Annotated in this window: 55 protein-coding genes (1 of these 55 running past the window's edge); 30 read left to right on the top strand and 25 right to left on the bottom strand. The window is 69.2% G+C overall.

The features are described 5' to 3' along the window. Positions 1–76 precede the first annotated feature (76 nt). From ACZ5BU_RS24420 to ACZ5BU_RS24445, 6 genes are all read left to right on the top strand, one after another. On the top strand, positions 77–547 hold the full coding sequence (locus ACZ5BU_RS24420) for a response regulator transcription factor (RefSeq protein ID WP_465702409.1): 471 nt from the start codon (positions 77–79) through the stop codon (positions 545–547). Continuing rightward, positions 544–1,779, top strand: a complete 1,236-nt coding sequence (locus tag ACZ5BU_RS24425) for a sensor histidine kinase (protein WP_465702411.1) — start codon at positions 544–546, stop codon at positions 1,777–1,779. Before ACZ5BU_RS24420 ends, ACZ5BU_RS24425 begins: the two co-directional genes overlap by 4 nt. 167 nt (positions 1,780–1,946) lie before the next feature. Then, the gene (locus ACZ5BU_RS24430) at positions 1,947–3,272 is read left to right on the top strand and encodes a ferredoxin reductase family protein (RefSeq protein ID WP_465702412.1); all 1,326 of its coding nucleotides are present in this window, start codon (positions 1,947–1,949) and stop codon (positions 3,270–3,272) included. 13 nt (positions 3,273–3,285) lie between these two features. Next, entirely contained in the window at positions 3,286–3,861 is a 576-nt protein-coding gene (locus ACZ5BU_RS24435; RefSeq protein ID WP_465702414.1) for an FMN-binding protein, read from the top strand. A 154-nt stretch (positions 3,862–4,015) separates the two neighbouring features. Then, positions 4,016–4,444, top strand: a complete 429-nt coding sequence (locus ACZ5BU_RS24440) for an FMN-binding protein (RefSeq protein ID WP_465702416.1) — start codon at positions 4,016–4,018, stop codon at positions 4,442–4,444. A 158-nt stretch (positions 4,445–4,602) separates the two neighbouring features. After that, a complete protein-coding gene (locus ACZ5BU_RS24445) occupies positions 4,603–5,019 on the top strand; it encodes a hypothetical protein (RefSeq protein WP_465702418.1) in 417 nt (138 codons plus the stop codon). 87 nt (positions 5,020–5,106) lie between these two features. Here ACZ5BU_RS24445 and ACZ5BU_RS24450 read toward each other — a convergent pair whose 3' ends face one another. The 3 genes from ACZ5BU_RS24450 to ACZ5BU_RS24460 form a co-directional block, all read right to left on the bottom strand. Then, positions 5,107–5,424, bottom strand: a complete 318-nt coding sequence (locus ACZ5BU_RS24450) for a hypothetical protein (protein WP_465702420.1) — start codon at positions 5,422–5,424, stop codon at positions 5,107–5,109. Positions 5,425–5,557: 133 nt separating this feature from the next. Beyond that, positions 5,558–5,944, bottom strand: coding sequence for an ArsR/SmtB family transcription factor (locus tag ACZ5BU_RS24455; RefSeq protein WP_465702422.1), 387 nt, complete (start codon positions 5,942–5,944; stop codon positions 5,558–5,560). Positions 5,945–5,964: 20 nt separating this feature from the next. Then, complete coding sequence (locus ACZ5BU_RS24460; protein ID WP_465702424.1) at positions 5,965–6,546, bottom strand: sigma-70 family RNA polymerase sigma factor; 582 nt, start codon at positions 6,544–6,546, stop codon at positions 5,965–5,967. Positions 6,547–6,729: 183 nt separating this feature from the next. Here ACZ5BU_RS24460 and ACZ5BU_RS24465 point away from each other — a divergent pair, with 183 nt between their 5' ends. Then, positions 6,730–7,239, top strand: a complete 510-nt coding sequence (locus ACZ5BU_RS24465; RefSeq protein ID WP_465702426.1) for a DUF2505 domain-containing protein — start codon at positions 6,730–6,732, stop codon at positions 7,237–7,239. Here ACZ5BU_RS24465 and ACZ5BU_RS24470 read toward each other — a convergent pair. Continuing rightward, on the bottom strand, positions 7,231–7,407 hold the full coding sequence (locus ACZ5BU_RS24470) for a hypothetical protein (RefSeq protein WP_465702427.1): 177 nt from the start codon (positions 7,405–7,407) through the stop codon (positions 7,231–7,233). The two genes, ACZ5BU_RS24465 and ACZ5BU_RS24470, sit on opposite strands and share 9 nt — an antisense overlap. A gap of 81 nt (positions 7,408–7,488) precedes the next feature. Here ACZ5BU_RS24470 and ACZ5BU_RS24475 point away from each other — a divergent pair, with 81 nt between their 5' ends. The 7 genes from ACZ5BU_RS24475 to ACZ5BU_RS24505 are packed head-to-tail and all read left to right on the top strand — an operon-like array spanning position 7,489 to position 14,763. After that, the gene (locus ACZ5BU_RS24475; RefSeq protein ID WP_465702429.1) at positions 7,489–7,962 is read left to right on the top strand and encodes an NADH-quinone oxidoreductase subunit B family protein; all 474 of its coding nucleotides are present in this window, start codon (positions 7,489–7,491) and stop codon (positions 7,960–7,962) included. Continuing rightward, the gene (locus ACZ5BU_RS24480) at positions 7,959–9,956 is read left to right on the top strand and encodes a proton-conducting transporter transmembrane domain-containing protein (protein WP_465702430.1); all 1,998 of its coding nucleotides are present in this window, start codon (positions 7,959–7,961) and stop codon (positions 9,954–9,956) included. Before ACZ5BU_RS24475 ends, ACZ5BU_RS24480 begins: the two co-directional genes overlap by 4 nt. Further along, on the top strand, positions 9,953–10,882 hold the full coding sequence (locus ACZ5BU_RS24485; RefSeq protein ID WP_465702431.1) for a respiratory chain complex I subunit 1 family protein: 930 nt from the start codon (positions 9,953–9,955) through the stop codon (positions 10,880–10,882). Before ACZ5BU_RS24480 ends, ACZ5BU_RS24485 begins: the two co-directional genes overlap by 4 nt. 5 nt (positions 10,883–10,887) lie before the next feature. Further along, positions 10,888–11,532, top strand: coding sequence for a hypothetical protein (locus tag ACZ5BU_RS24490; protein WP_465702432.1), 645 nt, complete (start codon positions 10,888–10,890; stop codon positions 11,530–11,532). Next, positions 11,532–12,995 (top strand): proton-conducting transporter transmembrane domain-containing protein, encoded by a 1,464-nt coding sequence (locus ACZ5BU_RS24495; RefSeq protein WP_465702434.1) that lies wholly within the window; start codon positions 11,532–11,534, stop codon positions 12,993–12,995. Before ACZ5BU_RS24490 ends, ACZ5BU_RS24495 begins: the two co-directional genes overlap by 1 nt. Continuing rightward, entirely contained in the window at positions 12,992–14,479 is a 1,488-nt protein-coding gene (locus tag ACZ5BU_RS24500; RefSeq protein WP_465702435.1) for a hydrogenase large subunit, read from the top strand. Before ACZ5BU_RS24495 ends, ACZ5BU_RS24500 begins: the two co-directional genes overlap by 4 nt. After that, entirely contained in the window at positions 14,476–14,763 is a 288-nt protein-coding gene (locus ACZ5BU_RS24505; RefSeq protein WP_465702436.1) for a hypothetical protein, read from the top strand. Before ACZ5BU_RS24500 ends, ACZ5BU_RS24505 begins: the two co-directional genes overlap by 4 nt. Here ACZ5BU_RS24505 and ACZ5BU_RS24510 read toward each other — a convergent pair. From ACZ5BU_RS24510 to ACZ5BU_RS24525, 4 genes are read right to left on the bottom strand one after another with little or no spacing between them, the layout of a single operon-like run. Further along, a complete protein-coding gene (locus ACZ5BU_RS24510) occupies positions 14,760–15,932 on the bottom strand; it encodes an acyl-CoA dehydrogenase family protein (protein ID WP_465702437.1) in 1,173 nt (390 codons plus the stop codon). The genes ACZ5BU_RS24505 and ACZ5BU_RS24510 overlap by 4 nt on opposite strands. After that, positions 15,929–16,711 carry an alpha/beta fold hydrolase gene (locus ACZ5BU_RS24515; RefSeq protein ID WP_465702680.1) on the bottom strand — a complete coding sequence of 261 codons (783 nt, stop codon included), beginning with the start codon at positions 16,709–16,711 and terminating at the stop codon, positions 15,929–15,931. Before ACZ5BU_RS24515 ends, ACZ5BU_RS24510 begins: the two co-directional genes overlap by 4 nt. A gap of 10 nt (positions 16,712–16,721) precedes the next feature. Continuing rightward, positions 16,722–18,413 (bottom strand): PHA/PHB synthase family protein, encoded by a 1,692-nt coding sequence (locus ACZ5BU_RS24520; RefSeq protein ID WP_465702439.1) that lies wholly within the window; start codon positions 18,411–18,413, stop codon positions 16,722–16,724. Then, positions 18,410–19,903: a long-chain-fatty-acid--CoA ligase gene (locus ACZ5BU_RS24525; protein WP_465702441.1), complete on the bottom strand. Its 1,494-nt coding sequence runs from the start codon at positions 19,901–19,903 to the stop codon at positions 18,410–18,412. Before ACZ5BU_RS24525 ends, ACZ5BU_RS24520 begins: the two co-directional genes overlap by 4 nt. Positions 19,904–20,035: 132 nt before the next feature. On the opposite strand from ACZ5BU_RS24525, the gene ACZ5BU_RS24530 reads away from it, so the two are divergent. Beyond that, the gene (locus ACZ5BU_RS24530; RefSeq protein WP_465702443.1) at positions 20,036–21,184 is read left to right on the top strand and encodes a PucR family transcriptional regulator; all 1,149 of its coding nucleotides are present in this window, start codon (positions 20,036–20,038) and stop codon (positions 21,182–21,184) included. Here the strand turns inward: ACZ5BU_RS24530 and ACZ5BU_RS24535 are convergent, their stop codons facing one another. From ACZ5BU_RS24535 to ACZ5BU_RS24545, 3 genes are all read right to left on the bottom strand, one after another. Further along, positions 21,185–22,750, bottom strand: a complete 1,566-nt coding sequence (locus ACZ5BU_RS24535; protein ID WP_465702445.1) for a DUF4139 domain-containing protein — start codon at positions 22,748–22,750, stop codon at positions 21,185–21,187. Between the two features lie 10 nt (positions 22,751–22,760). Next, positions 22,761–25,022: a N,N-dimethylformamidase beta subunit family domain-containing protein gene (locus ACZ5BU_RS24540; RefSeq protein ID WP_465702447.1), complete on the bottom strand. Its 2,262-nt coding sequence runs from the start codon at positions 25,020–25,022 to the stop codon at positions 22,761–22,763. A 159-nt stretch (positions 25,023–25,181) separates the two neighbouring features. Beyond that, positions 25,182–26,090, bottom strand: a complete 909-nt coding sequence (locus ACZ5BU_RS24545; protein ID WP_465702448.1) for an LLM class flavin-dependent oxidoreductase — start codon at positions 26,088–26,090, stop codon at positions 25,182–25,184. Between the two features lie 81 nt (positions 26,091–26,171). Between ACZ5BU_RS24545 and ACZ5BU_RS24550 the strand changes: the two genes are divergently transcribed. Together ACZ5BU_RS24550 and ACZ5BU_RS24555 are read left to right on the top strand one after the other, a co-directional pair. Continuing rightward, positions 26,172–26,531, top strand: a complete 360-nt coding sequence (locus ACZ5BU_RS24550; protein ID WP_465702450.1) for a hypothetical protein — start codon at positions 26,172–26,174, stop codon at positions 26,529–26,531. Then, positions 26,528–27,082: a GNAT family N-acetyltransferase gene (locus ACZ5BU_RS24555; protein ID WP_465702452.1), complete on the top strand. Its 555-nt coding sequence runs from the start codon at positions 26,528–26,530 to the stop codon at positions 27,080–27,082. The genes ACZ5BU_RS24550 and ACZ5BU_RS24555 overlap by 4 nt, the downstream gene beginning before the upstream one ends. Here ACZ5BU_RS24555 and ACZ5BU_RS24560 read toward each other — a convergent pair. The 3 genes from ACZ5BU_RS24560 to ACZ5BU_RS24570 are packed head-to-tail and all read right to left on the bottom strand — an operon-like array spanning position 27,079 to position 31,121. Further along, positions 27,079–28,683, bottom strand: coding sequence for a DHA2 family efflux MFS transporter permease subunit (locus tag ACZ5BU_RS24560; protein ID WP_465702454.1), 1,605 nt, complete (start codon positions 28,681–28,683; stop codon positions 27,079–27,081). The two genes, ACZ5BU_RS24555 and ACZ5BU_RS24560, sit on opposite strands and share 4 nt — an antisense overlap. A 55-nt stretch (positions 28,684–28,738) precedes the next feature. Beyond that, positions 28,739–30,736, bottom strand: a complete 1,998-nt coding sequence (ligA, locus tag ACZ5BU_RS24565; protein WP_465702456.1) for an NAD-dependent DNA ligase LigA — start codon at positions 30,734–30,736, stop codon at positions 28,739–28,741. Positions 30,737–30,782: 46 nt separating this feature from the next. Continuing rightward, positions 30,783–31,121: a DUF190 domain-containing protein gene (locus ACZ5BU_RS24570; protein WP_465702458.1), complete on the bottom strand. Its 339-nt coding sequence runs from the start codon at positions 31,119–31,121 to the stop codon at positions 30,783–30,785. An 86-nt stretch (positions 31,122–31,207) separates the two neighbouring features. Here ACZ5BU_RS24570 and ACZ5BU_RS24575 point away from each other — a divergent pair, with 86 nt between their 5' ends. The 6 genes from ACZ5BU_RS24575 to ACZ5BU_RS24600 all read left to right on the top strand — a co-directional run bounded on the left by ACZ5BU_RS24575 (position 31,208) and on the right by ACZ5BU_RS24600 (position 37,467). After that, the gene (locus ACZ5BU_RS24575) at positions 31,208–32,194 is read left to right on the top strand and encodes a hypothetical protein (protein WP_465702460.1); all 987 of its coding nucleotides are present in this window, start codon (positions 31,208–31,210) and stop codon (positions 32,192–32,194) included. A gap of 80 nt (positions 32,195–32,274) precedes the next feature. Continuing rightward, positions 32,275–33,111: a glycosyltransferase family 2 protein gene (locus ACZ5BU_RS24580; RefSeq protein WP_465702462.1), complete on the top strand. Its 837-nt coding sequence runs from the start codon at positions 32,275–32,277 to the stop codon at positions 33,109–33,111. Next, positions 33,111–33,839 (top strand): polysaccharide deacetylase family protein, encoded by a 729-nt coding sequence (locus ACZ5BU_RS24585; protein ID WP_465702464.1) that lies wholly within the window; start codon positions 33,111–33,113, stop codon positions 33,837–33,839. Before ACZ5BU_RS24580 ends, ACZ5BU_RS24585 begins: the two co-directional genes overlap by 1 nt. A gap of 18 nt (positions 33,840–33,857) precedes the next feature. Beyond that, positions 33,858–34,046 carry a hypothetical protein gene (locus tag ACZ5BU_RS24590; protein WP_465702466.1) on the top strand — a complete coding sequence of 63 codons (189 nt, stop codon included), beginning with the start codon at positions 33,858–33,860 and terminating at the stop codon, positions 34,044–34,046. Between the two features lie 114 nt (positions 34,047–34,160). Then, on the top strand, positions 34,161–35,813 hold the full coding sequence (locus tag ACZ5BU_RS24595) for a DUF4091 domain-containing protein (protein ID WP_465702468.1): 1,653 nt from the start codon (positions 34,161–34,163) through the stop codon (positions 35,811–35,813). Between the two features lie 118 nt (positions 35,814–35,931). Further along, positions 35,932–37,467 carry a CehA/McbA family metallohydrolase gene (locus ACZ5BU_RS24600; protein ID WP_465702470.1) on the top strand — a complete coding sequence of 512 codons (1,536 nt, stop codon included), beginning with the start codon at positions 35,932–35,934 and terminating at the stop codon, positions 37,465–37,467. 1 nt (position 37,468) lies between these two features. Here the strand turns inward: ACZ5BU_RS24600 and ACZ5BU_RS24605 are convergent, their stop codons facing one another. The 3 genes from ACZ5BU_RS24605 to ACZ5BU_RS24615 all read right to left on the bottom strand — a co-directional run bounded on the left by ACZ5BU_RS24605 (position 37,469) and on the right by ACZ5BU_RS24615 (position 40,271). Beyond that, positions 37,469–38,332: an alpha/beta fold hydrolase gene (locus ACZ5BU_RS24605; RefSeq protein WP_465702472.1), complete on the bottom strand. Its 864-nt coding sequence runs from the start codon at positions 38,330–38,332 to the stop codon at positions 37,469–37,471. A 10-nt stretch (positions 38,333–38,342) separates the two neighbouring features. Next, on the bottom strand, positions 38,343–39,260 hold the full coding sequence (locus ACZ5BU_RS24610) for an NADP-dependent oxidoreductase (protein ID WP_465702474.1): 918 nt from the start codon (positions 39,258–39,260) through the stop codon (positions 38,343–38,345). 93 nt (positions 39,261–39,353) lie between these two features. Beyond that, a complete protein-coding gene (locus ACZ5BU_RS24615) occupies positions 39,354–40,271 on the bottom strand; it encodes an SAM-dependent methyltransferase (protein WP_465702476.1) in 918 nt (305 codons plus the stop codon). 131 nt (positions 40,272–40,402) lie between these two features. Here ACZ5BU_RS24615 and ACZ5BU_RS24620 point away from each other — a divergent pair, with 131 nt between their 5' ends. After that, positions 40,403–41,194, top strand: a complete 792-nt coding sequence (locus ACZ5BU_RS24620; protein ID WP_465702478.1) for a hypothetical protein — start codon at positions 40,403–40,405, stop codon at positions 41,192–41,194. Continuing rightward, positions 41,191–41,388 (top strand): hypothetical protein, encoded by a 198-nt coding sequence (locus tag ACZ5BU_RS24625; RefSeq protein ID WP_465702480.1) that lies wholly within the window; start codon positions 41,191–41,193, stop codon positions 41,386–41,388. Before ACZ5BU_RS24620 ends, ACZ5BU_RS24625 begins: the two co-directional genes overlap by 4 nt. A 1-nt stretch (position 41,389) precedes the next feature. Here ACZ5BU_RS24625 and ACZ5BU_RS24630 read toward each other — a convergent pair whose 3' ends face one another. Beyond that, a complete protein-coding gene (locus tag ACZ5BU_RS24630) occupies positions 41,390–42,898 on the bottom strand; it encodes an FAD-dependent oxidoreductase (RefSeq protein ID WP_465702482.1) in 1,509 nt (502 codons plus the stop codon). A gap of 71 nt (positions 42,899–42,969) precedes the next feature. Between ACZ5BU_RS24630 and ACZ5BU_RS24635 the strand changes: the two genes are divergently transcribed. Beyond that, a complete protein-coding gene (locus ACZ5BU_RS24635; protein WP_465702484.1) occupies positions 42,970–43,689 on the top strand; it encodes an AraC family transcriptional regulator in 720 nt (239 codons plus the stop codon). A gap of 16 nt (positions 43,690–43,705) precedes the next feature. Here ACZ5BU_RS24635 and ACZ5BU_RS24640 read toward each other — a convergent pair whose 3' ends face one another. From ACZ5BU_RS24640 to ACZ5BU_RS24655, 4 genes are all read right to left on the bottom strand, one after another. Next, positions 43,706–44,908: a hypothetical protein gene (locus tag ACZ5BU_RS24640; RefSeq protein WP_465702486.1), complete on the bottom strand. Its 1,203-nt coding sequence runs from the start codon at positions 44,906–44,908 to the stop codon at positions 43,706–43,708. Next, a complete protein-coding gene (locus ACZ5BU_RS24645; protein WP_465702488.1) occupies positions 44,905–47,439 on the bottom strand; it encodes a hypothetical protein in 2,535 nt (844 codons plus the stop codon). The genes ACZ5BU_RS24640 and ACZ5BU_RS24645 overlap by 4 nt, the downstream gene beginning before the upstream one ends. A gap of 92 nt (positions 47,440–47,531) precedes the next feature. Next, positions 47,532–48,191: a response regulator gene (locus tag ACZ5BU_RS24650; protein WP_465702490.1), complete on the bottom strand. Its 660-nt coding sequence runs from the start codon at positions 48,189–48,191 to the stop codon at positions 47,532–47,534. Beyond that, complete coding sequence (locus tag ACZ5BU_RS24655; protein WP_465702492.1) at positions 48,191–49,786, bottom strand: ATP-binding protein; 1,596 nt, start codon at positions 49,784–49,786, stop codon at positions 48,191–48,193. Before ACZ5BU_RS24655 ends, ACZ5BU_RS24650 begins: the two co-directional genes overlap by 1 nt. A 183-nt stretch (positions 49,787–49,969) precedes the next feature. Here ACZ5BU_RS24655 and ACZ5BU_RS24660 point away from each other — a divergent pair, with 183 nt between their 5' ends. The 4 genes from ACZ5BU_RS24660 (at position 49,970) to ACZ5BU_RS24675 (ending at position 54,033) form a co-directional block, all read left to right on the top strand. After that, positions 49,970–50,773: an ABC transporter ATP-binding protein gene (locus ACZ5BU_RS24660; RefSeq protein ID WP_465702494.1), complete on the top strand. Its 804-nt coding sequence runs from the start codon at positions 49,970–49,972 to the stop codon at positions 50,771–50,773. Continuing rightward, positions 50,763–51,650 (top strand): ABC transporter permease, encoded by an 888-nt coding sequence (locus tag ACZ5BU_RS24665; protein ID WP_465702496.1) that lies wholly within the window; start codon positions 50,763–50,765, stop codon positions 51,648–51,650. Before ACZ5BU_RS24660 ends, ACZ5BU_RS24665 begins: the two co-directional genes overlap by 11 nt. 21 nt (positions 51,651–51,671) lie before the next feature. Beyond that, on the top strand, positions 51,672–52,718 hold the full coding sequence (locus ACZ5BU_RS24670) for an ABC transporter substrate-binding protein (RefSeq protein WP_465702498.1): 1,047 nt from the start codon (positions 51,672–51,674) through the stop codon (positions 52,716–52,718). A gap of 100 nt (positions 52,719–52,818) precedes the next feature. Then, positions 52,819–54,033, top strand: a complete 1,215-nt coding sequence (locus tag ACZ5BU_RS24675) for an FAD-dependent monooxygenase (RefSeq protein ID WP_465702500.1) — start codon at positions 52,819–52,821, stop codon at positions 54,031–54,033. Positions 54,034–54,056: 23 nt separating this feature from the next. Here ACZ5BU_RS24675 and ku read toward each other — a convergent pair whose 3' ends face one another. The 3 genes from ku to ACZ5BU_RS24690 all read right to left on the bottom strand — a co-directional run. Continuing rightward, a complete protein-coding gene (gene ku, locus ACZ5BU_RS24680) occupies positions 54,057–54,941 on the bottom strand; it encodes a non-homologous end joining protein Ku (RefSeq protein ID WP_465702502.1) in 885 nt (294 codons plus the stop codon). Between the two features lie 24 nt (positions 54,942–54,965). Beyond that, a complete protein-coding gene (locus ACZ5BU_RS24685; RefSeq protein ID WP_465702504.1) occupies positions 54,966–55,148 on the bottom strand; it encodes a hypothetical protein in 183 nt (60 codons plus the stop codon). 66 nt (positions 55,149–55,214) lie between these two features. Beyond that, positions 55,215–55,468, bottom strand: partial view of a hypothetical protein gene (locus ACZ5BU_RS24690; RefSeq protein ID WP_465702506.1) — the 3' end only. The gene runs 433 nt beyond the window's last position; the window shows 254 of its 687 coding nt (coding positions 434–687); the start codon falls outside the window, past its right edge; the stop codon is at positions 55,215–55,217.

Consider the following 55,468-nt stretch of genomic DNA (forward strand, 5'->3'; position numbering starts at 1 on the left):
GTTTTTTCTCTCGCTGGCCTGTCGGGTCGACGGGGTGGGTGTGTGTGGTTGCTCTCCCGTTGGGGGGGGGCCGGGTTTGTTTACTCGGCTCCACACCCCCGGGGTCGGTACGCCGGTGCTGGTGCTGTCGGCGCGGAACAGTACCGAGGACCGCGTCGAAGGGCTGGACGCGGGCGCGGAGGACTATCTGACGAAGCCGTTCGAGCTGACCGAACTGCTGGCGCGCGTGCGGGCGCTACTGCGACGGCATCTCGATCACGCCGTGCAACTCGCCGTACCCGGAGGTCTGCTGGATCTCGCGAGCCGGACGGTGCAGCTGGCCACGGGTGGGCGGGTGGAACTCTCGGAGCGAGAGGCGGATCTGCTCGGACTGCTGGCGGCGCGGCCAGCGGTCGTGTTCAGCCGGGCCGATCTGCTGGACCGCGTCTTCGACGACGCCGAGTCGGAGACGGTCGTCGACACCTACGTGCACTACTGCCGGCGGAAGCTCGGGCAGGGCGTGATCAGTACGGTCCGCGGGCTCGGGTACCGGTTGGGCGGCACATGAGCGGGCGTCCGATCGGCGACGAGGTGCTGGTCCGGCGGGCGGCGCGTGGCGTCGCCGTCCAGGCCGCGGCGCTGGTGGCGGCCGCGATGCTGCTGCTGATCGCTCTCGTCACGGTCGTGATGGTGCGCGGGCAGGCGGGTGCGGCCGACGACCTGCTGCGGTCCGCGATCGCCACCGCCGACGACGTCGGCGATCCGCCCGCCGGGACCTGGCTGGTGATGGGCGGGTCGGCGTCCCCTGGGCTCCCGGCTGACCTGAAGCCCGATCTGGCGGCGCTCCGGTCCGACGCCGCGGTGAAGGTGGCGATGACGACGATCGAGGACGACGACGGGGAGTTCCGGATCGCGACCGGACTGGTGAAGGGACGGCCCGTACAGGCCGTCCTGAATCTGGCGTCCGCGCACAGGGAGCGGGTGCGGATGCTGCAGGCGATGGGCTTGGCGGCGGTGCTGGCGCTGGTACTCGCCGGATTGCTGGGCGTGCTGATCGGGCGTCGCGCCGTACGGCCTTTGGCGCAGGCGTTGACGCTGCAGCGCGCGTTCGTGGCCAACGCGGGGCACGAGCTGCGGACGCCGCTGACGTTGCTGAGTACGCGGGCGCAGTTGCTCGGGCGGGCGCTGCACCGCGACGGGGTAAGCGAGCAGGTCCTCGAGGACGCGGACGGCGTGATCCGCGACACGCGGCGGCTGACGGGCATCGTCGACGATCTCCTGGCCGCCGCTGATCCGCGACGGTCGGAGGCGCACGAGCCAGTGGACCTGGTGAGTGTCGCGCGGGAGGTGGTTGACGCGGCGAGCGCGCACGCGGAACAGGTCGGGGTACGGCTGCGGTCCGCGTCCGATCGCGACACCGCGCCTGCGCTCGGGTCCGCGAACGCGATCCGGCGGGCCGCGATCGCGCTGGTGGACAATGCGATCGATCACACCCCGCGTGGTGGCGAGGTGCGGCTCGCCGTACGCCGTCAGCGCCGGGACGTGATCCTCTCGGTCAGCGACACCGGCCCCGGCCTGGCGCCCGAAGCGGCCCAACGGGTCCTGCGCCGCTTCGACTCCAGCGGCCAACGCCGGGGTCGCGCACACTACGGGCTGGGCCTTGCCCTGGCCCACGACGTCGCCAATCGCCTGGGCGGGCAACTCCGGCTGGTCCCGAGCGAGGTTGGTGCCACCTTCGAGTTGGTCCTGCCCGCCCTCCAAGAACCGGCTAAGAATCCCCAGGCATCGTCGGAGGCATGACGACCCACAAACCACCCCCGGCACCGCCCGCCCGAGGTGCGTTTGCGGCGGGTGCGGGGGAGGCGCCTGGAGGTCGGAGCGGTGCGGGTGCGGCGGGTGAGCGGGGTCGGTCGCGGGTGCGGTTGCGGCGCCGGATCCGGCGCACCCCCGGGTGGTGGCGGGATCTGGTGGGCGTTCTGTGCTGGGGAAGTGTGCTGGTGGTCGTGGCGCTCTGGGTCTCTGGGCGTGGGCTGCAGAACCTGACGAGTGGACCGGCGGACTTGATCACGTCCCTCGGTCGGTTGTCGGGCCTGGTGGCGGCGGACCTGCTGCTTGTGCAGGTCTTCCTGATGGCGCGGGTCCCGATGATCGAACGCAGCTACGGTCAGGACGAGTTGGCGCGGCGGCATCGGCTGGTCGGGTTCTGGTCGTTCAACCTGCTGCTCGTCCACATCGCCCTGATCTTGGTCGGCTACACGTTGCGCGACCACAACGACCTGGTGCACGAGACCTGGACGGTGGTGACGACGTACGGCGGGATGCTGCTCGCGACCGCCGCGGCGATCGCGCTGACCGTCGTCGTGGTGACCTCGGTACGGGCCGCACGAAAGGTGCTGCGGTACGAGTCGTGGCATCTGCTACATCTGTACGCGTACGTGGGTGTCGGACTGTCGGTGCCGCACGAGATCTGGACCGGCGCCGACTTCACCACCTCGCACCTAGCGCGCCTGTACTGGTGGACGGCGTACGGGGTCGCCGCCGGAGCGATCGTCCTGTACCGCCTGCTGTTGCCGGCCTGGCGGACCTTGCGGCACGGGCTCACGGTGCGTGAGGTGATCCACGAGGCGCCCGGCGTCGTCACCGTCGTACTGGGTGGCCGCGGGCTGCACCGGATGCCGGTGCGGGCCGGGCAGTACTTCGTCTTCCGCTTCCTCGACGGGCCGGGCTGGTCGCGCGGCAACCCGTACTCGTTGTCGGCGTCGCCGGCGCCCGACCGGCTTCGGGTCACCGCGAAGGCCGCCGGGGACGGGAGCAGCCGGCTGGCGTGGTTGCGCCCGGGTACCCGCGTCGTGGTCGAGGGACCGTACGGCCGGCTGACCGCCGAGCGGCGGGTCACCGACCGGGTCGCGATGTTTGCCTGCGGCATCGGAATCACGCCGCTGCGCGCGCTGCTGGAGGAACTCGAGTACGAACCGGGGAACGCGGTCCTCGTCTACCGAGCGCACAGTGCCGAGGATCTGGTGTTCCGCGAGGAGCTGGAGCAGCTCGCCGGACGACGGGGGATCGCGGTGCACTACCTGCTCGGTCCGCGGCTGCGTCGCCGGGTGTCGTGGCTGCCGGACGGCGCGTCGGCGTGGTCGGACGAGTACGCCGTACGACGGCTGGTGCCGGGGATCGAGTCGTACGACGTGTACGTCTGCGGGCCGGACCGCTGGATGGACGCCGTCGCGAAGGCGGTCGTCGCGGTCGGGCTGCCGGCGAACCAGCTGCACCAGGAACGGTTCTCATGGTGAGAGGAGAAACCGCGTGAGGCGCGGAACCAGACTGCTGATGACGGTGGCGACGACGGCGGTGGTCGCGGTGGCGTTCAAGGCCAGCATGCAGCCCGGCACCACGACGACCGGACAGGCCGCGATCGTGAGCACCGGGACACCGGTGCACAGGTCGGCTCGCTCCGCACGCCCGGCCAGCCGCGACGCCAGGCGCTCCGCACCACCGACGCAGACCTCCACACCGGCGCCGGCAACAACTCCTGCGGGAACTCCGGAGAAGACCCCGACGAGAACTCCGGCGGCGACGACGCCTGCGAGCACCTCGATCGTCGTGGCGGGGGCTGTTGTGCAGACGCAGTACGGGCCCGTTCAGGTGGAGATCACCGTGCGGGGATCGCGGATCGTGAAGGCTCACACGTTGCAGCATCCGAGTGGCGACGGGCAGACCGACCGGATCAACGGATACGCCGTACCGCAGCTCGACCAGGAGACGATGGCGGCGCAGAACGCCCACATCGACACGGTTTCCGGGGCGACCTTCACCTCCGGCGGCTACCGGCAGTCGCTGCAGTCCGCGCTCGACGCCGCGCACTTAGGCCCTGTCAGGTGATCCATCGCCTACTGCGGGGCACTCGGCACGGCACCTCGCCGCACGGGTGCAAAGGCCACGATGCTCCGCATCGAGACCTTCGCCCCCGCGCGGCGATGCACCGCACCGAGCACCTCCTCGCTACGGCGCTGGACCACCAGACAGGACCTGGCCGATGACCCGGCTGCGGCGCAACCTCGTCGTCGGCGGGAGTACCGGTGTCCTGCTGGTGTTGCTGTTCCTCTACCCGACGAGCACGAACCGGGTCGATCATCCGGCGGCCGTCGCGGCCGCGCCCGGGGTCGTGCATTCCGGTACCGGCGACGTGACGGTGAACGGTACGTCGGAGGGTACGCGGTACGGACCCGTCCAGGTCCGGATCACCGTCCGCGCGCACCGGCTGGTCGCGGTCGAAGCGCTTGTCTACCCGTCGTCCGGCGGCCGGGACCGGGAGATCAGTTCGTTCGCGCTGCCGCAGCTCCGGCAGGAAGCGCTGGCCGCGCAGGGCGCGCACATCGACACGGTGTCGGGGGCAACGTTCACCTCCGACGGATACCGTCGCTCCCTGCAGTCGGCCTTGGACGCCGCACACTTCCGGACGTGATGTTCGCCGCAGTTCGCTGACGGTTCAGCGGGCCGTGTGAAAGGTGCCGACCGGGGGTGGTACCTGATAGACACGGGACCGGTACGTGTTTGCGAACAGGGAAGCGGCTTCCGATGGTGATGGCATGGCGGTTCGGCGCCGTTGGCGTGGACGCTGTCATGGCAGTCATCCAGGACCCGGCGACCTTCGCCGAATGGATGGTCGCCGTACCACCACAGGTGCGCGCCGGACCGAACTGGCCGCAGAAGGGCAGTGTCGTCCAGCGGTACGACGGCCGTGAACCGCGGATGCGGCACGCCGAGAACCGGCACCTGACCGTCGCCCTGGTCGAACGCTGGCGCCCCGAGGACGAACTGATCCTCCGGCTCCGCAGCGGCCTCGGCGGCTGGGTCCGGATCTGGATCAAGGTGCAGGCACGCCCGGGCGGCGCGATCATCGAGGTCCGCGCCGAACCCCTCACCGCCACGGCCCGGCTCCGCTTCACCAGCGGCTCCCGCGGCGCCGAGGAACGCTGCGCCTTGGTGGCCGAACGGCTGATCGAGCTCGCCACGTCCGAACCGGCCGAAGCGGACTAGATCCCTTGCTGTGCGGGCGTTCCGGGCCCTGAGTACGCCAGAGGCGGCCGTGGACGTCTCCACGACCGCCTCGGTCACGACATGCGATCAGCCCTGGTAGCCGCCCTCGGACGAACGCTCGTTCTCGTCACTCGAGCCATAGCCGCTACCCGAGTCCTCGCGCTGACCGTAGTCGCCACCGGTCGAGTCGTCGCCGGAGCGGTCGGAATCCCCGCCCTGGTTGTACTCGCTGTCGCCACCGCGGTCGTTGCCGTACGAGTCCGCGCCGGATTCCCCTCCGCTGGAATCCTGGCCGAAGTCGTTGCCCTGGTCCCCGGAACCGTAGTTGTCGCCGGAATCCTCCCGACCACCTTGCTCGCCGTACTGGCTCTCGTTGGGCTGATCTTCTTCGTACGAGTTGCTCATGCGATATCTCCCCGTGAGATATGAATTGATTGGGCCCGCATTTTCCTACCGGAAGGTAGGAGGTGGCGCAAGGACTGCCGTCCCGTGTTTCGGGTGCCTTCACGAACCGGCCACTCGAAGACTCAGCGGTCTCTCAGGCCGTGCGCCGCGGACGCCTTCCGTTGCTCGACGGACGGCGATCCTTCGATGCCGCGAGCGGTTCCTGGAGATCCTGCAGGAGTTCGGCCTGCCCGGACAGCATGCCGGTCAGGATCGACCGCGCGACCCGCAACAGCTCCGCGACCTCCGGACTCGTGAGCGAGTAGATGACGGTCGACCCGTTCTTGCTGCTCGTCACCAGCCCGGACCTGCGCAGTACGGCGAGTTGCTGTGACAGGCTGGTCGGCTCGATCCCGACGTCGGTGAGGATCTCGGCGACCGAGTGGTCCCGTTCGCTGAGCAGTTCGAGCACGCGGATCCGCGCCGGATGACCGAGTGTCTTGAAGAACTCGGCCTTGACCCGGTACAGCGGCGTTTCCACGGCTCCACAATAGTGGTCGTCTAGAGCTCCTCGAGGATTCGCCGCAGCCTGTTGGTGGCGCGGAACTGGAGTTGTTTGATCGCGCCGTCGGTGCGGTCCATCGCGGCGGCCGTCTCGCTGATCGACAGACCGGCGAAGAACCGCAGCAACAGACACTCGCGCTGGTCGTCCGGCAGCCGGGTCATGGCGCCGCGCAGCGACGCCTCACCGACCGAGGCCAGCGCGGCCTGTTCGGGCCCGATCGCGTCGTCGACCCGCGGGTCGACCTCGTCGGTGACGATCGCCAGCCGGCTCCAGCCGGAGCGGTGATGGTCGATCACCACGTTCCTCGCGATCGTGACCAGCCAGGCCGCGAAGTTCAGCTGGGCCCGCGGCCGGCGGGCGATCGCGCGGAACGCCCGCAGGAACGTCTCGCTGGTCAGGTCCTCGGCCGCACTGCGGGACGAGGTCTTGCTGTAGGTGTACCGGTAGATCGACGGCAGGTACCGATCGTAGAGCTGCCCGAAGGCGGCCGTGTCGCCCGCCTGGGCGAGCCGGATCAGATCGTGTTCGTCGTCATCGGTCTGGACGGTGGCGGTGCTCGCGGCCGTCTGTGCGGCCATCTGTATGGACATGTGTCGGTTACGCACCGCCCGGTGCGAAGGTGTTGATGTGCATGCGCTTCCCAAGCCCCGTTCTCAGTCAGCTACGCGTTGAACATCACGAAAAGATTACCGAAAGTCGCGCACGGTGTCACCACCCTTCCGCTGAGTGTTTGGTCCGGGCAGCGGGGCAAGATGGGCCGCATGGATCTGTCTCTCGCCACGACCTACGACGCCTCTCCGGAGGAAGTCTTCGCGATGATCACCGACGTCACCTTCCAGGAGCAGGTGTTTCAGCAGTTGCGGGTTCAGTCGTACGACGTGTCGGTGGGGGACAAGGGTGACGACGTCGCGGTGCAGGTCCACTGGCAGGTCCCGGAGGTGCCGGTGGTGGCGCGCCGGTTCGTCGGGCCGAAGCTCGTCCTGGCGCAGTCCAAGCTGTGGCACCGGGCCGGCGTCGACGGAGCGCGGGAGGCGGACGTCGACGGTGGCCTGACCGGAGCCCCCGGCGTCACCGGCGCGTCGGTGAAGGTGACGGGTTCGACCCGCATCCTCCCGGCGGGACGCGGCACCACCCAGGCGTTCGACCTGCACATCACCGCCTCGGTCCCGGTCGTCCGCGGCACCCTCGAGCAACTGGTCGCCGACGCCGTCCGGGCCCGCCTGGAAAACAAGTTCAAGGTCGCCGCCCGCTGGCTCTCCGGCTCACTCTGACGGATCCGCGGGGACGCTGACGCCGTTCTCCCGGGCGAGCCGCACGAGGCTGTCGAGCTCACCGGCGTACACGCGCTCGGCATCCAGGTCGCCGGCCTCCCGGGCGGACCGAAGTGCGGCCCGGGCCGCGGTGATCCGTTGCCCCAGTTCGGCGCTGAACGTGTCCATCGCGGGCTCACTCCGATCACGAGTTGCAGAATTCTTCAATTCATGATCGCATGCATTGCGCAGCGTGTGGAGGGTGGTTCGTTGAGAGGCCTGTTACGGAAGATCCGGGCGACCGGCCGGGTCGCGGAGTCCGCGCCGGACGCGGAGCCGAGGCGCGATGCCGTGTTCCGTGGGTCCGTTCAGGTGCGGCACGTCGACGCCGGCTCGTGCAACGGGTGTGAGATCGAGATCGGTTCCGCCTTCGGTCCGGTGTACGACGCGGAGCGGTACGGCGCCCGCCTGGTCGCCTCGCCCCGGCACGCCGACGTACTGCTGGTGACCGGTCCGGTGACGCGGAACATGGCCGATCCGCTGCGCAAGGCGTACGACGCGACGCCGGCGCCGAAGCAGGTCGTCGCGGTCGGCGACTGCGCGCACAACTGCGGCGTGTTCGCCGGCGGGTACGGCGTCGAAGGTGCGGTGAGCGACGTGATCCCGGTGGACGTCGTGGTCCGCGGTTGCCCACCGGAGCCGCCGCAGATCGTCGAAGCGCTCCGCGACCTGACCGGGCGATGACGATCGGGTGGGTGTTGCTCGGCGTACCGACCGTCGCCGGGCTCGGAGCGTCGGCAGCTGCACTGCTCGGGCCGCGTCCGCGCGCGGTGGTCGCGGGGGTCTCGACGGCGCTCGTCGGCGCGCTGGGCGTTGTGGCCGGAGTCGCGGCGCTGAGCGGCGAGACGTACGACGTACGGGTACGCCAGCTGTTGCCGTTGAGCGAGGCATCGATCCACGTCGACGCGTTGTCCGGGATGTTCTGCGCGCTGATCGGTGGCGTGGCGGTCGTCGCCGGGCTGTACGCCATCGGGTACGCCGACCACGCCTCGCGGACCGAACACGCCTTGCTGCCGCTGTTCGCCGCCGCGATGATCCTGGTCCCGGCCGCCGCGAACGTCACGACCTTCCTGGTCCTCTGGGAGCTGATGGCGCTCACCTCGCTGGCGCTGGTCCTGGCCGAACACCGCCTCCGCCCGGCGGTCCGTGATGCGGGTGTCTGGTACGGGGCAATGACCCACGCCGGCCTGGTCGCGATCCTGCTCGCTCTCGTCCTGTTCGCCGCCAAGGCCGGCGACGAGTCCTTCGACGCCCTGCGGACGGCGCACCTGACGCCGGTAACGCGCTCGGTCGTCTTCGTGCTGATCCTGATCGGCTTCGGCTCCAAGGCCGGTCTGGTGCCGCTGCACGTCTGGTTGCCCAAGGCCCATCCCGAGGCGCCGAGCCACGTGTCCGCGTTGATGTCGGCGGCGATGGTGAACCTCGGTGTGTACGGCGTACTCCGCGTCGGCCTCGACCTGCTCGGCGGCGGTCCGCGCTGGTGGTGGCTGCTCGTCCTGATCATCGGCGCGTTGTCGGCGGTGTACGGCGTACTGCAGGCGAGCGTTGCGACCGACCTGAAACGTCTCCTCGCGTACTCGACCACCGAGAACCTCGGGCTGATCATGCTCGCCGTCGGCGCGGGCGGGATGTTCGCGTCCGGCGGCAACCGCACTCTCGCGAGCCTGCTGATCGCGGCGGGCGTACTGCACGCGGTGAACCACGCCGGCTTCAAGACACTGCTGTTCCTCGGCGCAGGGTCCGTACTGCGATCGACCGGGACCCGCGACCTCGACGCACTCGGCGGGCTCGTGTCGCGGATGCCCGTGACCACGGCGCTGTTCGGCGTCGGTGCGCTCGCGGCCGCGGCGCTTCCACCTGGCAACGGGTTCGTGTCCGAATGGCTGCTCGTCCAGGGTTTGATCCACGGGCTGCCCGGCGCGGACACGGTGGTCGCGGTCGCGATGCCGCTCGCGGTCGGGGTGGTCGCGTTGACGGCCGGCCTCGGCGTCGCGACCTTTGTGAAGGCGTTCGGTGTCGGGTTCCTCGCGCGACCGCGTTCCGTGCAGGCCGCCGACGCGCGCGAATCGCCCGTGACCATGAGGTTTGCGATGGGCCTGGCCGCGGTCGCGTGTGCCGTGCTTGCGATCGTCCCGGCGGCGCTCGGCCCGGCCCTGACCGCCCTGCTCGGCACGTTGCCAACCGTCCGCGGCGAGGATCCGTTGCGCGGCGTGGTGACGCTCCGCCTCAACGGTGTCGAAGGGCGGATGTCGCCGCTGCTCATCCTCGTCGGCCTGGTCGTGGCGGCGGCGCTGGTGGCCGTGGTCATCCGGCGCGGCCTGCCGCGGCGGCGGTCGCTGGTGTGGGGCTGCGGTGGCACGCGGCTCGATCCGCGGATGGAGTACACCGCGACCTCGTTCGCGGAGCCGCTGACGCGGGTGTTCGACGACGTACTGCGGCCCGAGTCCGACGTCGACGTGACGCATCACGCGGAATCGGAGTACCTGATCCAGAGCGTGAGGTACCGGCAGCGGGTCGACGACCGCCTCGAGGACCTGCTGTACCCGCCGGTGCTGGCGGGCGGTCTGCGCGTCGGGCGCTGGCTCAGCCGGTTGCAGAACGGGAGCGTGCACCGCTACCTCGCGCTGGGGCTGCTCGGGCTGATCGCCGTACTGGTCGTCGTGGGGCTGGTGACATGAGCGCGGTGATTCAGCTGGTGGTGCTGATCGTGCTGGCGCCGTACCTCGTCGGGTTGCTGCGGCAGGTGCGCGCGTCGATGGAAGGACGGGCGGGCGCCGGGATCGGACAGCCGTGGCGGGATCTGCGGAAGCTGTTCCGAAAGGAGCCCATCTCGCCGGAGGGGTCGAGCTGGGTGTTCGTCGCGGCGCCCGCCGTACTGACCGCGACGACGTTGGTGATCGCGGCGGTCGGCCCGTTCGTGGCGACGGTTTCGCCGTTGGACGGGGTTGCGGATCTGTTCGCGGTGGTCGCGCTGCTGCTGCTCGGGACGGTCGCGCTCGCGCTCGCGGGCCTGGACACCGGTACGGCGTTCGGCGGGATGGGCGCGAGCCGGGCGATCACGGTCGCTGCGTTGGCCGAGCCGACGATTCTGCTCGCCGGGTTCGCCTTGTCGGCGCGGGTCGGGTCGACGAACCTCGCGGCCATCGTCGAGCGCGGCAACCGGTCGCCGGCGGACGTGTTGTCGCCGGCAACGTTGCTCGCGGCGGTCGCGCTGGCCGTGGTGGTGATCGCCGAGGCGGGACGGTTGCCGGTCGACAACCCGTCGACCCACCTCGAGCTGACGATGATCCACGAGGCGATGGTGCTGGAGTACTCCGGGCGCGACCTCGCGCTGGTCGAGTTCGCATCGGCGCTGCGGCTGACGCTGCTGCTCGGGTTGTGGGTGAACCTGTTCGTTCCGTGGGGGATCGCCACCTCTGCCTCGCCGGTCGCGTTGGTCATCGGTGTTGTCGCGTTCGTCGTGAAGGTCGCGGTGTTGGGAGCGTTGCTGGCGGCGGGCGAGGTGTTCATGGCGAAGCTGCGGTTGTTCCGGGTGCCGGAGTTGCTCGCGGGGTCGTTCGTGTTCGGTGTTCTGGCCGTTTCGTCGTCCTTCTTCCTGGCGTGATCGCGATGACCCAATGGCTCTATCTCATCTGCGGCGGGCTGTTGCTGACGTCGGTGCTGGTGTTGTGGCGCCGCGAGTTCTCCCCGATCGTGCGGTTGCTCGCGGTCCAGGGAAAGCTGCTCGGTGGGTTGGCCGGGACGCTCGCCCTACGGCTGGAAAGCGCCGAGCTCGGTGTGGTCGCAGTCGGCGTCGTCGGGTTGAAGGCCGTTCTGGTGCCGGGGATTCTGCGGCGGGTGCTGCGGGACAGCGGGGAGGCGCGGGAGACGGAGCCGTTGGTGAACGTGACCGCGTCGATCGTCGCGGCAGCCCTGCTGACGCTGCTTGCGTACGCCGCCAGCCGGCCGATCGTCCGGTTGTCGCCGACGGCGCAGACGCAGGCGGTGCCGGTCGGGTTCGCGATGGTGCTGATCGGGTTCTTCGTACTGGTGACGCGGCGGCGGGCGTTGTCGCAGATCGTGGGGTTCCTGCTGCTGGACAACGGGATCGCGGCGACGGCGTTCCTGATCACGAGTGGGGTCCCGGGGATGGTCGAGCTTGCGGTCTCGCTCGACGTACTGCTGGTGGTCCTGGTGCTGCAGGTGCTGACGGCCAGGCTGCGGGCGACGTACGGCGGGACGGATCTCGACGAGCTGCGGGAGTTGCACGACTGATGAGCGCGTTGTTGCTCGCTGTGCCGGTCGCGGCTCCTGTGCTCGCGGCCGTCGCGGCCTGGTGGTGGGGGTGGCGGCGGTCGGTCGCGGTCGCGGATGTCGTCGCGGCGGGGGTTGTGCTCGCGGTCGGCGTCTGGACCGCCGGTGGCGGTGTGGTTGCTGCTGGCAACTGGTTTCGGATCGACGCGTTGTCGAGCGTGATGCTGATCGTGATCGGTGCGGTCGGGGTGGTCGCGACGTGGTACGGGATCGGGTACGTCGAGGACGAGGTGGCCGGTGGGCACACCGATGCGGCCGGGGCGCGGCGGTACGGCGTACTCGTGCCGCTGTTCCTGGCGGCGATGGTGGTCGCGGTGCTGGCGAACAACCTCGGACTGCTGTGGGCCGCGATCGAGGCGACGACGATCGTGACCGCGTTCCTGGTCGGGCACCGGCGGTCGCGGCGGTCGTTGGAGGCGACCTGGAAGTACGTGGTGATCTGCTCGGTGGGGATCGCGCTCGCGTATCTCGGGACCGTGCTGGTGAACTACGCGGCGAAGCAGGCCGAGGTCGCTTCTGGCGGCACGCTGGACTGGACGGTGCTCGCCGGGCACGCGGGACAGTTGGATCCCGGGGTGATGCGGCTCGCCTTCGGGCTGCTGGTGCTCGGTTTCGGGACCAAGGCCGGTTTGGTCCCTCTGCACAGCTGGCTCCCCGACGCCCACAGCCAGGCGCCGGCGCCGGTCTCCGCGCTGATGTCCGGCGTCCTGCTGCCGGTCGCCGTCTACGCCCTCGCCCGCTACCGCGTGATCGCTGTCGAGAGCGCCGGCCCCGGCTTCGTCCGCGCCCTTCTTCTCACGGTCGCCCTTCTGTCGCTCGCCCTGGCCGCCGGACTGCTGCTGGCCCAACGCGACTACAAACGTCTGCTCGCGTACTCGAGCATCGAACACATGGCCCTGGCAACCATCGGCCTGGCGATCGGCACACCGCTGGCGATAGCCGCTGTCCTCCTCCACATCGTCGGTCACGGCCTGACCAAAGCAGTCCTCTTCTGCACCGCCGGCCAGATCCTGACCCAAGAAGGCACCACCGTCATCGATGCAGTACGCGGCCTGTTCAGCCGTACACCGGTCGTCGCGGGCGTGTTCGCAACCGGCCTGGTCGCACTCCTGGGCCTCCCACCCTTCTCTCTGTTCCCGAGCGAACTGGCCCTCATCCGATCGGGCATCACCGCACACCTGACCTGGGCGATGGCTGTGGTGCTGGTGCTGCTGCTCGTGGCGTTCGTCGCGATCACCACCAAAGCAGCAGGCATCCTCCTCGGAACCGCGCCACTGGAACGCCCCGCGGCGGCGAAGGTGCCGGTCGGGAAGCCGCCCGTGCCCGCAGTGGTGGGGCTTGCGGTGGTTGGGATGTTGGGGGTTCTGGACTGGCCGTTCGCGGGGTTGCTCGGGGCTGCTGCGCGGATTGTGGGGAAGGGATGAACGCGGACGTGCGGACCTATCCGGGCCGGCGGCAGGTGGCCGTCGCGCCGGGAGAGCTGGTGAAGCGGGCGAGTGGGCTGCTGGGGGACGGGTATCGGCTGGCGTTGGTCGCCGGGCACGACGACGGCGGCGGCGTGGTTCGGGTCGTCTACCTGTTCGTGCGGCCTGGCGCGCGGGTCGAGTTGGTGTTGAACACCGACGGGGTGGTGCCCAGTTCGGCGGGGGTCTCGTTCTCGGCGGGGCGGTTCGAGCGGGAGTTGCGGGACTTGTTCGGCGTCGAAGTGGTGGGACATCCGCGGCCGCGGAGGCTGGTACTGCATCAGCACTGGCCGGAGGGTTGGCATCCGCTGCGGCGGGACGCGGGGGAGCCGCCGGCGTTCGGGGACGTGGACGAGCCGTACCCGTTCCTGACCGTCGACGGCGCCGGCGTGTACGAGATCCCGGTCGGACCGATTCATGCCGGGCTGATCGAGCCGGGGCACTTCCGGTTCTCCGTCGTCGGCGAGACGATCCTCAAGCTCAAGGCGCGCCTCTGGTTCGTCCACAAAGGCATCGAGAAGCTTGCCGAGGGCAAGCTGATTGCCGACGTCCTGCCGTTGGCCGAACGCGTTTCCGGTGACACCGCCGTGGGGCACGCACTGGCCTTCTGTCTGGCCGTCGAGGAGGCCAGGGACTGGGCAGTTCAGCCGCAGACGCAGACAGTACGCGCGGTTCTCGTCGAGCTGGAGCGTATCTACAACCACGTCACCGACATCGGTGCGCTGTGCAACGACGTCGGGTACGGGATCGCGAACGCGCACGCGCAGCGGATCCGCGAGCAGCTCCTCAGGATCAACAAGGACACCACCGGCCACCGCCTGCTCCGCGGCGCCGTCGCACCCGGCGCCGCGCGCGTCCTGAGCCTCCCGGACCTCGACGTACTCACAGCAGTCGCCGCCGACATCCAGGAAGTCGTCGACCTCGCGCTCGCGAACAGCGTCGTCCGCGACCGGATGACCGGCACCGCGGTACTCTCACCGGCCCAGGCGCGCGACCTCGGCACCCTCGGGTACGTCGCCCGCGCCAGCGGCGTCGACCACGACGGCCGGCGTGACAGCCCGCTGACTGCGAGTGTCCGAGCCCCGCAGCACACCACGGGCGACGTTCTGGCGCGCCTGCTCACCCGCCTCGACGAGATCCACTACTCGGTTGAGCTGATCGGCCGGCTCCTGCAGTCCGGTCCGCCGCTCATCTCGGAGACACCGAAGCCGACCTGGCTGCCGGCCGGCCGGAGCTCGGGGGTCGGGCTGGTCGAGGGCTGGCGAGGTACGATCGCCCACCGGGTCGAGTTCGCGCCGGACGGCACCGTGTCCCGCTGGAAGATCGTCGACCCGTCGTTCTTCAACTGGCCTGCGCTCCCGGTGGCGCTGGCGGACACGATCGTGCCGGACTTCCCACTCACCAACAAGAGCTTCAACCTCTCCTACGCAGGGAACGACCTATGAAACGCCGCCAGCCGAAGCCGATGCACATCGAGACGGTCCAGAAGTGGGTCGCCTCGGTCATCCTGTTCCACGTCGGCAGTGTCCCGGCGGTGTCGCTCGCGGTCTACAGCATCGGCTTCGCCAAGCACGACCGGGGCCGGGGGATCGGCCTGTGGCTGATGTCCGGTGTCATCGGCCTGCTCACGATCGCCGGCATGCGGCTGATCCACCGCCGCAGCCCGTTCACGTTCTGGCTGCTCTTCGGCATCCTGCCGACAGTCGTCACCGGTTTCTGGATCTTCTAGGCGAACGCCGACAGCCCGGTGATCGAGCGGCCGACGATCAGCGTGTTCATCTCCCGGGTGCCTTCGTAGGAGTAGATCGCCTCGGCGTCGGCGACGTACCGGCCGACGTTGTGTTCGAGCAGGATCCCGTTGCCGCCGAGCAGTTCGCGCGCGTACCCGACCGTCTCCCGCATCCGGGTCGTACAGAACGCCTTCGCCAGCGAGGCATGTTCGTCGTACGCGACCCCGCCGTCCTGCAGCTGCGACAACCGTGCGCACAGCGTCGCCGAGGCGGTCGTGTTCGCGAGCATCTTCACCAGCAGGTCCTGGACGAGCTGGAACCCGGCGATCGGCCGTCCGAACTGCTGCCGGTCCCGCGCGTACGCCAGCGCGTTGCGGTACGCACCGCGCGCACATCCGACCGACATCCACGCGACTCCGGCCCGTGTCATCAGCAGCACCTTCGCGGTGTCGCGGAACGAGTTCGCCCGCGCGAGCCGGTTCGCCTCCGGTACCCGTACGTCGTCCAGCGTGATCAGCGCGTTCTGTACGACGCGGAGCGCCATCTTGTCCTCGAGCTTCGCCGTACTGAACCCGGGCGTGTCCTTCTCGACCACGAACCCCTTCACCTGGTCGTCCTCGACGTCACGGGCCCAGATCACGGTCAGGTCCGCGAACGTGGCGTTCCCGATCCACTTCTTCTGCCCGTTCAGCACCCAGGTGTCGCCGGCGCGCCGCGCCGTCGTCCGCAGACCGCGGGACGCCCCGGACCCGACGTCGGGTTCGGTCAGCCCGAACGCGCCGATCAGCTCCAGCCGCGCCATCGCCGGCAGCCAGCGCTGCTTCTGCTCCTCGGAGCCGCACAGGTAGATCGACCCCATCGACAGCCCGCTGTGGACGCCGAAGAACGTCGCGATCGACGGGTCCGCCGTACTGAGCTCCATCGCGATCAGCCCGTCCAGGAGGAAGCTCCGGCCGGGGCAGCCGTAGCCTTCGTATGGCGTACCGACGATGCCGAGGTCGCGCATCGCCGGGAGCAGCTCGAACGGGAACGCGGCCCGGGCCCAGTAGTCGTTGATGATCGGCGTGACCTGCTTGTCGCCGAACTCGCGGACCGCGTGCAGGCGTTCGCGGTCGTGCTGGCCGAGCAGCATCTCGAGGCCGTAGAAGTCGATCGGGTCGGTGGTCATGACGGACTCCTCAAGAACGTGGTGATGACAGGCACCAGCGCGGGCGCCTCGGTGACGAGCTCGACGTGCCCGCCGCGGTAGACGTGCAGTTCGGCGTGCGGGATCAGGGCGGCCAGGATGCGGCCGTTGACGACCGGGACGATCGGGTCGTCGTCGCCGGTGAGGACGAGTGTCGGCTGCCGGATCAGCGGCAGGAACGGAAGGCTCGTCCAGCACGCCCCCGCGGCCAGCTGGTAGAGGTACCCGCGCCGCGAACCCGCGTGCACCTGCCGGCCGCACACGGTCCGGATCACGTCCGCGTGCCGCCGCGCGCTGCCGCCGTACAGGTAGCCGGCCATCCCCGCCGCGTACGACGGATCGCCGAAGCGGCGGGGCGTGACCATCTTGAACAGGGTGCTCGGCCGCCCCGGCACCATCAGTACGCCCGTACCGGTGCTGACGAGCACGAGCCGCCGGACGAGCCGCCGGTGCTGGAACGCCAACTGCTGCGCCAGCGCCCCACCCCACGACAACCCGAGTACGTCCACCTCCCGGTAGCCGAGCTCCGCCAGCATCCGGTCGACGATCCACGCCAGCCGCGGGATCCCGTCCGGGAACAACGCCGTCGGCGAACCACCGACCCCTGGTACGTCGAACCGGATCACCGTGCCGTCGAGCTCGTCCACCACGGGCTGCAGTACTTCGAGCCCGGCACCGATCCCGCAGCACAGGACGAGCGGGGTACGACGTGGATCGCCGGCGCGGACGTCGTACCGGATCTGCCGTCCCGCGACGGTCATCAGCTCCACGTCACGTCTCCCGTACATAACTACCCGGCGCATCCTCCAGCGGCTCCAAACCCCCACCACCCAGGCTCTTCGGCGCCGGCTTCATCCGCCCGCTCCGCGAACCCAACCATCCGACGTAATCCACCCACCATGACCCCTGCTCCGTAGTTGCCGTTCGCAACCACTCGTCGGGGTCGGACGGATTGCCGTCGTTGACCTGGTAGGTCGCCTTCGGATTCCCCGGAGGGTTGACCATGGAGGCGATATGTCCGGCGGTCGACAACACGAACCTGCTGTCACTGCCGAGCAGCTGGGTCGTGCGGTAGCAAGATTGCCAAGGGCAAATATGATCGGTGATTCCGGCAACCACATAGGAAGGCGTGGTCACCTTCGCCAGGTCGACGGGCGAGCCGAGCATCGTCGCCGTACCCGGCTGGGTCAGCGCGTTGGACATCGCCTGCTCGACGAACCCGCGGTGCAGCGCGGCAGTCATCCGGGTCGTGTCGGCGTTCCAGAACAGTACGTCGAACGCGGCCGGCGGCCGCCCCTGCAGGTAGTTGTTGACCCAGTAGCTCCAGATCAGATCGGTCGGCCGCAACCACGCGAACACCTCGGCCAGCGCGCGACCGTCCAGGAACCCCTTCGACGCCGACGACGCGATCGCGGCCGCGGCCATCCGCTCGTCCAGCGCCGCGGACGCCAGCCCGGCCCGGCTCTGGTCGAGCACCGACACGGCGAGCGTGCACGTGGCCACCCGGTCGAGCTCGCCGCGGTCCGCGAGGTGCCCGAGCAGCATCGACGCGAGGATCCCGCCGGAGCAGGTCGCGAACAGGTGCGTCGAGTCGGTCCGGGTGATCCGCCGTACCGCGTCCATCGCCTCCAGGATCGCGGCGCCGTACGTGTCGAAGTCCCAGTCGCGGTGCCGGGCGTCCGGGTTGCGCCAGGAGATCGTGAACACCTGCTGACCCTGCTGGACGAAGTACTCGACCATGCTGCGGCCGGGTGCGAGGTCGACGACGTAGTACTTGTTGATCACCGGCGGGACGATCAGCAGCGGTACCGTACGGACCTTCTCGGTCTGCGGGGTGTACTGGATCAGCTCCAGCACCTCGTTGCGGAACACCACCGCGCCGGGCGTGACCGCGACCGTCTTGCCGACCTCGAACGCGTTCGGGTCGACCATGCTCGGTACCCGCGGCGCGGTGGACAGGTCGCGGATCAGGTTCCGGGCACAGGCCACCGTACTCAGGCCGGCGGTGTCGATCAGCGCCTTCCAGGTCACCGGGTTCAGTACCGGATTGTTGCTCGGGGCGAGCGCTTCGACGAGGTTGTCGACCACGAACGTCATCCGTTGCTTGTCGCGCCAGTCCAGCTCGGCGTCCGCGGGCAGCGCCTCGGCGGTCTCGGCCGCGGCCAGGTATGCCTGGACGATCCGGCGCAGGACCGGGTTCTGCGTCCAGGCGGGGTCGGTGAAGCGACGGTCCCGGCGGGACGGGGTCCGGTCGGAGTGCCCGATCGCGATCCGGCCGAGCTCGCCGGCCAGGTTCGCGGCGCGGTGGCCGACGGTGCGGGGCCGGGCGGCGAGGCCGCCGGCCATCCGCGCCCAGGCCGTGTTCGGTGCGAACCGTCGCAGCGGTCCGATCGCCGCGCTCGTGAGCAGGAGGTCCAGCGGGGCAGCCAGGTCGTCGGCCGCAGTTGGCGCCGCCGTGCTCATTGCAGTGTTCCTTCGGGTACGGCGATGTCGCGGCGCTGGATCTTGCCGGTCGGACCCTTCGGCAGCTCGTCGACGATCCACACCGCGCGCGGGTACTTGTACGCCGCGATCCGGCTCTTGACGAAGTCGCGCAGCTCCTCGGGCGTGGCCGTCGCACCGTCCTTCAATGCCACGGCCGCACCGATCTCGTCGCCGAGGGACGCGTGCGGGATCCCGACGACCGCGGCCTCGGCGACCGCCGGGTGCTCGTACAGCACCTCCTCGACCTCGCGCGGGTAGACGTTGTAACCGCCGCGGATCAGCAGGTCCTTCTTCCGGTCGACGATGAAGTAGTACCCGTCCTCGTCCTGGCGGGCCAGGTCGCCAGTGCTCAGCCAGCCGTCGGCGTCGATCGTCGCCGCGGTCTCCTCGGGCTTGTTCCAGTAGGACTTCATCACGTTGTGGCCGCCGATCTGGATCTCGCCGATGTCACCAGGCTGCACCGGCCGGCGGCTCTCGTCGACGACTCGCATCCGGACGCCCTCGATCGGCGTACCGATCGACCCGGGCTTGCGGACCGCGTCCGGGTGGTTGAACGAAGCAACCGGCGAACTCTCGGACAGGCCGTAGCCCTCCAGGATGATGCAGCCGAACGCCTCCTCGAACCCGCGCAGCACCTCGACCGGCAGCGCGGCTCCACCCGAGACACACGTGCGCAGCGTGCTCACGTCGTACTGCTGCCGGTCGGGGACGCCGAGCATCGCGGCGTACATCGTCGGGACGCCTTCGAAGACCGTCACCTTGTCGCGCTGAATGACGTCCAGGGCCTTGGTGGGGGAGAAGCGCGGGATCAGCGTGAGGGTCGCGCCGTTGGCGATCGCGGCGTTCAGGCCGCAGGTCAGGCCGAAGACGTGGAACAGCGGCAGGCAGCCCATCACCACGTCGTCCGGGCCGACCAGGATCAGCGTTCGGGCGGTGACGGCCTGGTTCGTGTTCAGGCCCGCGTGGGTCAGCTCGGCGCCCTTGGGGCGGCCGGTGGTGCCGGAGGTGTAGAGGATGACAGCGGTGTCGAGGCCGTCACGACTGACCGGGTTCGCCAGCGGGCGGCGTTCGGCGACCAGCGCGCGGAAGTCGTTCGGCGCGACCTTGATCAGCTGGGCGCCCGCGTCCTCGGCCTCGCCGGCGACCTCGTGCCAGGCGAACACCAGCTTCGCACCGGAGTCTCCGAGGTAGTACTCGACCTCGCGCCGCTTCAGCATCGGGTTCATCGGTACGGCGACCCCGCCCGCCCGGAGGACCCCGTAGAAGACCATCGCGAACTCGGGGATGTTCGGCAGCATCAGCCCGACCCGGTCGCCGGGCCGGACGCCGTACTCCTGGAGCAGGGTCGCGACCCGGGAGGCCGCCTCGTCGAGGGCCGTATAGCTCAGGACGTCGTCGTCCAGGCGGATCGCGGGGTGGTCCGGGTACATCGCCGCGGACTCGGACAGGTTCAGGCTGAGGTTGGTCATCGCGTGCTCCGGGGTGGTCGGCTTGCTGTCCTTCCCAAGATCCGGCCGGCGGCGCCTCGAAGCGATGGGGGGGCGGCCAACGTCACGGCGCCGCGGGTGTGCACACGAACAAGACCCTCTTATGCTCCGAGGATGAGTGCACTCGGCGGGCTGGTGGACCGGATGAATGCGCGTGCGGACGAGCTGAGCGAGGCGATGGCGTCCCGGATCGAGGCCGAGATCGAGTTCTACCGGACCGGCGGCCTGGTGCCGCACGAGGCGCTGCGGGCGTCGTGCGCGGCGAACTTCCGTTACATGCTCGAGTCGTTGGGCGGCGCCAGTTCGGATCCGGTGTCGGCGCGGGAGACGGGCCGGTTGCGCGCCGAGCAGGGTGTGCCGCTGGCAGACGTGATGGCGGCGTACCGGGTCGGCACGCGGTACCTGTGGGACGCGGTGCTCGAGGAGGCGGCGTCGGCCGGGCTCAATGATCAGGCCGTGGTGGAGGCGTCGAGCCGGCTCTGGCAGGTGCAGTCGTCGTACACCGACGCGATGACGGATGCGTACCGCGATGTGCAGTCGCGGCGGCTGCTCGCGCAGGATCAGGAGCGGTCCGCGCTCGTCGAGGCGCTGCTCGAAGGCCGGATGCCCGGCGGCGGGACGGTCTGGGAAGCGGCCGAGCTGCTGCGGCTGCCGTACAAGGGCCCGTTCGTGGTCGTGGTGGCCGTCGTACCCGAGGTCGGGCGGCAAGCGCTCCCTGCCGCGGAGGAGCGGTTGCGGTCGGTCGGGCTCGCGTCGGCGTGGCGGTTGCTGCCCGAGCTGCAGATCGGCGTCGTCGCCGTACCGTCCGGGCGGCTCGGCGTCCTCGTGGAGTTCTTGGACAAGACCGCGACCGGCAAGGTCGGGGTCAGCCCGCCCTACGACGAACTCGACGGGACCGGTCAGGCCGTACGGTTCGCCCGCGTGGCGCTGGCCGGGTCGAAGGCCGTCACGTTGTTCGACGAGGCACCGCTGACGATGGTGGCCGCGGCCGCGCCGGACGTGATGCAGTACTTCGTCCGCACGGTGCTCGGCGGCCTCGACGACCTCGCGCCCGACGACCGCGAAGTACTGCTCGACACCCTGGCCGCGTGGTCCACGCACAACGGCTCGGCGACCGAGACCGGCGAATTCCTGTACTGCCACCCGAACACCGTCCGGCACCGCCTGCACCGGATCGAGGAACGCACCGGCCGCTCGCTCACCGATCGGCGCGCGATCGCCGAACTCCTGCTCGCTCTGGAGGCGTCGAGGACCAGGTCGTGATCACTCGCGCCAGCCGGTCAGGTCGACGGTCTTGCCGGTGTCGACACGGAAGCCGAGCTTGATCGTCGACTCGGCGCCGGGGGCGAGGTCGAGCTTCCAGGTGAGGACGCCGAGATCCGTCGTCTCGGCCGGCTCCGGGTCCGCGGTCACGGGCTTGACCGTGATCTCGTGGTCGCGGGCGACCGGAAGCTGGTCGAGGACCGTGATGCGGGCCTGGCGTGGCGTGTGGTTCTCGATCTTGGTCTCGTACTCGACCTGGCGGCGGCGGGTCGATCCGAGCGTGGCCTTGGTCGCTTCGCGGCGTACCAGCTTGCGTTCGACGCGGATGCGGTCGTCGAGACCGAGCGCCAGTTCGACGTCCTCACCCGGCGCCCACAGCGGGAGCGCGGCCGAGCCGACGAAGTCCGCGTCGTGGAAGACCGCGGCCTTTCCGGCCGGGAGCGTGTGCTCGGAGGAGTTGACGACGGTTGCCCGCAGGTGGACGTCGGTGGAGCGGACGGGTGCGGTGACGTAGTCGAGCTCGGCGTCGAGGTCGACGGCAGCGATCGTCGCGCGGTGGGTCGCGCCGTCGGCCGGTACGGCAACCGGCCGCGGCGGGGTGTACGTCGCCGCCGTCACCCCCTGCTCGACCGTCGCGGCGAGGTCTGCGAATGCGGCCTGCTGTGCCTGTTCGACGAACGCCATCGAGTCCATCCGTGCAGACTCACGACCTCGGGCCAGCGGCACCGCACCCGGTGCGTGCGGCATCGGCGGGCGGGCGCGGTCGAGGAACCACGGGTCCAGCTCCGGGACCTCCGCGGTCACCGTCGGACGGGCGGTCGACAACGTCAGCTCACACTCCGGCCAGTCCTCGCCGGTGTGCTGGGTGATCAGCCCGTACCAGTTCAGCACCAGCCGATCTCCGGTGAGCCGGACGTCGTACGAGCTGGTCCAGCCCGCGAGCGGAACGACGTACGAAAGCTCGATCTCCACCTCCGCCTCGGACTGCAGCTCCAACGCAACGGCCGCCGAACGCCGATCCGGCGCCTTCTGGTCCCGGCGCTTCGCGAGCTGACGCTCGACAGCCGCGAGCCGCTGATCCGCGTCCCGGCGCTGCGCCACGAGCTCCCGGCGGGTCGCGCGTACGGCGGACAACCGCCCGGCGAGCGACTCGGTGAACCCGCCCAGCTCCGCATCGGGCTCACCCGACGCGAGCGCCTTCGCGAAACTCCCACCGGCCCGCTTCGCCAACTGCCCGAGGAACGTCTCCAGCTGCGCCTGTACGTCGTCCGCGTCGGCGACCGCGGCGACCGCGTCCTGCGCCTCGCCCCGCCGGCGCTCCAGCTCGGCCACCGAAACGTCCGGCGCCTGCGGGTGATGCCGCGTCAGGACGTCCACCCCGAGCACCGTCGCCGGACCACGCCCGGACACCCGCACGCTGTCGTCCTCGAGCAGCATCGACAGCGGCTCGACGTACACGGTCCGGTCCCCGGCGGGTACGGTGATCCGCCCACGCCGGGTGACCCGCGCCCGATCCGGGTACACGGACACCGCGACAATGGGCGCATCCACCACGAGTTCGCTCATGCCGTCGAGGTTAGCCCTGCGTAGCGGTCTCGAGCTTGTACTTCGGTACCGCGACCCGCACCTTCGCGGCGGTCGTGTCGGACGGTACGTCGATGGCGCCGCGCGACACCCACTCGGTGATGTTGCCGACGATCGTCGCGACGGCCTGCTGTTCGGCAGGGTCCACGGTCACGTTCCAGTTGGACGGGCACTGGGCGACCAGGAAGCAGCCGTACGCGAACGTGGATCCGTTCAGTACGCGCGCACCGGACGGAGCCGTGTAGACGGTCGTCTCCATCGGCGCGACCCGGCCGTTCGTATGGCAGATCGCGCTCCCGGTGGCCACCGTGGTCTGCCCGGGCTGCTTGTAGAGCAGCGGCCAGACGTCGTCGACCTCACCGGCGATGAAGCCCGTCAGCTTGGTGCCGGTCGGAACACCGTTGAAGAACCAGCCGCTCGTCGTGGTCAGGTCGCCGGCGTTGACCGCACAGATGTAGTCCGCACCGAGCAGCGGCTGCGACGCGTACGCATCGCCCTGGTACCGCCAGGTCGTGGAGTTGTAGCCGTCGGTGTACCGGTCGATGTCCCACGAACGCCGTGACTCGTCGGTGAAGGTGATCAGGCGGTACGCGGTGTTCGCGCCGAGGTTGGCGACGTTCACGCCGCGCGCGATCGCCTGGCTGATCGCGGCCCGCATCCGCAGCGAGTAGTACTCGTCGTGGCCGGGCAGGAACAACGTACCGGCGCGGTCCTTCACCTGGCCGCCGTACTGGTCGAGGTCGTTGTCGGTCCAGTACGTGACGTCCAGGCCCTTCGACTCGGCCCAGAAGACCAGGCCCTGCTCGAGCGTGAGGTACTGCCCCGAGCCCTGGCCCTCGTTGTACGGACGGTCGAACGTCAGCCGGCCCGAGCCCGCGGACAGGCTGGTGTAGAAGCTGACGCCGCCGTAGCTGTTGTACGCCTGCCAGGTCGCGGTCGCCTGCTGGATGAGCAGGGCGTGCTTGGTGCCGGTGTCGTCGCGAACGGTCAACGGCGCGTATGTCGCCGACGTACCGTCGACCACCTTGATCAGGTACGTCCCGGGGACCCAGTCCTTGTCGATCGGGATCGTCAGCGTCTTGGACCAGTTCTCCGCCGTCGTCATGTTCAGCGGCTTGCCGTCCGCCGTCGTACCGCCCGTGGTCGGCTTCGGCTGCACCACGGTCGGTACGCCATCGGCACGCCAGACCTCCCGGGCGCCGAGGCCGCCGTAGTACCCCATCCGGTAGGCGACGACGCTGACGTTGTTGCCGGAGGTGACCTTGAGATCGACGGTGTCGCCGCAGGCGGCCGAGACCTCGGTCAGGTAGGCGGCCAGGTCCGGGTTCGCGGCCGTCGCGATCACCCAGTCGCCGGTGCCGGTCTTGGCGTTCTCGACGGTCGTGGTCGGCCAGGTCTTCGGGCAGTTGGCTGCCGCTCCGGCGATCGCGTCCTCCTCCAGGACGGGCATGTCGGCGGGCGGCGCGATGTAGGTGACGGTGGTGGAGCCGGAGGTCAGTACGGTCCCGGTGGACGTGGTCGCCGACACGTTCAGGCTCATGGTGCCGCCGAACCGGGACAGCTGCACGCCGTTCACCGGGATCCCGAGCCGGGCGCCGGCCGCGACGTTGAGCGGCGCCTTCGGCTTCCAGGTCGCGAACCCGTCACTGACCGCGAGCGTGCCGTTGACGGTCGTGTACGTACCGGTCGCGTCGGTTGGGAGCTGCATGCGTACGGCGGCCAGCGTGCCGGCGCGGGTGATCGTGGCCTGGTAGACGAGATTCGTCGTCTGCCCGGGGATCGGGTTGGACGTGACCACCGCGACCTGCGGCGTGTACGTACGGATCGGCTGCAGGACGCCCGCGCCGGAGGTGATCACCTGGTTCGCCGTACCGATCGCCTTGAAGCCCAGAGTCCACGGGCCGCCGGCGGGCAGCTTGAGGCCGTACAACGGGATCGCCAGCCGGGCGCCGACCGCGACGTTGGTGACCCGCGCCGGGCGCCAGCGCAGCACGGTCCGGGTCACCGAGCTGACGGTGCCGTTGATCGACGTGACGCGGCCGGTCGTACCGGCCGGGATCGCCATCGTGACCTCGCGGATCGTGCCGGCCTTCACGACGGTCGCGCGGTAGGTCAGCGTGGTGGTCCCGGTGGTGGCTTGGGTCGCGGTGATCGAGACGCTCGCTGCGGCCGCGTCGGCGGCCCGATCGACGAACACGAACGCGACCGCGGCCACGACCAGAGCAAGGGCTGCCACAAGCAGCTTGCGGAACATTTGTTCCCCCCCAGGAACTACAGATGGTGACGACTTCCCCCTGGCCGGAAGGGTAAGGAACAAAAAGCGCCTGTGGTGGTTTCGTTGCCGATCCGAGACCAAAACGGTCCAGACCGAAACTGAGTGTGTCGGCACGGCTGCGGAAAGCGCAGGAATTCCCTACGCTGCAACAAGTTTCAACTGTTCCCGGTAGTCGTCGAGTCCGCTGATCGCCAGCCTGCAGACGAGGTGGCGGGCGCCCGCGTCGACGTACCTCTGCAGGTACTCGGTCACGTACGAGCGCGGTCCGGCGACGACGGCCTGGACGCGCCGGAGGTCGTCCAGGTCCATGCCGTAGTTCGCACGGGCGTACCGGCCGAGCCGCTCCTCGCCTTCCTCGACGGTGTCGGTGATCGCGACGGACACGAACAACGCCGGTGTCACCGGCTTTCGGATGGCCTCCAGGCCGGTTGCGTAGTCGTCGGCGCTCGGCGGGTACGGGAGCCAGCCGTCGTACAGCCGGCTGACCCGCTCCAGCGCCGTGGGTGTCGCTCCACCGAGCCAGATCGGCGGGCCGCCTTTCGTGTACGGACGGATCGTCGGCGGTACGTCGTCCAGCCGCAGGACGCTGCCGTGGAACGTAACGGGTCCGTCCGCCGTCCACAGTTGCCGCCAGAGTGCGACCGTCTCGTCGAGGCGCGTAAACCGCCGCTCCCAGGGCACGTCCGACCATTGGTGCAGCGGTACGCCGAAGCGCCCGGGGAAGCCCGCGCCGACACCGACCACGAGCCGCCCCTCGGACAGGAGGTCGAGGGACGCGAGACTGTGCGCCGCGTTGACCGGGCGGCGTGTCACCGGTATCAACGTCGCCGTACCGATGGTCACTCGCTCGGTCAGCGCCGCGGCCGCGGTGAGGATCGTCAGTGCTTCGACTCGTGGCGTGAGGATCGAGTCGTTGGCCCAGACGGAGTCGTAGCCGAGCTGCTCCGCCTCCACCGCGATCCGCGCGATCTGCTTGGGGTCGTCGGTGGGGCTCAGCTGTGCTTGTACGGTCGGCAGCAGGACGCCGACCTTCGCGTTCAGATTCATACCGGAGATCGTCGCCGCGGGCCATACGGCCAACAATTCCCGCGGGGGAATACTGTCGGTGGGCATCCTCATACTGGAGACATGAAGACCCTCGAGCGGTTGATCGTCGCCCTGCTGACGACGTTCGTCCTGCTCGTCACCGCCGTCGCTGTCGGTGGCACCGCCCGCGCCTGGGCCATGCACGCCCGCGTCCCACCGTCCACCCAGACCGACGTCGCCACCTCCCAGCCGTCCGGCGGCACGACCCTCGCCACCGTCCTGATCATCGCGATCTGGCTTGCCTGGTGCGCGCTCCTGCTCGCCAGCATCAAAGGCGGCCGCTTCCTGATCGCGACCTTCACCCGCTCGGGCAGAACAACCCCGACCCGTCGGGCCCCGCGGAGGCCTTCGCCGGATTCCAAGGCCCATCGTGACCGAGAGCATGGGGCGGACAACTCATGAGGGTGCGAATGCTGACCGAGGAGACCTGGGCCGCGTTCGCCGAGCTGGTCGAGGCGAACAACGGGGTGTGGGGCGGCTGCTGGTGCATGGGCTTCCACGTGAAGCTCGGCAAGGACCGGCCGGCGGCACAGAACCGCGCCGACAAGGAGGAACGCGTCCGTGCCGGCACGACACACAACGCGCTGGTCTTCGACGGCGACCGCTGCCTCGGGTGGTGCCAGTTCGGTACGCCCGACGAGGTCCCGCTGATCAAGAGCCGGCGGCTGTACGACAAGGAGCTCGTCGCGCTGCCCGACTGGCGGATCACATGCTTCTTCACCGGCAAGGGCCTGCGCGGGCGCGGGGTCGCCGACGCCGCGCTGGGCGGGGCGCTCGCGGAGATCGCGCGGAACGGCGGCGGGGTCGTCGAGGGCTACCCGGAGGAGACCGACGACCGCAAGGTGTCCGGCTCGTTCCTGCACACCGGACCGATGGCCGCGTTCGAGCGCCACGGGTTCACTCGAACGCGGCAGATCTCACCCCACCGCTGGGTCGTGACGTTGACTGTCTAGTCGACGACCGCCTCGTCGGCCTGGTTAGCGACCGGCGCCACCGCCCGTTTGCGCGGGAGCAGCAGGGCCGGGATCAGCGTCAGCAGCACGAGCGACCACGCGACCCAGTAGGTGTGCGCGAACGACGACGCCGCGTCGACCAGACCGCGTCCGACCGCGGCCGGGTCGAGGTGCAGTTGGGCGACGTTCTGCGGGCGGGTGTTGGTCAGGATCGCGGCATAGGTCTCGCGGAGCCCGCCGCTCAGGCCGGGGATGTTCTGCGTGCCGGGGATGACCGGCGAGTTGTTCAGGTGGTTGGTCAGGATCACCGACATCGTCGCGACCCCGCACGACGACGCGATCTGCTGACTGATGTTCAGCAGCGTCGAACCGCGGGCGACCTGAACGCCGGACAGCGTCCGCAGCGCCGTCGTGAACAGCGGCATCATCGTCCCGCCCATCCCGAACCCCATCACCACCAGCATCGCGATGATCACGCCGTACGGGGTCGTCGAGGTGATCTGGGTGAGGCCGAACATGCCGATCACGATCCCGGCGATCCCGAACGGCACGATCCGGCCGACCGGGATCTTGTCGACCAGCCGGCCGGCGATCGGCATCGTCACCATCGCGCCGAGGCCCTGCGGCGCGACCAGCAGGCCGGCGTGCAGCGTGGACTCGCCGCGGATCTGCTGGAAGTACGTCGGGACCAGCAGCAGGCCGCCGAAGAACGCCGCCGCGAACAGGAACATCGTGACGATCGAGACGGTCAGGTTGCGGTCCCGGAACAGCCGCAGGTCGAGCAGCGGATGCTCCGGCCGGAACGAGTGCAGTACGAACGCACCCATCAGGATCACGCCGATCAGCATCGACACCCACACCCGCGGTGCGCCGAAGTCACCGCCCTTGGCCGGCAGCGAGGAGACGCCGAACAGGAACAGCGCGAGACCGGGCGACATCAGCAGCACGCCGAGGAAGTCGAACGACTCCGACCGGTGCGGATGGTCCCGCTCGAGCGCGAACCAGGCGTAGACCAGCGCGATCGCGCCGAGCGGCACGTTGATCAGGAAGATCCAGTGCCAGCTCGCCACCTGGATCAGCCAGCCGCCGAGGATCGGGCCCAGGATCGGGCCGAGCAGCATCGGTACGCCGAGGATCGCCATCAGCCGGCCCATCCGGTGCGGACCGGCGGCGCGGGTCATGATCGTCATCCCGAGCGGCATCAGCATGCCGCCGCCGAGGCCCTGCAGCACCCGGAAGCTGATCAGCATGTTGATGCTGGTGGCGGTCGCGCAGAGCGCCGATCCGGCGGTGAACAGGAAGATCGCCGTCATGTACAAACGCTTGGTGCCGAACCGGTCCGCCGCCCATCCGGTCAGCGGGATCACGGTCGCCAGCGCCAGCGTGTACGCCGTGACGGTCCAGGCGACGGTCGAGTACGGCACCGGGCTCTGCGGCGTACCGAACTCGTCCTGGAACGTCGGCAATGCGACGTTGACGACGGTGATGTCGAGGATCGACATGATTGCCCCGAGCACCACCACGCCGGCGATCTTCAGTACGGCCGCGTCGATGTTGTCGGGATACTGCGGACTGTCGGGCTGGGTCGCGGACTGGCTCACGATCGGTCCCCCCTCGGGCACGCTTCTCCGTTGGAGCCGAGCCTACGCCCCTGTTTCAGCGGGGGAGGAGATCCGCCTGCTGAAGTTCTTGCCAAATCTCCGACTGGTCGACGACCGTGACGCCGAGCTTCTCCGCCTTCGCGAGCTTGGACGCACCGACGTCGGCACCCGTGATCAGCAGGTCCGTACTCGCCGACACCGACGACGCGATCGTCGCACCGGCGCGCTCGCACAGGCGCTGGAAGGCGGGCCGGGCGACCTTCTCGCCGGAGCGTGGATCGCTGATCGCGCCGGTGACCACGACTGTCTTGCCCGCCAGCGGAGCGCCCGCGGCGACGACCGGAGGCAGGTCCTCCTCACGAACGTCGAGCGAAACGCCCGCGGCGCGTAGCCGTTCGAGTTCGGGGCGCAGCCGGGTGAGGTGCTCGGTCAGCGACGCGGCGACCTTCGGCCCGATGTCCTCGACCGCGACGAGGCCGTCCTCGCCGGCGTCGGCGACCTCCTCCAGCGAGCCGAATCCGGCCCGGCACAGGCGGGCCGCCGTACCTTCAGAGGCCATCGGGATCGCGAGACCGATCAGCGCGCGGCGCAGACCGACCTGGCGGCTGGTGTCGATCGACTCGATCATCCGGGCCGCCGAGATCTCGCCGATCCGGTCGAACTCGAGCAGCCGTTCGGCCGTCAGCTGGTAGAAGTCCGACGGGTTCTCCAGGATGCCCGCCTCGGCGAGCCGCTCGATCCAGACGCCGCCGATCGCGTCGATGTCCGCGGCCGCGCGGGAGGCCCAGTGGATCAGGCGCCGGACCGTCTGGGCCGGGCAGGACACGTTCGTGCAGTACAGCTCGCGGCTGTTGCCCTGCTCGATCAGCGGCTGCTCGCACGACGGGCAGACCGTCGGCGGCACGATGTCGCGTTCCGCGCCGGTGCGCTTCGACGCGTCGAGTACGCCGGCCACGAACGGGATCACGTCACCGGCCCGGCGGACCAGGACGGTGTCGCCGATCTTGATGTCCCGGGCGCGGATCACCTCCTGGTTCGCGAGGGTGGCCCGGGTGACCGTCGTACCGCCGACGAACACCGGCTCGAGCCAGGCGACCGGCGCGACCTTGCCGATCTTGCCGACGTCCCAGACCACGTCGGCGAGCACGGTGGTCTTCTCCTCGGCGGCGAACTTGTACGCCAGCGCGCCGCGGGGCGAGCTGGACCGCGTCCCCGCCGCGGCGAACGCGTCCCGGTCGGCGAGCCGCAGTACGGCGCCGTCGAGGTCGTAGTCGAGCTCGTTGCGCTGCTGCTCGATCGCGGAGATCGCTTCCTGCGCTTCGGCGGCGCCGGCGCAGTGCCGCATGTCGGCCGCGGTGAAACCCATCGTCTGCAGGGCACGTTCGAGGTCGGTCTCGGTGCTCTCGCGCTCGGTCAGCAGGTCGAACGCGAGGAACTGCAGCCGCCGCTCGGCGACCGTCGCCGGATCCTTCGCCCGGAGCGTGCCGGCCGCCGCGTTCCGCGGGTTGATCAGCGGCTTGTCCGGGTGGGCGGCGTTGTAGGCCGCGAACGTCGACCGCAACATGACGGCCTCGCCGCGGACCTCGATCCGGTCCGGTACGCCGAGCCGGTCCGGGACGCCGTCGGCGAGCGCGCGGACGAGCGGCGTGACGTCGTCACCGGTCGTCCCGTCGCCGCGGGTGATCGCGCGGGCGAGCTGACCGTTCTCGTACACGAGGGCGAGCGAGAGCCCGTCGAGCTTCGGCATCACCACCACCGACTGCCCCGGGAACCGCGCGAAGAACGCCTCGACCTGCTCCGGTTTGGTCGCCTTCTCCAGCGACAGCATCGGCCGCGAGTGCCGTACCGGCGCGTGCAGCACCGTCGGCGCGCCGACCTGATCCAGCGGGTTCGGCTCCGGTGTCAGCTCCGGGTGGCTCGCGATCAGCCCCCGCAGCTCGTCCTCCACCACGTCGTACTCCGCGTCCGCCACGACCGGCTCACCCCGGTAGTACGCGTCCCGCAGTACGACGATCCGCTCCGCCAGCTGCTGAATCCGCTCCCCAACGTCCACGGCGAGACCCTACCCGGAAGGCGCGGTTGCGGGTGGCAACCACCGGCTAACGTTCGCGGCCGACGTACCGGATGACTTCGCAGTCGTCGAGGATGACCAGGCCTTCGTGGACGAGCTCGTCCAGTTGGGGGAGGAAGGCGTCGACGCGCTCGTGGGTGTCGACGATCAGGATCACCATCGGCAGGTCGTCGGACAGGCTGAGCAGGCGGCTGGTGTGGATCAGGTTCGAGGCGCCGTACCCCTCGACGCCCCGCAGTACCGTCGCGCCGGCCAGCCCCGCCTGGTGCGCACGATGGACGATCTCGGTGTACAGCGGCTTGTGATGCCAGCGGTCCGTCTCGCCGACCATGATCGTGAGCCGGACCGCGGTCCCGGTGAGCCTCATCGTCTCGACCTCCAGGTCGCTATCGTGATCGCACAAGTCCACCACGAGGGAAGCCGCCCATGCTCAAAGTTCTTCGTGTTGTTTTGGTGACGACTGCCGTACTGGCGGGGGTGACGGCGCCGGCCGCGGCGACGACGTCCGCCGCGTCCGATCCGGCCCGCGCACAACTGCGGGGGATCGTCGAGAACGTGGTTGGTGCCACCGGCAAGCGGTACGCCGTGAAGGACGACGCCGGTCACGTGATGGACACGGTCAAGATCATCCAGGACACGACCGGTGGATACCTCGCGGTCTCGCACCACCTGGCCTCCGACGGGCACTTCCGGGTGAACCTGGCGACGTCGAGCGACCTGCTCAACTGGCACTGGGTGCGGGAGCTCGCGGGCAGCAACACCGGGCCGGCTTCGCAACCGACGATCATCCAGGCCTCGAACGGCGGCTTCGTGCTCGCCTGGGAGCAGGAACAACCCGGCGGCGGCAACAATCACCTCGCCTTCCGGTACTTCGCCGGCCGCACGGACCTCCTGGCTGGCAAGGTCAGTCGCTCGTACGACGCACCGCGCACGCTCTCGTCCTGCGCCGAGGGGACGCCGAACATCTACAGCGTCACCCTGTCGCCCGACATCGACCATTCGACGATCGACATCGGCGGCCACTACTGGTGGAACTGCGACCGCGACCGCCAGCAGCGCGGCACGCTCACGAACTTCAACTCGTGGTCCACCTCCGCCCAGCCGAACTTCGACAACGCGCTGCTCTACTGGGGTGTCAACGGCAACATCGGCGACCGCGACGACACCACCTTCCAGGGCTACAAGTTCGGCCTGATCGAGGGGCAGTACACCAAGGGCGACTTCGGTTCCTGGCGGACCTTCCTGTACGACTACCAGACCGGCAACGCGGACCGGACCGCGATCACCACCGACGGCGGGAGTACGGCGTTCGCGAACCCGACCATCACCAGCTTGAAGGCGCCCAATGGACAACAGGCCTTCGTTGTCACGCTGTTCATCCCGAGCGAAGGCGCGGCGGTCGGTGAATCCGGCGAACTGATCTACTACAAGACATACTGATGGCTCTCAGCGTTCTCTCAGTGCTTGCTCGCGAGGATGACCATCGTCCTGCTCAGCGCGCACGGGAAGAGGCAGACAGCATGGGTGGGCCCAGGTTCAGTGTGGTGATCCCCGCGTACAACGAGGAACGGTTGATCGGGGAGTGCCTGGAGTCGCTGTCCCGGCAGGATTTCACCGGCGGCTACGAGGTGATCGTGGTCGACAACAACTGCACCGACCGGACCGCTGAGATCGCCCGCCTGCACGGCGCGACCGTCGTACCGGAGGCGATGCCCGGCGTGTGCGCGGCCCGGAACCGTGGCACGCTCGCGGCGCGTGGCGAGATCGTGGTGTCGACCGACGCCGACACCGTGTTCGGCACCGGGTGGCTCGCGGGGATCGACCGGACGTTCCGCCAGACGCCGGGGCGGGTCGCGGTCGCGGGTCCGTGCCGGTACCCGGAAGGCCCGTGGTGGGGCAAGGTCTACGTCCGGGTGCTGTTCGAGTTCGTGTACCTGACGTACCAGTTGACCGGCCGGGTCGGGTACGTGACCGCGACGAACATCGCCTTCCGCAAGGACGCCTGGACCGGGTACGACGTGACCGGTACGCAGGGCGCCGACGAACTCGGACTGCTCCGTCAGTTGCGGTCCCGCGGCAAGGTCGTCTTCGACCGCGACAACCCGACGTCGACGTCGGCGCGCCGGCTCGCGCAGGGGCTGACGTACAACGTGGTCGTGTCGTTCTTGTACTACTACGCACTCGCCGTCATGCTGAACCGGATGGCCGGGCGCACTGTCATCGGCACGGCCCCGTGCTTCCGGGCCGACAAGGCCTGGCCGCCGGCGCGGCGGTACCGGGCCCGGCTCCTCGCGATCGCCTGGCTGATCGTTGCCGCGGGCGCCACCGTTCTGACCGACCGGCTGATGGACAGTTGATGCGCAGGGCAACGAAACTTCTGGCCGGTACGGCGGCCGGCGCCGGAGCGGCGTACTGGCTGATGATGTCGCCGTACTCGCAGGCCTTCGGGCGGTTCCCGTACCGCGGGCGGACCGGCGAGCGGGTGGTAGCGCTGACCTTCGACGACGGGCCGAACGAGCCGTACACGTCGGAGCTCGCCGACTACCTCGACGCCGAGGGCATCCGGGCGACGTTCTTCCAGGTGGGCCGAGCGGTAGAGCACTATCCGGAGGTGACGAAGCGGCTGGCGGACACGGGCCATGTGATCGGGCTGCACGGGTACACGCACGACTTCACCCAGTCCCTCCGCCGCGACCGGGTCGCCGACGAGCTGAAACGAGGGCTGGCCGCGTTCGAGGGCGTCGGTATCAGGCCTGCCCTCTACCGCCCGCCCTGGCTGCTGCGAATTCCCGCACTGCACAGCCTCGTCCGCGAACACGACCTCCAACTGGTCTCCGGCGAGTTCTGTCACCCGCTCGAGGTGGCTCAACCGAGCCCCGAGCGCATCGCCAAACTCGCCGTCCGCATCACCCGCCCGGGCTCCATCCTCATCTTCCACGACGGCCGTGACGGCAAAGGCGGCCCTCGAGCCGCCACCGTCGAATCGGTCAAGCTCGTCGTCGAGGGCCTCCGCGCGAAGAACTACACCTTCACCACCGCCGACCAACTCCTCGGCGTACCGGCCTACAGTCACACGACGGCATGACCTCGAGGAGGGGCTGACATGGCTGTGCACACGAAGGCGGAGATACTCGCGATCATTCGGCGCGCGTACGGACCGGACGTCGCCGAGTCGGTGGCCGGCAGCTTGCCCGACCGGATCGATCCCGAGAGCGACGCCGACGCAGGACTCCTGATGCGGCTCGGCATCACCCGGGAAGGCCTCGCCAACGCCCTCGGCGGCGAACTCTGATGGCAGCGCTGCTCGAGGATCTCGGCTGGTAAGTCGCGTCGTTGTGCATTGCTGCGCGTATCTGCATGATTGAGGCCAGGATTACGCACCCCTAGGCCTGGAGGAGTGGTCTGCTTGACCGCGACGTGGGAGTTCGTGCTGTGCGATGCGCTCGTGAAGGTTCATCCGGTGCGGGAACCGCGGCCGGTCGCCGGTGAGACCAGGTTCCAGGCGTTCCTGGGGGAGCCGGCGTCGTTCCAGTTGGCGTATCGGCCGCCGCTCGATCCGGGGTTCCGGGATCCTTCGCCGTTGAGCGTTCGGGTCGAGGGCGAGGCGGCCGACCTGGTCGCGGTGTCGAGTGTCGACCTCGTACCCTGTACGTTCGTCGCTCTGCCGGGGCACGACGACGGGTACGAGTTCGACGAACCGGGGCTGTATCCGGACGTCCTGCGCCCGGTGCCGGACGGCGAGGCGCGGGTGCGGTTCGGGAGCTGGAGTGCGTTGTGGTTCGACGTGATCACGACGGATCCGGCGCGGGCAGGCGTACACGAGCTCACGATCGTGATGGATGCGCCGGACGGCTCCGAGCTGCACCGGGTGTCGGTGAGCGTCGAGCTCACCGGGATCGAGTTGCCGCCCCTGGACATCGTGTCGAGTCACTGGATGCATCTCGACGCGCTCGCGGACCACTACGGCGTCGAGGTGTTCAGCGAGGAGCACTGGACGCTCGTCGAGCGGTTCATGGCGTCCGCGGTCGAGATGGGTGCGACGTCGCTGCTCGCCCCGGTCTGGACGCCGCCGCTGGACACCGCGGTCGGGACGTACCGGACCGTCGTGCAGCTGATCGACATCACAAAGTCGGGGCACGGGTACGAGTTCGGCTTCGATCGGCTGCGTCGTTGGCTCGACGTATGCCGCCGTACGGGGATCCGCGGGGTCGAGGTCGCGCATCTGTTCACCCAGTGGGGCGCGCGGGCGACGCCGGGCATTGTCGTCGACGGCGGGCGTGCCTTCGGGTGGGACGTCGAGGCGACCGACCCGCGGTACCGGACGTTGATGGAAGCGCTGCTGCCGGCGCTGCAGGCCGTACTCGACGAGGAGTGGGACCGCGAGTACGTCGTCTTCCACATCTCCGACGAGCCGTCCGGGGAGGACGGTCTGGCGAGCTACCTGGCCGCGAAGGCGGTCGTCTCGGACCTGCTGAAGGGCTGGACGGTTGTCGACGCGCTGAGCGAGCACTCGTTCTACACGTCGGGCGCCGTACCGGTGCCGATCGTCGCGACCGATCACGTCGAGCCGTTCCTCGCGCAGCGTCCGGAGCGCCTGTTCGTGTACTACTGCGTCAGCCAGGACCGCGACGTCGCCAACCGCTTCGTCGGGATGCCGTCGGCGCGGAACCGGGCGATCGGGCATCAGTTGTTCGCGTCCGGCGTCGACGGCTTCCTGCACTGGGGCTTCAACTTCTGGTACACCTGGCACGCCCTGCGCCGGATCGACCCGTTCGCGGACACGTCGGCCGGCGGCGCGTTCCCGTCCGGGGACTCGTTCGCCGTCTACCCGGGTCCGGACGGTACGCCGTGGCCGTCCATCCGGCACCGGGTCTTCGCCCAGGCGATGTGGGACCACCGTGCGCTGCAGGCCGTACGTGTTGCCCTGGGCAACGAGGCCGCGCTGGACCTCGTCGACCCGGACCGGACCCTGCGGTTCGACCGTCCGGTGCTCGACCCGGCGCACTACTACACGTCCCGGGCGCGGATGGTCGCGGCGTTGTCGACCGACAATCCGTAGTGCCGCGGACGCGCTCCGTACCGGCTGAGAGGGTACGGAGCGCGTTCTCGGTGCGGGTTCGGTCTGCGGTCATGTCGGTGTTGCCTTCCGTACGCCGACGGGTGTTTGTTTTTTACCTATGACTGACGTTGCCATGAATGCCATCACCCGGCGGGGCCTGCTGACCGCGGCCGGCGCCGGGACGATCGTCGCGCTGTCGCCGATCAGCTTCGCCGCGGCCGCGAGCGGTTCCTCCACGCAGGTGGTGGAGGGGCACATCGCGCCAGGGCCGACGGACTTCGTGTACCTGCCGGTCAACATTCCCCGGGGTGTGCAGCAGATCTCGGTCTCCTACAGCTACTCCAAACCCGCGGTCCCGTCCGGTACGCCGGGCAACTCCTGCGACATCGGGGTCTTCGACGCGCGCGGCTTCGACTTCGACGGCTCCGGGTTCCGCGGCTGGTCGGGTGGCTTCCGTACGTCGTTCAGCATCAGCCGTACCGAGGCGACGCCCGGGTACCTGCCCGGCGACGTGATGCCCGGTACGTGGCACGTCGTCCTCGGTCCGTACCAGGTCGCGCCGCAGGGGCTGGACTACCACGTCGAGGTCACGCTGACGTACGGCGATCCCGGTCCGCGCTACGTACCGTCGTACCCGCCGGCCAAGGCGAAGGGCCGCGGACGGGACTGGTACCGCGGCGACTGCCACCTGCACACCGTGTACTCCGACGGGCGCAACCAGCCCGCCGACGTCGCCGCCGGTGCCCGCGCGGCCGGCCTGGACTTCATGGTGTCGACCGACCACAACACGAGCGCGTCGCACGGAGCGTGGGGTCCGCTGGCCGGCGACGACCTGCTGATCGTCACCGGTGAGGAGGTGACGACGCGCAACGGCCACTGGCTCGCGCTCGGCACCAAGCCCGGCGAGTGGATCGACTGGCGGTTCCGGGCCCGCGACGGGGTGTTCGACCGGATCCAGAAGCAGGTCCACCGGGCCGGCGAGCTGTGCGTGTCGGCGCACCTGTACTGCCCGTGGATCGGCAGCGAGTGGAAGTTCGGGTTCGAGGGACTCGACGCCACCGAGGTGTGGACCGGCCCGTGGGGCTGGGACGACGACGCCGCGGTGTCGACCTGGGCGAACCTGTTGACTGCCGCCGTACGGGAGAAGAAGCCGTGGCTGCCCGCGATGGGTAACAGCGACGCGCACAACCCGGGCAACGTGATCGGGCTGCCGCACAACGTGGTCCTCGCCGACGACCTCAGCCGGGACGCGGTGCTGGCCGGCATCCGGGCCGGCAGGAGCTGGATCGCCGAGTCGGCACACGTCGACCTCGAGTTCACGGCGATGTCGGCGCTCGGGCGGAAGGCCGGCATCGGTGAGCGGCTGATCGCGGGGTCCACCGAACAGGTGACGGTCAGCGTACGGGTCAGCGGCGTACCGAACGGCACCGTGCGGATCCTGACCGACGAGGGTCAGATGTTGCAGAGCAGCCTCGACGCGAGTGGAGCCGGAACGGTGACCTGGCTGACGACTCCGCAGGCGGCGGCGTTCGTACGGGCCGAGGTTCGGCACCCGCTCGCGGACGGGAGCGCCGGGCACACCTCGATGGATCCGGGTCTGACGTTCGGCCCGATGGCCGCGCTGACCAACCCGATCTTCCTGGGTCGCGCCTGACTCAGGCCCCGGCGAGTTCGGCCACGATGGCGTCGATGTTCTTCATCAGCGACAGGTGGCCCTCGCCGGGGACCAGGTGGGTGGTCGCACCGGCGACGTGCTCGCCGAGCCAGCGGCCGTGGTCGCGGGGGACCATGCGGTCCTGGTCGCCCTGCCAGATCGAGACCGGGACCCGGATGCTCGCGAGGTCGACGCCCCAGTCGGCGATGAACGCGAGGTCGTCGTCCCGCCAGCCGTCGTACCCGTGTGAGACTGCCGCCCGGCAGCCTTCCGCGAGATATCCGGCCAGCCCGTCGCGGAGCGCCTGCTGGTCGACCGCCGACAACAGGTCGCCGAACGCGGCGATGAGGTCTGCGGGCTGCACGTCCTTCAGGTCCGCACCCGTCTCCGCGAGGAATCCGTCGAGCGCCTCGACGCTGGTCGCGGCAGCACCGAACTCGGCGACGTTCTCGGCACCCATTCCGGCCAGCCAGTCCAGCCCTTCGGCGTTGTACGGCGCTACGCCCGCGATGATCGCCGCCGCCCGGCACCGCTGCGGGAGCAGCGCCGCGCAAGCAAGGGCATGTGGTCCACCGCCGGACCAGCCGATCGTGACGAACCCGTCGGCGTTGATTGCGTCGAGCAACAGACTCACGTCGCCCGCGACATCGGCGACGGTACGGTCGGCCCGCGGAGTGCTCGTCCGGTATCCGGGCCGGCTGTGCGAGACGAACCGCAGCCCGTACTTCGTTGCCGCCTCCGCGAGCGGATCGAGCACCATGCCGACTCCGGGCGTCCCGTGATGCAGAACCAACGGCGTACCGTCCGCCGGGCCCGTGACGACGTACTCCAGAACCCGCCCGTCACCTACCTCGAGGGTCTCCACTCTGCCGAGCTTAGATCACGGTGATGACGGATCGGCCTCGTTCGGTGAAGGCGGCGGGTGCGTCCGCGAGTGGGCGGACCGCGCTGACCAGCGGGGCCAGGCGTCCGTCGCGGAGGCGGGCTGCCAGCTGGGTGAGCTGTTCCCGGTCGGGCTCGACGACGAAGAAGATCGCCCGGCCGTCGTCCGGCTGAGTGGCTGGGGGTTCGTTGACCGTGACCAGGGTGCCGCCGGGTCGCAGCAGCGCGATGGAACGGTTGAGGATGTCGCCGCCGACCACGTCGAACACCACGTCGACCTCGCCCGCGTCCTCGAGCCGGTCGCTGTCCAGGTCGATGAAGTCGTGGGCGCCGAGCGAGCCGGCCAGGTCCCGGTCCGCCTTACGGCCGGTGCCGATGATGTGCGCTCCGGCTTCACGGGCCAGCTGTACGCCGACCGAGCCGACGGAGCCGCCCGCGCCATGGATGAGAACGGTCTGGCCCGCTTGAAGGTGAGCGTGGTCGAACAACGCCTGCCACGCCGTCAGCCCAGGCATCACCACGGCGGCCGCGGTGACGTGGTCGATGTCGGCCGGAAGCGGCGCGAGATTGCGCGCCTCGACGGCGGTGTACTCGGCGAGCGATCCGTTCCGGGCCCAGTCGGTCAGGCCGAACACCCGCTGCCCGATGGTCAGGCCGGTCGTTCCGTACCCGAGCTCGACCACCACTCCCGACACCTCGTGCCCGAGCACACTGGGCGCCCGGTCCCGTCCGGCCCGATCGGTCCAGGTAGAAGGCCAGTCCAGCTCGCCCTTCAGGAAACCGGCGGCATGGACCCGCATCACAACATCGTTCTCCGCGGCCCGCGGATACGGCAGCTCGGTCAGCGAGATCCCGCCAACGCCCGCCTCACGATCCGACGCCGCAACGGCACGCATACTTGTTCGTTCCATACCCCCGACCGTACGACGCCCGACACCCGATCGCCCGGGCCAATTCCCACCCGAGATCATGGGCCGGTTGAGAACCGCCGACTGTGAACGGATTCACGTCATTCGATGACGAGGCGGCTGGCGCGTGCCGGTGAGATAAGCCAGGTCACCCATCCGCAAGGTGTCGTCCTGCAGGGGCGGGAGGTTGCTGGCAGCAAGCAAATCCCGGATCGTCACCGTGTCGAGCGTCCAGCCGCGGCCTGCCAGGTAGGGCGCTGCCTCGTTGCGTTCGCCGAAGTAGCGCAGATCCGACATGTCTTTGGTGCGCAGGCGTTCTGACATCTGTTGCAGGCGTTCCTTGGCCTTGGTCTCGTCGCCCGGCTCCGGGTTGGGCCTGCTCTCGGTGGCCAGCCTGCTTCCCGGGGCGCTGAGTTCGGTGATCGTGTCGAGCAGCCGATCCTGCGCATCCGGCGGTAAGTACCCGAGCAGCCCCTCGGCGCTCCACGCGGTGGGTACCGCGGGATCGAATCCGGCGGCACGCAGCGCCCTCGGCCAGTCATCACGCAGATCGACGGGCACCACCCGCCGGTCTGCGGTCGGTTCCGCGCCCAGCTCGGCCAACGTACGTGTCTTGAAGTCGATGACCTCCGGCTGGTCGAGCTCGTACACGACAGTCCCCGCCGGCCAAGTCAGCCGATAGGCGCGGGAGTCCAGTCCGGACGCGAGAATCACCACCTGCCCGATGCCTGATCCGGTCGCCGCGCGGAAGAAGTCGTCGTAGTACTTCGTGCGGATCTTGGCGATGTCGATCCACACCTGCTCGACCAGTTCGCCCGGCGGCTCCGCACCGGTCGCCAGCCGGGTCAGCAGGTCGACCCCAACGGCCTGTACGAGCGGCGCCGCGAACGGATCGTCGATCAACCGCGGGGCGGTCCGGGTCGCGATCGCCCTGGCCGTGGCGGCCATCGTCGCGGTCGACCCGACGCTCGACGACAGGTCCCAGGAGTCTCCGTCGTACCTGGTTGAACTCATGCCCGGCAGCTTAGAAGTTGCCGCCGACAATTCGTGGATCGAGCTGTTCACGAGGGCGGCGGCGCGGGTTCACAATGAGTTATTCGGAGCCTAGGGGGGCTGTCATGGCGGTAGTGCGGAACGTTGCGGTTGTGAGTGAGTCCAAGTCGGTGAAGGTGGCCGACCTCGTCGGGCCGGTGGCGGCGATGCAGATCCAGATCACCCGGGACTTCGCGCCGGCCTGGCGGCGCCCGGCGACGATCGCGGTGTTCGACAAGCTGACGAACGTACCGGTGGACCACTGGCCGGTGATCGTCCGCGACGACATCCCGTACGACGCCCAGGGCATCCACCTGGACCGGGACGGATCGCCGTTCGCGCTGGTGCTCTACAGCCCGGACTGGTCGCTGACGACGAGCCACGAAGTACTCGAGATGCTCGGCGATCCACTGGGTACCCGGACGAAGACCGCGCCGTCGATCAAGGCGGGGCAGGGGAAGGTGAAGTACCTGGTCGAGGTGTGCGACCCGTCGGAGGCCAGCGATTTCGCCTACGACATCAACGGTTCGACGGTGTCGGACTTCTACCTGCCGTCGTTCTTCGACGCGGAGAAGGTGGACGGTCGTCAGTACAGCTTCACGAGCTCGATCAAGTCGCCGCGCTCGATCCTGAAGGGCGGCTACATCTCCTGGCAGGTGCCGTCGACGCGCGAGTGGTGGCAGCAGACGTGGTTCGGTACGAAGAAGTTCCGCAGTCTCGGCGTCTTCAGTCGCGGTACGAACCCACGCCGCGGCACGGACGGCGACACCGCGGTACCCGCATCGTTCATGCAAGGTGCCCCCTCGACGTCCCGGGAATTCGCCGCCGCGAACGGCGCACCGAAGGAGCGCGCGGACTTCCTGCGGGCCGAAGTACGGCGGATCGTCGCCGCGGCTACGCCATGAGCGACGACGACGAGGAGGACGAGCGTCGCGCCAGAGCCGCCCGGATCCATGAACAGATAGAGGAGCTGGTGGAGGGCCGAGAGCCCTCCACCCCGGCCGAAGCCGCCGACCGAGCCGCCACCGAAGAGGCCCGCAAAGCAGCTGAAAAGGCGAAGGCCGAGAAGGAGAAAGCGGAAGAGGAAGACGAGGACTGAGCTACAGGCTGATGACCTGACCCCGCTCGACGAGCCGTGTCTGCAAAGCGGGAAGGTCGAGATCCTGTACGGCGGCCCGCGTGCGGACGGACTGTACGGCGGCCACCGCCGCGGACTCGGCGAGTACGCAGAACACTGGCTCCATCCGGGTCGCGGCGTACCCGATGTGGGTGGCCGACAGGCAGACCGGGACGAGCAGGTTGCCGCAGTCGGCCGGCTTCGGCGTGATCGCCCGGTACGGGATCGGGTACGGCCGGCCTGTTCCGAGATGGCCGCCGATGAACATGTCGCCCTCGGTCGCGACGCCGAGTTGTCCGGTGGCGGCGTCGCGATGCGCGATCCGTCGTACCGGATAGACATCGACTCCGAAGAGCGCGAGGCCGATGCTGTCGCCGGGGTCGGTCCGGTTGGCGACGTCCGCCTGGGTGACAGTGTACGGCCCGTCGAGGCGACGCGAGACCCGCACGTAGAGCTGGGGCGGCCAGCCGTCGGTCTCCGGGAAGACGCTCGCATCCATCCCGTACGCCGCGACCTCCGCGCGGAACTCAGCCGGTACGCCGGGATCCGTCGACAGGAAGTAGTGCAGACCGCGCAGGTAGTCGATGTGTTGGCGCCACACCCGCGAGCGCGTATCCCAGTCGCCGTCCTGGTACGCACGGCTCACGCCGAGTGGGGCGTTCGTGATCAGGGACGCGCGCTGGTAGTTGTACTCGCCGGAGTTGAGCCAGCCGGGGAAGATGCCACGTAGCGCGTCGAGGTCGGCGCCGAGATGAGCGACGTACCACCGTACGAGTTCGTAGTCGGCGGGGGAGTAGCTGTCCGGCGGAGTGATCTCCTTGCGTGCCGCCGGGTCGGTCGTGACGTAGAAGCGGAAGTTGTACGCCTGCGCGTAGTCGTCCGCCGCGCCGAGCGGGCGGCCGTGGTCCGGGTCGATCAGCGGGAGGAGACCGCCGTCGCCGTACGGGTCGATCGGCGTCCAGTTGGTGACCGGCTGGACCCCGGCGTACTCCTCGCCGAACTCATCCCGCGACTCACGCCCGGTGCGATACGGCACCCCGGCGAGTGCCATCAGGTCACCCTCGTACGACGCATCGATGAAGACCGAGGCCTGTACGTCGACATCCGGCGTCGACTCGCCCGCCGGCAGCGGAACACCCCACCGGTCGGGCGTCGACGTCTCCAGGTGGATCGCGGTGATGCGGTTCCCGTCGCGGGTGACCGAGCGGACCCGGCGTTCGAAGTACACCTCGATCCCCGCGCCGGCGATCCAGTCCCGGAAGGCCCGCTGGACGCCGTACGGATGCTCGCCGAAGCCGAACACCGCGTCCTTCGTCAGCCCACCGACCGCGGCCGGAACCGGGCAGTCCTGCCGGGGCTTGATCCCCGCACCGAGCATGCCGCCCAGCCACCGGCTGGGTTCGATCAGGACGACGGACGCGCCTTCCTGATGCGCGGTGATCGCCGCGACACAACCCGCGGCGGTTCCGCCGTACACACAGACATCGACCATGCCATGCACTCTGCCGCTGCGACTACTTCTTCGACATAGCCGATCTGAGCATTCGCATGTACTTTCTTGCCGTGCTCACGATCGACGGATACCTGCTGGCGCCACGCCGCGAACAGTTCAGCCTGGCCGTCGACACGTACGAAACCTGGAGCCTGTTACTGCCCCGGAGCGGTGCATTCAGCTTCGAAGTCACCGGCGTACCCGGCGGAACGGCGAAGTTCGGCGACATCGTCATCTGCCCACCCGGCGGCGCGCTGTACCGCCGGATGCGGACGCCCACCGCGTTCTTCCACGCCCGCTTCACCACGTCGCTCGAGCCACCGATCGGCCGGACCCGCCTGCAGGACCTCGACCGCCTCCGCACCGACCTGACCATGCTCGAGGACGGCCTCACCGAGCTGATCGCGACCCACGTAGTCACCGACCTCGTCCTGATGACACTGCGCGCCCACCGCGCGGCGCCCACCGACAAGTTGGTGCACCAGGCAACGACCTACCTCCACACCCACTACACCGCGCCGGACCTCGCGCTGGGTGAGCTGGCCGACCGGCTGGGCATCAGCCCCGCCCAGCTCTCCCGCCGCTTCAAAGCCGTCCACGGCGTAACGCCGGCCGGTCACCTTCGCCGACTGCGTCTACGGCGCGCCCGCGAACTCCTCGCCGAAACCGACGAAACCCTGCAAACGATCGCCGAACAATCCGGCTACCGAAGCGCGTTCTACCTGAGCCGCGTCTTCAGCAACCACACAGGCCAGTCCCCGTCCCACTACCGCCGAACGAACCGCGTCTGACGGGAAGCAGCAGGCGTCATCCGAGCATGACCACCGTGTAGCCGCCGAAGACCTGGCCCTGTTGTGCTGCGGTGACTCGGTAGACGTGGGCCTCGCCGGGCGCCGGTGGGTCGTCCGTGGTGTGGAACGCGACCTGTTGGTGGTCGTGGGAGACCTCGTGCTGGGTGGCTCCGCCGTCCAGGCCGGTGCCGGTTCCGATCGGGCGGGGCGCGCCGAGGAGAGCGACGCCCGTCGGAGCGGCCTGGCTGGGGAACTGGCCCCGGACACCGGTGCGCAGTTGCAGCCATGGCATCTCGTGGGGCGCTGCGCGCTGTACGGCGACGGTCGCAGGTTCGCCGTACAGTGGTCCGACCTCGAGCGTCAGCGGCGCCGGGAGGATCAGCGGTCCCGCCATGGCGAGGTTGGACTGACCGGCGGCGATCACGTGGATGTTGCGCTGGGCAACGTGCCGGTTGAGCGCCGCGTCCCGCTCGGGCGTGCCGAGCCCGTCCGAGGTCTCGTCCCAGACGCGGACGACGAGGCACTCGTGGCCGCCGTTCAGGAACGTCGGTACCCACGCCTGCGGGCAGCGGACGACAGCGTGCGAGCGAGCGCTCCCGCGGGCGCCGAGAGCGACGGTCGTCTGACCGATCAGGTGCGCGCTGCCGGGGCCGATCCCGAGCGTCGGGTCGCACCAGTAGAACTCGACGACGACGCTCGGGGCCTGGCTGATGCCGAAGTTCCAGACGTGCGCGTACAGGGTGTTGGGCTGACCGGCCAGTGCGGTCTGCCCGAGTTGGGGCGGCACCGCGGGCGCCGTACCGGGATCGACCCCGGCGAGCAGCAGGATGTCCGGGCTCTCCCAGAACGGTCCGGCCACGGGGCGGGCGCCGAGGTCGCCGGGATTCGCCCGCATGAACAGGAACGGCAGATACAGGTCGCCGCGCTGCCCGGGCCACTGGTTGGGTGGTTTGTCGCCGAAGTTGCCCGGGGTGAGGACGCCGCCGGGTACTTGACCGGTAGAGGTGCCGCAGTGCCTGCCCGGCCGGTTCGGGTTGTTCCAGCCGATCGACGTACCGTCGTCAGCCGGCCGGTCCGGACGGCAGTGCCGGCGGTGGTGATCGCAGCAACAGCGGTCGTCGTGGTGGTGATGGTGGTGGTGCTGGTCGTGATCGTGATGGTCGTGATCGTGATGGTCGTGATCGTGATGGTCGTCGCAGCAGTGGCGGTGCTTGCTCATCGGGGCTCTCCGTCCTCGCGGCCGATGATGATCGGCGGGGCGGGCGGGTCGACGTACCGCAGCTGCAACGGGGTGGCGCCGCCGTCCCAGCCGACCGTGTCACCCTGCGGCGGGACGACGGGTTTGCGGTACTTGAAGTTCATTCCCGCGGTGCCGATCTGCTCGCCGCGGATCCAGTCCCAGGTCAGGTACGCGTACGCGCGATCGGCGTCCAGGTTGAACTGCGCGTCGTAACCCGTCGGATTGGCCAGCCGGCCGATCAGGTACGCCGCGAACGGCACCGGGTCGCCGAGCGGACTTCGCCGGACCCGGGCCTTCCCGATGTGCTCCTCGTTCAGAAGGTCGGTCTGCCACGGCGATTGCGCATGCTCGTAGTCGTAGCGGCCGTTCGGGTCGTGACCGGCGCCGGTACGGAAGAACACCTGGTCCGGGCGGGATCCCTCCGGGTACGGGCCGGGTCGCATCGGACGGAACGCCGTCGACGGTGCGGCCGGGTCCGACTTCGACGGGTCGTACGTCTCGGTCGGCGTCGGTACCTCGAAGTTCGTACCGCCGCTCTCGAACTCCGAGATCGACGGGTACGCCCACGGCCGCCGGTACTCCCACTCGTCGGGCGTCGAGTTGTCGGCGTGGTACTGGAGCACCGGATAGAACGGCATCCGTCGGTCGCGGACCGAGTGGCTGACGATCACGTCCTCCGCGGTGTCCAGATGGCCGAGTGGATCGATCGCGTCCGCCAGTGCCTGCGCGAATGCACCGTCGATGGTCCCGCCGAGGGTGATCAGCGGCAGGTCGATCTCGTTCGGGAGCCGCAGCTCGCCGTCGGGGTAGCGCTGCTCCGAGTGCGGGATCAGCAGGCCGGTGTGGGTCATCACGTTGTGGGTCTTCATCGCGACGTCCCAGATCATCATCGCGAGTTCGTACAGGCCGAGCCGGAGCGGGTACGTGAGTGGGCTGAGCGTCATCTTGATCAGGTCACCGACGAGCTCGATGGCCGCGCCGACCTCCTTGATCACCCACTCGACCAACGCGACGAACACCGCGCAGGCGTCCTCGATCGGGTTGTCGCCGGTCACGCCGGAGAAGTCCGGCGGCTGCAGCAGGTTGGTGAAGTCCGATGCCGGCGGCATGATCACGAAGTCGGGTTTGCGTGGTTTCTGCAGTTCCCAGGTCCCGTTGAAGTTGAGCTTGTAGAGCGTGATCATCAGCCGGTACGCCGTACGCACCTCCCACGGCAGCGGGAACCCGCGCGGTACGTCGAACGGCGGCGGCGGCGCGATCCCGTCGAGGATCTCCTGGAAAGGCCGGTCGAGGCCGTGTCCGGTGACGGTCCGGACGACGTCGGTCAGTGTGCCCTGGTCGATCTGCTGCTGGAACGCGTCACCGAGGTAGATCTGTGGATGCGGGTGGTCCTCGAACGTCTCCTTCAGCGCGGCGACGATCGCTTCCGCGAGCCACAGGGGCAGCTCGCCGTCGACGTCGAGCGCCTCGGCCCGCTCGTCCGGGTCGTCCGGCAGCGGCGACGGTCGTTGTTCGCCGTGCGGGTCGTCGGGCGTCAGCTGCACGGCGAACCACAGCGCCGACATCGACAGCTCGGGGTAGTCCTCGGTCTTGCCCCACGGGTCTTCCGGGATCGTGCCGCCCGCACCGCTCTGGCTGTAGTTCCAGGCGTCGATGTGGTTCTCGATCAGATGGTGCCGGGTCGGGTGGTCGCGGTACGGGCCGCCGCACTGCTCGTTCACGAACGAGTGGGCGATGGTGTCGGTCCCGACGTGCACGATCCAGCCGAGCGCGAACGCCAGCATCTGCTGGAACCGCTCGCCGCCGTCCTCGGAGCCGTCGTGGAACGCCTCGGCCTGGCGGACCAGGGCCTGGCAGGTGGCCGACGTACGCCGGTAGTGACCCATGTCGCTCCACAGGAACGACTTCTCGTCCCACCCCTTCTGGATGCAGGTGTTCATCATTCCCCAGATGTCGGCGAAGGTGCTCAGCTCCTCCTCGCCGATGTTCACGATCGCGAGCTTGAGCTCCTCGAGCGCGACCTTGAACTGGCTCAGCAGCCCGCCGGTGAGGTCGTCGAGAATCTCGGACGCCGCGTCCACCAACGGCCCGATCGTCTTGTTCCACGCCTTGACGAAGTCCTGCCAGATCTTGTCCAGCTTGATCAGGAACCGGATGATGCCGGCCATCGTCGACGACACCTCGTCGAGGATGATCAGCAACGGCTCCCAGTCGTTCTCGGCCGCCATGTCGAAGTAGTAGTACGTCGCCAGCGCCAGCATGATCTGGTCCGAACGCGGCCCGAGCAGGTCGTTGCTCCAGTCCTGGCTGAAGAAGAACAGGTCGGGCCCGATCGCCCCGATCGCGGTGAACTTCTCCCAGTCCCGCATCACCTGCCCGCAGTACTCCGGCGGGTAGTGCCCGACCGCGGCACCGCCTTCGCCGAGATCCGGCCAGTCGTCGAACTCGCCACTGGCCAGCAGATCCGCGACGCGTCGGGCCGCGTAGATATGAGTGAAATGCCCAGGCATGATCGCCCCCCAAGAGATCAGGGTGCTCTCGCGACTTCAGGCGAGCAAGGGCTCAGGACCTTCGCGTTTCCGAACGATCGCCGCGGCGTAGCTCAGTTGCCCAGCCAGATGTACTCGTGTTCCGGGCGGCCTGTTGAGCCGTAGCGCAGGCTCAGGGTGGCGCGGCCGTCGTCGGTGAGGGCGGCGAGGTACCGCTGCGCCGTTGCCCTCGAGATGCCGAGTTGGTCGGCGAGGTCGGCCGCCGTACGAGGTTCTCCGGCCTGGCGCAGAGCGTCGGTGACGAGCCGTTCCGTCACCGGTGATCGGCCCTTCTGTACGGGAGGTTTGTCGGCCTCGTGCAAAGCGTCGACGGCGCGGTCGAGGCCTTGCTGGTTCAGCTCGGCCGATCCGCCGAGCAGCGTGGAGTAACGCACGTACGCACGGAGTCGCGCGGTGAGCTGATCCGGTCCGAAGGGCTTGATCAGGTAGTTGACCGCACCGGCCGCGAAGGCGGCCCGGACCGAACGCACCGACGAGTCCGCAGTCACCATGAAGACGTCGGCGGACAGGTCCGCGGCGAGCTCGACGCCGGCCCGGTCGGGCAGGTAGTTGTCGAGCAGTACGAGGCCGGGCTGCAGTTCCGCGACCGCGTCCAGCGCGGCGGCCGCAGTGTGGGCGACACCAACGACCTGGAGGCCGGTCACCTGGGCGACGTACGCCGAGTGCACCTGCGCGACCCGGAAGTCGTCGTCGACGATCAGTACGCCGATCATCAGTCCTCCTCGTTCTCGGCCAGGGCGGCGGGCAGTTCGGCGACGAACACGGTCTCGGTGCCGTCGAGCCCGGGGTTCGCGAGCACGACGTCGCCGCCGAGGACCTTCGCGGTCTGCCGGGTGATCGCCAGCCCGTACCCGCGATCGCTGCCCCGGGTGGACACGCCCTCCAGGAAGATGGTCTCGGCCTGCGCGGGCGAGATGCCGTCGCCGGTGTTCGCGACCGAGATCACCAGGCGGGTGCCGTCGGAGAGCAGGTCGACCTCGACGCGGGCAGGCCGGTGCGTGGACGCGTGCGCGGCGTCCAGGGCGTTGTCCACGAGGTTCGCCAGTACGGTGATCACCTCGACCGGCGCGACGAGCTTCCGCCGTACCCAGGAGGTCTCGGACAGCGTGAGGCTGACGCCGAGCTCCGCCGCCCGGGCGGTCTTGGCGGCCATGAACGCGCGGATGGTCGCGGACTTCAGGGCCGGCGACTCGCCGATCGACTCGACCTCGTGGAACTGCGTGACGGCGCTCAGGTACTCCACCGCGTCGGCGTAGGCGCCGGTGTTGAGCAGACCGAGGACCGTGTGCATCCGGTTCGCGAACTCGTGCCGCTGCGCCCGCAGCGCCGCAGTCAGGCTGCGTACGGCGTCCAGTTCGCTGGTCAGCTGTTCGACGTCGGTGCGGTCCCGCAGCGTCAGTACGCTGCCGAGGTTGCTGCCGTCACGATGCACCGGACGGCGGTTCGCGACCAGGATGCGCTTGCCGGTCACAGCCAGGACCGGCTCGGCCTCGTCCTCGTCGATCAATGCCCGCAGCCTCGGCGGCAGGTCGAGTTCGGCGACGGCCATGCCGGGACGTACCGGCCGGTCGAGCAGCCGGATCGCCTCGTCGTTGCACATCGTGACCCGGTGCTGGGTGTCGACCGCGAGCACGCCCTCACTGATCCCGTGCAGCACCGCCTCGCGTTCGCGCATCAGGTCGGTCAGGTCGGCCGGCTCGAGCCCGAGCGTACGGCGCTTCAGCATCCGTGCGAGCCAGCTCGACCCGGCGACGCCGACGAGCAGCGCACCGACCGCGAACACCGACGTCAGAGCTAGCAGACCGAGCATCGCGTTCTGGATCTCGGCGGCGTCGAAACCGACGCTGACTTCGCCGACCACGGCACCGGACGCGTCCTTGGCCGGTACCTTGCCCCGGGCCGACAGGCCTAGCGTGCCGCGCTCGATGTTCGCAACCTCGCGGCCGGACAGCGGACCGGACGGATCGGTGCTGACCGGCTTGCCGATCAGGTCGGGCGTGGGATGGGCCAGCCGGATGCCGTTGGCGTCGGTCACGACGACGAACAACGCTCCGGTGGCAGAGGCGTCGGCCAGTGCGATCTGCTGCACGGCCGCCGAGTCCTTCTTCCGGATCAGGCCGGCCAGCCGGTTGTCGGCCGCGACCGTCCGGGCGACGCTCAGCGCACGCTGCTCGTACTGATGCTCGAGCGTTCGTTCCAGCAGCCAGGCAACCAGTCCGAAGCCGACCCCGAGTACCAGCACCAGCAGCCCGATCTGGAGCAGAAGCAGTTGCCGCGTGAAGCGGATCCTGCGCAGACGAGCCACCATCCGCTCACCATAACGCCGCTCCGGCGACTCGGTGAGCTAAATGCGCGAAACGCGGAGTACGGGGCTTGGGCGGGTAACGCGAGCAACCGTTACAGCCGGGGTCCACCTTCCCTACGGTTCCTGCAACCGGGCCGTCATCGGCCGGTAAAACCGCCGCAACACCGAACGAGAGGTGGGTGAACCATGACCGCCCTGGTAGACCTCACAAACGCGACCAAACGCTTCCTCACCAGCGCGGGCACCGCGCACACCGCAGTCCAGGACATCACGCTCCAGGTCGACGCGGGCGAGTTCGTGGCCGTCGTCGGACCGACCGGCTGTGGCAAGTCCACGACGCTGTCGCTGGTCTCCGGCCTGGAGCCGCCGTCCGAAGGTACGGTCACCGTCGACGGGCAACCGGTCCGCGGGATCCCGGCCGGCGTCGGCTACATGTTCCAGGCCGACGCGATGCTCCCCTGGCGAACGGTCCTGGCCAACGTCGCGTCCGGCCCGATCTGGCGCGGACGGCCCAAGCCCGAGGCGAACGCCAAGGCCCGGGACTGGATCGCCCGCGTCGGCCTGGCCGGCTTCGAGGACTACTACATGCATCAGCTCTCCGGCGGTATGCGCAAGCGCGTCGCGCTCGCGCAGACCCTGGTGAACGAGCCGGAGATCCTGCTGATGGACGAGCCGTTCTCGGCACTCGACGTACAGACCCGGGCGCTGATGCAGAACGAACTGCTGCAGCTCTGGTCGGGTACGAACGCCGCGGTCATCTTCGTCACCCACGATCTCGAGGAGGCGATCACGCTCGCCGATCGCGTCGTCGTGATGACGGCCAGCCCCGCGCGGATCAAGGACGACTTCCGGATCCGGCTCGACCGGCCGCGGAACGTGGAGGAGATCCGGATGACACCGGAGTTCATCGAGATCTACCGCGAGATCTGGGGCTCGCTGTCAAGCGAGGTCGCCATCGCCCGGGAGGCAGGTGTTTCCCGTGTCGCCTGATGTCCGTACCGCAACCGTACCCGTGGCTCCTGTACTGCGCTTCGATCCGGCCGACGCCGGCCGATCCGCCCGGGCCACCCGGCGCCGGCACAAGACGGTGGTCTACAGCCTGCGAATCCTCTTGCTGGTCGCGATCCTGGCGCTGTGGGAGATCTCGGTCAGCCTCTGGCTCGACCCGTTCTTCTACTCCAAGCCCAGCCTGATCTGGCAGAAGCTCGTCACCTGGTTCACCGAAGGTACTGCGCAGGGCTCGATCTGGGCGCAGATCAGCGTCACGCTGCAGGAGGCGGTCGCCGGGTTCGTGCTCGGCGCGGTCGTCGGCGTGGTCCTCGGGATCCTGCTCGGCCGGTCCCGGCTGCTCGCCGAGGTCGCGTCGCCGTACATCCAGGCCCTGAACGCCGTACCGCGGATCGTGCTCGCCGCGCTGTTCGTGATCTGGTTCGGCCTCGGGATGGAGTCGAAGGTCGCGACCGCGTTCGTCCTGGTCTTCTTCCCGGTGTTCTTCAACGCGTTCCAGGGCGCGCGGGAGGTCGACCGGAACCTGGTGAACAACGCCCGGATCCTCGGTGCGAGCCGGGTGCAGGTGCTGTGGTCGATCGTCGTACCGAGTGCGACGTCGTGGATCCTCGCCTCGCTGCACACCGCGTTCGGATTCGCGCTGATCGGTGCGATCGTCGGCGAGTACACCGGCGCGACCCGTGGTCTCGGTCTGCTGATCAGTACGGCGCAGGGCTCGTTCGATGCCGCCGGCATCTATGCCGGGATGCTCGTCACCACGGTGCTCGCACTGCTCGCCGAAGTCGTCCTCGGGCTGGCCGAACGCCGCCTGCTGCGCTGGCGCCCACCGGCCCAGTCCACCGCCACCTCCGCCATCTGAAACCCCTTTCGGAGAACGATCATGAAGATTTCCCGTACCAGCACCCGGCTCGGCGCCGCCGCCCTGGCCGCCGCAGTCGTCCTCACCGGTTGCCAGACCCAGAAGAAGAACGGCAGCACCGACGCCGCGGGACAGCAGCTGACCATCATGGTTGGTGGCGCCAACAAGGTGATCTACCTGCCGGCCAAGCTCACCGAGCAGCTCGGCTACTTCAAGGACGAGGGCCTCGACGTGAAACTCGTCGACACGCCCGCCGGTGTGACTGCCGAGACGGCACTGCTCGCGAACCAGGCGCAGGGTGTGGTCGGCTTCTACGACCACACGATCGACATGCAGTCCAAGGGCAAGTGCCTGCAGAGCGTCGTACAGTTCGCCAACGTCCCCGGCGAGGTCGAGATGGTCTCGAAGGCGCAGGCCGGCTCGATCAAGTCCCCGAAGGACTTCAAGGGCCGCAAGCTGGGCGTCACCAGCGCGGGTTCGTCCACCGACTTCCTCACCCAGTACTTGGCCGGCAACTCCGGCGTCTCCACGTCGGACTACACCACCGTCAAGGCCGGCGCCGACTCGACCTTCATCGCCGCCATGAACTCCGGCGGCATCGACGCCGGCATGACCACCGACCCCACTGTCGCCCGCCTCCTCAAGACCGGCGACGGCAGCATCCTCCTGGACATGCGCTCCGAATCCGGTACGAAGTCCGCGCTCGGCGGCCTGTACCCGGCGAGCTCCCTCTACATGAGCTGCGACTACGTGTCCGCCCACAAGCCCGAAGTACAGAAGCTGGCGAACGCGTTCGTGAAGACCCTGTCCTTCATCAAGTCGAACGACGCGGCCACCATCGCGGGGAAGATGCCCGCCGACTACGCCGGCAGCGACAAAACCCTGTACACCAAGGCGATCAACGACTCCAAGGGAATGTTCACCACCGACGGCAAGATCGACGCCGACGGCGCCAAGAACGCCCTGACCGTCCTGGGCTCCTTCTCCCCATCGGTCAAGCCCAAGAAGGACTCCATCGACATCACCAAGACCTACACCACCGAATTCGTAGCCGCCGCCACCAAGTAGCCGAGCAAAGGCCGGGCCCGCGGGTCCGGCCTAGGCCGGATGACACTGCGGGCGCTGTACGATTTGGGCCCTTTGGTCCGTCCGGGTGAGCGGGGGAGCAGTGAGCAATCCGAAGGTACTGGTGGTGGGGGCGAGCATCGCGGGGCCTGCGTTGGCGCATTGGTTGCGGAGGCGGGGGGCTGAGGTGACCGTCGTCGAGCGGGCGCCGGGGCTGCGTCCCGGTGGGCAGGCGGTGGATGCGCGCGGGGTGTCCAAGGAAGTGATTCGGCGGATGGGGCTGGACGCGGCGGTACGCGCGGCGTGCACCGACACGGCCGGCGCGCGCACCGTCGACGCCGATGGGAACGTGCTGGAGACCTTCAACGCTGAAGACAACGGTGGCGACGGATACATCGCGGAGATCGAGATCCTGCGCGGGGATATGTCCGAGGTGCTGTACGACGACACCCGCGATGGTGTCGAGTACATCTTCGGCGACCGGACCGCGGAGCTCACCCAGGACGCGGACGGTGTCGACGTGATCTTCGCGAGCGGTGCCGAGCGGCGGTTCGACCTGGTCGTCGGAGCCGACGGTCTGCACTCGGCGCTGCGTGCGACGATCTTCGGTCCGCGCGAGCGGTTCGTCCACCACCTCGGGCTCGTACTGGCCTTCTACAGCGTGCCGAACGAGTTCGGCCTGGACCGCTGGATGGTCGAGTACCAGGACCGGGCGTCCGGGCGTTCCGCCGGCCTGCGGCCGATCCAGGACGCGACCCGGGCGATGGCCATCTTCTCCTTCCCGGCCGCCGAGCTGGACGTCGACTTCCGCGACATCGCGGCTCAGAAGCGGCTGCTGTCCGAGCAGATGGCCGACCTGGGCTGGCTGACCCCGCGCATTCTCGCGCACCTGGACGACACCCCGGACTTCTACCTCGACCAGGTTGCCCAGGTGGTGATGGACCGCTGGCACGACGGACGGGTGGGGCTGATCGGCGACGCGGCGTACTGCGCCTCGCCGATGTCCGGGCAGGGCACCGGACTCGCCCTGGTCGGCGCGTATCTGCTGGCCGGCGAGCTGGCCGCCGCCGATTGGGATCCCGAGGCCGGCTTCACGGCCTACCGGGCGCGGCTGCGCTCGATGGTCGAGGCCAGTCAGGAGATCGGCCGGATGCACGTGGACAGCCTCACCGCGCCTGGACCGGACGCCGAGCCCGGCCCGGAGCCCGACATGGAGGCGTTCATGGCGCTGGTCGAGCGCGCCCTGAACGGCGTCGACCTGCCGGACTATGCCGGCGTACCGGACTCCGGCCCCTCGAAGTCCTCCGCCAGACCGTAGCCCACCGACTCGCACGCGGCTGATCAGGCCGCCTTCTTGGTCGTGCTCCGCTTCTTCGTCGCGGCCTTCTTGGCTGTCGTCTTCTTGGCTGGGGTCTTCTTGGTCGTGGTCCGCTTCTTCGCGGTGCGTGCCTTGCGGGCGGATTCGACGCTGGCGCGCAGGGCGGCGACCAGGTCGGTCGGGTTGGTGGCCTGCGGTTCCTCCTCGGAGTACACGACCTCCTTGCCGGCGTGCTTGGCCTTGACCAGGTCCTTCACCCGCTCGGTGTAGGTGTCCTGGTACGCGGCTGGCTTCCATTCGCCGGACATCGCCTCGATCAGGTCGACGGCCATCGACAGCTGTTTGCCGGCCCCGGACTTGCGCGGGAGGCTGCCGAGTTCCTCCTCGGGATCGCGGATCTCGTCGGCGAAGAACATCGTCTCGAGTACGAGAACCTTGCCGTCGGCCCGGATCGTCGCCAGGTACTCCTTGCCGCGCATCACGAACTTCGCAATCCCGGCCCGGTTCGTCTTCGCCAGCGCGTCGCGCAGTAGTGCGTACGACGACGCGTTCTCGGCTTCCGACGGGCCAAGGTAGTAGCTCTTCTGGAAGTGCATCGGATCGATCTCGTCCAGGTCGACGAACGTGTCGATCTCGAGCGACCGGGACTTGCCCGGCGCGATGTCGTCCAGTTCGTCCGGCTCGACGATCACGTACTCGCCGCTGCCGACGTCGTGGCCCTTCACGATCTTGTCGTACGGGACCTCACGCCCCGTCCGCTCGTTCACCCGCTTGTACCGGATCCTGTCCGACGTACCTTTCTGGAACTGGTGGAAGTCGATCTCGTGCTCCTGGGTGGCGCTGTACATCCCGACCGGTACCGACACCAGCCCGAACGTGATGTACCCGGTCCAGATCGCCCGCGCCATCTCGTCTCCTCTCGCCGCCGGCCGTCAGCCGTCGGCCGATTCGGGGGAGATCTCCGGAGCAGACGGTCCGTCCGTTTCAGTCGCGGACAGCGGCCGTTCGAGGGGACACGTCTGCGGCTCGTGCACCGGCCCGCCGCCCAGGCGACGGAATTTCCACTGACGTTCGTCGTAGTCGTAATAGGTGTCCACGCCGCCTACTGTCATCATCGTCGCCCCCTCCCACAGGTTCCTGACCCGCCGGTTCCCGAGGTACACGGGTATGAAACCCAGGGGCTAGAACTGGTCGCCGAGGAAGTTCCGGGGGTCGCCGGCCGGGCTGGCGGCCGACTCGAGCCAGGCGTGCATTCCTTCGGGGTTGCGGCGTTCGAGCTCGTCCAGGCAGCGTTCGCGGGCGATCACGATGCGAAGCCGCGCGGTGGTCGTCGTCGCGTGACCGAGTGCCTCGAAACTGTCCTGCCATTCGCGGCACAGTTCGAGGGTCGGCCTCGCCTGCTCACGGTGGTCCGACGAGCTGAACTTCACGCAGT

The sequence above is a fragment of the Kribbella sp. NPDC031520 genome, from assembly GCF_055580825.1.

Bases quoted from the DNA above. Each gene is read 5' to 3' on its own strand.
- ACZ5BU_RS24425 (WP_465702411.1), top strand. From the start codon at position 544: ATGAGCGGGCGTCCGATCGGCGACGAGGTGCTGGTCCGGCGGGCGGCG.
- ACZ5BU_RS24440 (WP_465702416.1), top strand. From the start codon at position 4,016: ATGACCCGGCTGCGGCGCAACCTCGTCGTCGGCGGGAGTACCGGTGTC.
- ACZ5BU_RS24445 (WP_465702418.1), top strand. From the start codon at position 4,603: ATGGCAGTCATCCAGGACCCGGCGACCTTCGCCGAATGGATGGTCGCC.
- ACZ5BU_RS24450 (WP_465702420.1), bottom strand. From the start codon at position 5,424: ATGAGCAACTCGTACGAAGAAGATCAGCCCAACGAGAGCCAGTACGGC.
- ACZ5BU_RS24460 (WP_465702424.1), bottom strand. From the start codon at position 6,546: ATGGCCGCACAGACGGCCGCGAGCACCGCCACCGTCCAGACCGATGAC.
- ACZ5BU_RS24465 (WP_465702426.1), top strand. From the start codon at position 6,730: ATGGATCTGTCTCTCGCCACGACCTACGACGCCTCTCCGGAGGAAGTC.
- ACZ5BU_RS24470 (WP_465702427.1), bottom strand. From the start codon at position 7,407: ATGGACACGTTCAGCGCCGAACTGGGGCAACGGATCACCGCGGCCCGG.
- ACZ5BU_RS24480 (WP_465702430.1), top strand. From the start codon at position 7,959: ATGACGATCGGGTGGGTGTTGCTCGGCGTACCGACCGTCGCCGGGCTC.
- ACZ5BU_RS24485 (WP_465702431.1), top strand. From the start codon at position 9,953: ATGAGCGCGGTGATTCAGCTGGTGGTGCTGATCGTGCTGGCGCCGTAC.
- ACZ5BU_RS24490 (WP_465702432.1), top strand. From the start codon at position 10,888: ATGACCCAATGGCTCTATCTCATCTGCGGCGGGCTGTTGCTGACGTCG.
- ACZ5BU_RS24495 (WP_465702434.1), top strand. From the start codon at position 11,532: ATGAGCGCGTTGTTGCTCGCTGTGCCGGTCGCGGCTCCTGTGCTCGCG.
- ACZ5BU_RS24500 (WP_465702435.1), top strand. From the start codon at position 12,992: ATGAACGCGGACGTGCGGACCTATCCGGGCCGGCGGCAGGTGGCCGTC.
- ACZ5BU_RS24505 (WP_465702436.1), top strand. From the start codon at position 14,476: ATGAAACGCCGCCAGCCGAAGCCGATGCACATCGAGACGGTCCAGAAG.
- ACZ5BU_RS24510 (WP_465702437.1), bottom strand. From the start codon at position 15,932: ATGACCACCGACCCGATCGACTTCTACGGCCTCGAGATGCTGCTCGGC.
- ACZ5BU_RS24515 (WP_465702680.1), bottom strand. From the start codon at position 16,711: ATGACCGTCGCGGGACGGCAGATCCGGTACGACGTCCGCGCCGGCGAT.
- ACZ5BU_RS24520 (WP_465702439.1), bottom strand. From the start codon at position 18,413: ATGAGCACGGCGGCGCCAACTGCGGCCGACGACCTGGCTGCCCCGCTG.
- ACZ5BU_RS24525 (WP_465702441.1), bottom strand. From the start codon at position 19,903: ATGACCAACCTCAGCCTGAACCTGTCCGAGTCCGCGGCGATGTACCCG.
- ACZ5BU_RS24530 (WP_465702443.1), top strand. From the start codon at position 20,036: ATGAGTGCACTCGGCGGGCTGGTGGACCGGATGAATGCGCGTGCGGAC.
- ACZ5BU_RS24535 (WP_465702445.1), bottom strand. From the start codon at position 22,750: ATGAGCGAACTCGTGGTGGATGCGCCCATTGTCGCGGTGTCCGTGTAC.
- ACZ5BU_RS24540 (WP_465702447.1), bottom strand. From the start codon at position 25,022: ATGTTCCGCAAGCTGCTTGTGGCAGCCCTTGCTCTGGTCGTGGCCGCG.
- ACZ5BU_RS24545 (WP_465702448.1), bottom strand. From the start codon at position 26,090: ATGAATCTGAACGCGAAGGTCGGCGTCCTGCTGCCGACCGTACAAGCA.
- ACZ5BU_RS24550 (WP_465702450.1), top strand. From the start codon at position 26,172: ATGAAGACCCTCGAGCGGTTGATCGTCGCCCTGCTGACGACGTTCGTC.
- ACZ5BU_RS24555 (WP_465702452.1), top strand. From the start codon at position 26,528: ATGAGGGTGCGAATGCTGACCGAGGAGACCTGGGCCGCGTTCGCCGAG.
- ACZ5BU_RS24570 (WP_465702458.1), bottom strand. From the start codon at position 31,121: ATGAGGCTCACCGGGACCGCGGTCCGGCTCACGATCATGGTCGGCGAG.
- ACZ5BU_RS24580 (WP_465702462.1), top strand. From the start codon at position 32,275: ATGGGTGGGCCCAGGTTCAGTGTGGTGATCCCCGCGTACAACGAGGAA.
- ACZ5BU_RS24585 (WP_465702464.1), top strand. From the start codon at position 33,111: ATGCGCAGGGCAACGAAACTTCTGGCCGGTACGGCGGCCGGCGCCGGA.
- ACZ5BU_RS24590 (WP_465702466.1), top strand. From the start codon at position 33,858: ATGGCTGTGCACACGAAGGCGGAGATACTCGCGATCATTCGGCGCGCG.
- ACZ5BU_RS24600 (WP_465702470.1), top strand. From the start codon at position 35,932: ATGACTGACGTTGCCATGAATGCCATCACCCGGCGGGGCCTGCTGACC.
- ACZ5BU_RS24610 (WP_465702474.1), bottom strand. From the start codon at position 39,260: ATGGAACGAACAAGTATGCGTGCCGTTGCGGCGTCGGATCGTGAGGCG.
- ACZ5BU_RS24615 (WP_465702476.1), bottom strand. From the start codon at position 40,271: ATGAGTTCAACCAGGTACGACGGAGACTCCTGGGACCTGTCGTCGAGC.
- ACZ5BU_RS24625 (WP_465702480.1), top strand. From the start codon at position 41,191: ATGAGCGACGACGACGAGGAGGACGAGCGTCGCGCCAGAGCCGCCCGG.
- ACZ5BU_RS24630 (WP_465702482.1), bottom strand. From the start codon at position 42,898: ATGGTCGATGTCTGTGTGTACGGCGGAACCGCCGCGGGTTGTGTCGCG.
- ACZ5BU_RS24640 (WP_465702486.1), bottom strand. From the start codon at position 44,908: ATGAGCAAGCACCGCCACTGCTGCGACGACCATCACGATCACGACCAT.
- ACZ5BU_RS24645 (WP_465702488.1), bottom strand. From the start codon at position 47,439: ATGCCTGGGCATTTCACTCATATCTACGCGGCCCGACGCGTCGCGGAT.
- ACZ5BU_RS24650 (WP_465702490.1), bottom strand. From the start codon at position 48,191: ATGATCGGCGTACTGATCGTCGACGACGACTTCCGGGTCGCGCAGGTG.
- ACZ5BU_RS24655 (WP_465702492.1), bottom strand. From the start codon at position 49,786: ATGGTGGCTCGTCTGCGCAGGATCCGCTTCACGCGGCAACTGCTTCTG.
- ACZ5BU_RS24660 (WP_465702494.1), top strand. From the start codon at position 49,970: ATGACCGCCCTGGTAGACCTCACAAACGCGACCAAACGCTTCCTCACC.
- ACZ5BU_RS24670 (WP_465702498.1), top strand. From the start codon at position 51,672: ATGAAGATTTCCCGTACCAGCACCCGGCTCGGCGCCGCCGCCCTGGCC.
- ku (WP_465702502.1), bottom strand. From the start codon at position 54,941: ATGGCGCGGGCGATCTGGACCGGGTACATCACGTTCGGGCTGGTGTCG.
- ACZ5BU_RS24685 (WP_465702504.1), bottom strand. From the start codon at position 55,148: ATGATGACAGTAGGCGGCGTGGACACCTATTACGACTACGACGAACGT.